This is a genomic window from Streptococcus sp. HMSC064D12 (assembly GCF_001837205.1).
GTDB lineage: Bacteria > Bacillota > Bacilli > Lactobacillales > Streptococcaceae > Streptococcus > Streptococcus salivarius_D.
The window spans coordinates 1-57,671 of the sequence record NZ_KV831732.1; the positions used below are offsets into that span (position 1 = coordinate 1).

Consider the following 57,671-nt stretch of genomic DNA (forward strand, 5'->3'; position numbering starts at 1 on the left):
GCGAAAGTTGGCTGTGGTTGCGCTTCTTGGGCACTCGCGAAAGTCGGTTGTGGTTGCGCTGGCGCTGGCGCTTCTTGTGTTGGAGCAGTTTCTACTGCTGGTGCGTCATCTTGGAATTCACCAGCTGCAAGTGCTGCTGCAATTTCTTCTTCAGTCGCTGAACGACCATTGATGGCTTCAAAAAAATCTAACCAATCTGCTTTAGTCATAACAATCTCCTTAAAAATACATAGAATGACTTCATTTTATCACAAATAAAGCCATTAATAAATGTCATTTTTATTAGAAAAAGGTTCGGAGCAAGCTGTCCAAACCTTTATATCTTCTTATCTGTTTCTTTGTAGAGATTTTTGAATCTGACGATCCAGCTCTCGTTTAATGTGTGGTTCTGGTGCAAATCGCTCTTCCCAGTCACTTGGTTTAAGAATTTTGTGGGTCACGGGATCAAAGTGAGCCTTGCCATCGGGGAAAATTTTCCCCATATTAGCCTCATGAACCGTATCAAAGAAAGGTTTAGGATCCACCCCCATAAGAACAAATGAACCATAGGTCAAGTAAAGCAAGTCAGTCAAAGCATCCACCTGACCAACCATCGTTGACTCTGAGTGCTCTTTAGAACTAACTTTGAGGGCCGCCTTATCAAGAGCAGCATGCAAATCCAGAACAGCCTGACCAAAGACACGCTTGTCCCCACCTGATGAAGCATAAAGAAATTCGACGATTTCTTCCAACTTGAAGTCCGCACGGTGACTAGCTTCCTCAATACCGTAAACACGAGGCATGTCGTTAGTTGAGCCATCCATCAAATGGTGGAAATCCTTAACCTTGTTGAAGTTGTCATCATCACTGGTAAATGAATTTTCTGTCTCAAAATGAATCAAACCGTAGTGTGACAAGGCTTTGGCAATCCCATTCTGGTTATTAGTATCAGTGACATGGGTAGCCTGGTCTTTCAGTTCGTCTTCACCATTACCCATGGCAACACCAATGCCGACACCAGACAGCATTTCTAGGTCATTTTCCGAATCTCCGAAGGCCATAACCTCACTGAGTTCGAAACCAAAAACCTCACCTAGATGAGCGATACCTTTCAACTTAGATTGGTCCGCTGAAATAATATCGGCTGAATAAGGGCTTGAACGGGTAATCTTCACATGAGGAAACTTTTCTTCAATATCTTCTGTTTCCCCCACCGTCGCTACCATAACCACCTGATAAATAGGCTCACGCATGATAGTCTTAAGAGTCTCAATACTTTGTGGCTTGAAACGACGAATCAAAGACTTGAAACTACGTTCCACCAGCTTAGCCCAGGACTTAGGGACAATACGGCTGACGATTTGTCCAAACTTACTCGTTCCCATACTAATAATATTGGAACCAACAAGACCTGTGCTAGTCCCTAGAGAAATCTCTCTACGGTGCTTGGTGGCATAGCGAATCAAGTTGTAGACTGTTGATTTAGGGAGCTGATTTTGATACAGGACCTTGTCATGAGTCAAAATATATTGACCATTATAAGTGACTGCAAAATCCAGACCCAGATTGTCCATGAAAGGCTGAACAAATCCTGGACCACGACCTGTTGCCAAACCAACCAAGATACCATCTTCCTTCATTTGACTGATAGCTTTTTGGGTTGAACTTGACACACGTTTTCGGTCATTTAGAAAAGTCCCATCAATATCAAAAAAGACTGCTTTAATGGCCACAGAACTCCCCTCCTTCTAACATATTATGCTAAAATAAATTATAACATATAATATAATGGTGAGTAATATAAATGAAAAAAAAATCCTAGTCCTTCACACTGGAGGAACAATTTCCATGTCAGCAGATAATGATGGCAAGGTCAGTCAAAACGATGATAATCCCATGAACCATGTGGGACTTGATTTAGACAATTTAGAACTAACCGTTCTCGATTTTCTTAATATCCCTAGCCCACATATCACACCCTACCACATGCTGGATATTTACAAAAAAATCAAGGAAACAGCTGGGCAATATGATGGGGTGGTCATCACTCATGGGACAGATACTCTGGAAGAGACAGCCTACTTCCTAGACACCATGGCCGTTCCTGAAATTCCAATCGTTTTAACTGGTGCCATGCGTTCGTCGAACGAACTAGGTAGCGACGGAGTCTATAACTATCTCTCAGCTCTACGCGTTGCTAGCGACGACAAGGCCGCTGACAAAGGAATCCTGGTCGTGATGAATGATGAAATCCATGCAGCCAAGTATGTGACTAAGACCCATACCACAAACGTGGCAACCTTCCACACACCAACTCATGGTCCACTAGGAATCATCATGAAGCATGACATCCTCTGGTTCAAAACTGCTGAGCCTCGGGTTCGCTTTGATTTGGAACAAATCACAGGAACAGTCCCAATCATCAAGGCCTATGCTGGGATGGGTATCGGAGATGGAATCATCAGTCTCCTAGACCCTGAAAAGATTGACGGCGTGGTTATCGAGGCCCTAGGTGCTGGAAACCTCCCACCACTAGCTGCAAGAGAAATTACGTCACTTATGGACAAGGGAGTTCCCGTTGTACTCGTTTCCCGTTGCTTTAACGGTATCGCCGAACCAGTCTATGCCTACGAAGGAGGTGGCGTTAAACTCCAAGAAGCAGGCGTTATGTTTGTCAAAGAACTCAATGCACCAAAAGCCCGCCTCAAACTCCTCATCGCACTTAGTGCAGGACTTGAAGGCCAAGAATTGAAAGACTATATCGAGGGGTAAGACATGAAACTTAGCATTGAAGCAACCGATAAATTGGAAAACAAAGATTTCCACTATGAGCTGACAGTCTCAAAAACACATATCGCCATGGTCTGTGGCACCGTGCTAGCCAGTCTAGCCCTGGTCGCATGGCTAAAGAAAAAATAAAAAAAGCTTGAAGCATCGTCACGAGAAAGGTGACTGAACTGCTTCAGGCTTTTAGTTTTCTTCGTCTGGTCTATATTCAAGAATATCTCCTGGTTGACAATTCAACTCCTTACAAATAGCGTCCAGTGTTGTAAAACGGATTGCCTTGGCCTTGCCTGTCTTAAGAACCGAGAGATTGGCTGGGGTAATACCAATCCGTTCTGCAAGCTCACCCGAGCGCATCTTCTTCTTGGCAAGTTCAACGTCCAAATTGACAATAATCATAAGCCCCTCCTAAATCGTGTACTCATTTTCCTCAGCAATGGCATTAGCCTTGGTCAAAATCATAGCAACAGCATAGAGGACAAAACTAACTAGCAAATAACTGATGTTAAAGAAACTATAACTATGGCTGCCTGTTCCAAATGTAAAGATACCATTATTGATAAAAGCCCCAAGAACTAGCAAATGCGCTGACCAACGAACCAACTTAGCATTTTTAGCAATGAAAATATCAGAACGATAAAGATTAATCAAAAAGGCACGTAGACACAACAAGAATCCTATGTTGACTACCATACGAAGGAAATCAATGGTTGCTGTAAAAATCGTCAAACTAGAGCCGTTGCTTTTTACAGTAACTCCTGAGCCGAGAAGCATACGCAAACCTTGTTGTAAGAGTCCTTCATGACCGCTCAAGATAAAGGCATCATTAAGAATGGTAATAACAAGACTTAAAAAGCCCGCAAAAAGGAGGACATTAACGAACAGGAGAACACTACGCAGACGTTTTTGTTCTTGTGTCTCCTGACGATTTTTAGCACTTTTGGCAGATCTCCAACCATAATAACTAGAGCCAGCCAAGGCTAGGATGATTAAAAAATAAAATAAGATAGTTGTCATGTGTTACCTCGATTGTAAATTCATTTGATTTCTTTGAGCATAGACTAGAAAAAGCCAAGGTGCCTCTAGGAGGCCTTGACCTCATTCTAAATCATTAGCTAACTATTAACAGTATCAATTATATCGAATATCAATATAAAATACTAGTTTATAGATAAGATTTTATTACTTTTCAACTAAGATACATTCAATTATTTGACAGCTGTTTGTCCCTTACGAAGACGGATAGCATCACAAGCTAGAGAGACCAAGAAGAGCCAAACTGATGTGCTGAAGTCCATTACTAGGTGATTTGTCGTTCCCAACTGCAAGAAGATATTCAAGGCTGATGGCACAAAGGTTAGAAGGGCAGCCTTTTTCAAGAAAAGAGAGAAATCTTCTGTCCAAAGTGCCTTCCAAGTAAAGTCTTTAAGCTCTTTACGAAGGAGCCAAATCAAGGCAAGATAGAAGGCAAATTGCAGCTCTGCGACCAGCCAGTAACCCCAACCAGAAAGGTATTGAACCTCTGCACCTGGGAAAAGATTGGCCACATTCACAAAAGGAAGAATAAGTAAAGCAAGCATTGCAAGACCGTAGATTGCCATAAGAAGAGTAAGAAGAACGTTGATGATTGGTTTAAGTGTTTTCATGATAAGTTTTTCCTTTGTTAAATAGTTTTAGTATATAATTTCTCTTTTTCGCGAATAAGATTATCTTTATCGAAAAGTTATTATCGTTTTTCGATAATTATATATTACACCCTTTATTTCTCCTTGTCAACACATTTTTATCGTTTTTCGATATTTTTTATCTAAAAATCAAAAAAATAAAAACCAGTCAAGAAAATCTCAACTGGTTAGCTTACTTATTTTAATCGCCTAGACTGGTCATGCTTCCGTCTAGACTTTTTATAATTTTAAGAAGAGGGATTCTACGTTATGAAAAAAAGGAAAAAGGGATTTTGGAAAATGAGGGATGAAAGTTGTAGAATATGGGTAAATTTAGCCTCTTCCTAGCATCAATACTAGTTTTGATAAACCTTAAAGTCTTGAGGATCCTTTTGGAAATTTGGGTTGTAGGTTACTTTAATTTTTACAGTCATTGTTATTTCCTCCTTTTTAGGAATGGTTTGGCCTAGCCAAAACGTTTTATTATCAAAACCTATCTCGTTTTGATGGTTTTATTATAGGTTGCCTAACTTAAAGAAAGCTTGTAATAAGCTTGAAGGAAACTTAAAACTATCAGTGAGTTTACTGAGAGTTTTTCTGTCTAAAGCATGGATAAAATAATTCCCAAGACCAGAGCGACCCAAACGGCATAGCGAATTGTCGCATGATAGCGGTAACTTTCAATAACCTTGGGTAGCTTTGTAAAGAGATAGGCAATGTAGGCAACTATGGAAAGAAAATACCCTTTAAAATTCCAGGCCGAGCCTAAGATACTAAAATCTTCGAAAAGTGGCACAAGCATCAGTACAGCTGTAAGCATGCACCAGACTGGTAAAAGCGTTCTTTCCTTTTGATGCTGTATATGGATAATCAGTTGAGCTATAAGACCCGCGACGTACATAATCAGTAATACCGAACAAGCTAGAGAGATAAGAAGTGAATAAAGATATAGGGTATGAAAGTCTGTCTTTCCTTCTATCAGCTTTGTCAATTCGGTAATAAACCAAATCAAGATGAAGGCGAAAAAATAAAATATAAGACCTAACATCATAAGAAAAATCGAATTTTTAACCGTTTCTTTTTCATGGTTTTCCTCCTTAATCAAACTCGCCTTGGCTTCTCAAATGAGCTCCTAGCACCTGCCAATCAGGATTCTCACGCCAGTTAGGGTCAGATACAATTTGGCTAGCCACCCGTCTGGCTTCCTCTAAGATATTGTAGTCTTCCACAATATCAGCCACTTGAAATTCAGGAATTCCTGACTGACGTGTTCCAAAGATTTCTCCTGAACCACGCATTTTAAGGTCCTCTTCGGCTAGAACAAAACCATCTGTAGTCTCACACATGGCCTGCATGCGTTTTTTCCCGGTATCATTCTTAGGATTAGCCACCAAAACACAGTAGGACTGCTTATCGCCACGACCTACACGCCCTCGAAGCTGGTGAAGCTGGCTAAGTCCAAAACGATCCGCATCCATAATGACCATAACTGTAGCATTTGGCACGTTAACACCTACTTCGATAACTGTGGTTGATACTAAAATCTGAGATTTTCTGTCCTTGAAATCTTGCATAATTTGGTCTTTTTCATCATTTTTCATACGACCGTGCATCAGAGCTACTGTAGCTGAATCCCCAAAGAACTCTGTGAGTTCCTGATGAAGAGCCACCGCATTTTTCAAATCAAGAGCCTCAGACTCTTCAATCAGAGGAGAAATAAAATAGACCTGAGCATCTTTTTCCAACTCACCCTTAATCCAAGTCAGTACGGTATCTAACTGCTCATGTTTGACCCAACGGGTAATAATGGGCTTACGCCCAGCCGGCATCTGGTCAATGATAGATACATCCATCTCCCCAAAGGCAGTGATTGCCAAGGTCCTAGGAATAGGTGTTGCCGTCATCATGAGGACATCAGGATTGTCACCCTTCTCACGGAAAATACGACGTTGATTAACTCCAAATCGGTGCTGTTCATCAGTAATGACTAGCCCAAGACTATGATAAGTCACTGCATCTTGAATCAACGAGTGGGTTCCCACAATCATCTGAGCCTCCCCAGACTCGATTTTGGAAAGGGCTACTTTCTTATCCGCGGCCTTCATTCCAGAAGTTAGGAGCACTACCTCTAACTCAGGAAAAAGGCCCTGTAAACTCTGATAATGCTGCTCTGCTAAGATTTCCGTCGGTACCATGAGGGCAGACTGAAATCCTGCCGTATAAGCCCCATACATAGCCAAGCTAGCGATAACTGTTTTCCCTGAGCCCACATCTCCTTGCAAGAGACGGTTCATATGAGCCCCAGATTTCATATCAGCTAGGATTTCCGATAAACTACGCTGTTGGGCCTCTGTTAAGGGGAATGGTAATGCTGCAATTTTGGCTTTGATTTTGGCTTTATCGTAAGCAATTGCTAGACCATTGGTTTCGGACTTATTTTCAGCCTTCAGCACCTGTAAATTCATCTGGAAATAAAAGAGCTCCTCAAACTTGGTCCTACGTAGAGCCTGCTTATATTCAGCCAAACCTTTCGGAAAATGCAAGGCACGCACAGCCTCTTGACGTCCCATGAGACGGTACTTGTCCAGCAGCACCTGAGGGAGATTTTCCTCCAACAAATTAAGGGCCCCACTATCAAAAGCTGCCTTTATGGCCTTTATCAGTTGGGCCTGACTAACACCCTGGGCCACATGGTAGACTGGTTGCATATCGTCCTCAACTTGAGCCAGAACTTTCATACCAGTCACAGCAGACTTCTTCTGGTCCCATTTGCCAAAAATAGCCACTTCTGCCCCCATCTCAATCTTGTCCACAAGATAAGGCTGGTTGAAGAAACTAATGGCAATCACAGCCTCTCCTTGCTTGATTTTAAAACTCAGACGATTCCGTTTAAAGCCATAATACTGCACATTGGCAGGCGTCACCACTGTTCCCGTAATAACAGCCTTTTCGCCATCCATCAGTTCAAAGATAGACTTACTCTTAAAATCCTCATATCGGAAAGGAAAATAAAGCAAGAGGTCCCCAACCGTGTGTAAATCTAATTTGATAAATTTTTCAGCGGACTTAGGCCCAAAGCCTTTCAAATCCGCAATTGGTGAATCTAGTTGAATCATATCCTCTATCATTTCTATCGTGTTCTTCTTCCCGTGAAAAAGGAAGCCTTATCAGCTATTATAACACATGAAAATGGTCTTCACTAAAACCAAAAAATCCAGCATCAAACTGGATTTCTCTTTTTATTGATATTAATCATAGCTACGAGGTACACGGTCACTAAGTAAACAAAGAACTTCATAGTTGATAGTACCACGTTTTTCAGCCACCTCTGTCGCAGTAATACTTGCTCCCCCATTTTCACCCATAAGAGTGACAGGAGTTCCTAGGGGATAAACCTTAGGAAGACGAACGGTAATCTGGTCCATAGACACACGCCCAACAATAGGACAAAGCTGTCCATCCACAATAACGTGGAAACCTTGTAAATCCCTGGTCCAACCATCCGCATAGCCAATCGGAATGGTTCCAATAACCTCATCAGCTGTCGTCGTATAGGTTGCACCATAACCCACATCTTGACCTGCTGGCAGGACCTTAACATGAACAAGTGCAGTCTCCAAACTTAAAGCAGGACGAATCCTATATGGAAGGTCTAAAGCACTGCCACTAGGATTGAGACCATAGATGACGACACCCAGACGCACCGCATTAAAGACTGTTTCTGCATGCCAGATGCTTGTCGCAGAGTTGCTAGCGTGTACCAAGCGAGGACGGTCCACCAAGTTATTAACCAAATCCGTGAAGAAGGCCAATTGACGCTTGAATTTACTATCATCTGCCTCATCAGCCGTTGCAAAATGAGTAAAAATACCTTCGACATCCGCACCAAGTGATTTCAGACCAGCAATCAAGTTATCTGCGTCCTCTAGGCTACGCACCCCAATACGGCCCATACCTGAATCAACCTTAATATGACAGGTTAAACCAGTCAAATCAAGCCCTTGATTCTTAGTCATTTCCAACCACTCAAGGGAAGCTATCGTCAGCGTGATGTTTTCTTGAATAGCCAAAGGAACCTCGTCTGGCAAGACTACTCCTAAAATAAGTATCGGTTGTTCCAAGCCAGCTTGACGAAGTTCAAGCGCCTCGTCTAGGTTGGAAACACAAAAACCATCCACCTGCTTAGATACATGCTTGGCCACTTCGACAGTGCCATGACCATAAGCATTGGCCTTAACAACTGCAAAAGTCTTTACCTGTTTAGGGATGTGACTAACCACTTGTTCAATATTTTCTGAAATTGCTGATAGATCAACCTTTGCCAAGGTTGGTCGATGTAAACTTGAAATCATAAGCTATCCTCTTCCAACATCTATCTCTTAGTTTTTTTCTAAAATGACACTTGCCTGAACAAAATCACCGCTATGGGAAATCGAGATAAAAACCTTGCCTTCAAAAGGTGATTGGGTCACCACTGGAGCTCCCTTGTCATTGGTCAATATTTCAATATCCTTAAAGCCGACTGCTCCAATACCAGTACCCCAAGCCTTTGAAAATGCTTCCTTACCGGCCCAGCGCCCTGCTAAATAGGACATCTGACGATTACCAGAAAGGGATTCAAAACGCTCCCACTCTTTTGGTGTCAATACCTTTTTTGCAAAGCGTGGATTGCGGTCATAAGCCTTTTTTACAGCTGAAATTTCCTGCAAGTCTATACCATGTCCAAAAATCATAATTATAACGAAAGTCGATTGTGGATTTCACGAATAAGGCTATCTGTCTTATCCCAACCAAGACATGGATCTGTAATTGATTTACCATAAACTTCAGGTGTGTCTTGACGACCATCCTCAAGGTAAGACTCAATCATAAAGCCACGCACGGTATCCGCGATACGTTCATCCCACTCACGGTTAAGAAGGACTTCACGCACAATACGAACTTGTTCCATGAAGTTTTTACCTGAGTTATCATGGTTTGTATCAACAAGAATAAATGGGTTTTCCAAATTAAATGCACTATACTTGTCCAAAGCCTTAACCAAGTCTTCGTAATGGTAGTTGACAATGTTCTGTCCATTTTCATTGTTGGCACCACGCAAGATAGCGTGAGCGAGTGGGTTACCATCTGTTTTAACTTCAGCGCCATTGTAAAGGAAATGCTGTTGGTTCTGCGCAGCATAGATACCATTAAACATGACATTCAAATTTCCTGACGTTGGGTTCTTCAAACCAATTGGCACATCAATACCTGAAGCTACAAAGCGGTGCTCTTGGTCCTCAACCGAACGTGCTCCAACAGCGTGGTAGCTAAGCAGGTCATCAAAGAAGGAAAGATTTGACGGATAAAGCATCTCATCAGCGATTGGAAGGCCTGTTTCAGTAATAATACGTGACTGAAGATGGCGAACCGCCTTAACTCCAGCAAGAAGGTCTACATCACCCTCTGCGTCTGGTTGGTGGATAAGCCCCTTATAACCATCTCCATTAGTACGTGGTTTGGCTGTATAAACACGCATAACAATAAAGATTTTATCTTTCACTTCTTCCTGAAGTTTGGCCAAACGGTGAGCATAATCAAGGACCGCTTCTTCATTGTCGGATGAACATGGACCAATAACCAAGAGAAGACGTTTGTCCTCACCCTTGATGATTTTTGCCAAAGCCTCATCATTAGCTTGTTTAGTTACTAAAGCGTCTCCCGTAAGAGCGTGTAATTTCCTTACTTCCGCTACATCAATCAGCGGACTATTTTGATGAATTCCCATTTATTTCCCTCTCTTTGTGAAAAGAGAGCGAACCGCTTGGTCATCCAAACGGTTCACTCCCCATATATGGTTTCTGTTACCTTATTATTTTGACAAAGTATCGTGGATTTCACGAATCAATTCTTCTGTCTTATCCCAACCAAGACATGGGTCAGTGATTGATTTACCATAGACATCTGGTGCATCTTGACGACCATCTTCAAGGTAAGATTCAATCATGAAACCACGTGCAACTTTGTTGATTTTTTCATTCCAGTCACGGTTAATCAAGGTTTGGCGAACGATACGGATTTGTTCCAAGTAACGTTTACCTGAGTTATCATGGTTTGTATCAATAACGATGAATGGATTCTCAAGGCCCATTTGTTCATAGTGTTCAATTGTTTCAAGCACATCATCATAGTAGAAGTTAGGTACGTTTTTACCATATTCATTCGTTGAACCACGAAGAATAACGTGTGCCAATGGGTTCCCTGGAGTTTCAACTTCTTCACCGTTAAAGAGGAAGTTTTGTTTGTTTTGTGCGGCGTAGATACCGTTAAACATCACGTTAAGGTTCCCTGATGTTGGATTCTTCATACCAGTTGGAACATCAATACCTGACGCAACAAAACGGTGTTGTTGGTCTTCTACAGAACGTGCACCAACGGCAATGTATGACACAAGGTCATCTACCAAAGGAAGATTTTCTGGGTAAAGCATTTCGTCAGCAGTTGTGATACCAGTTTCAGTGATAACACGGTAGTGAAGGTTACGCACAGCCTTGATACCGTTAATTAGGTTTGGTTTCCCTTCAGCATCAGGTTGGTGTACAAGTCCTTTATAGCCATCACCATTTGTACGAGGTTTAGCTGTATAGACACGCATAACCATAAAGACTTTATCTTTAACTTCTTCTTGAAGTTTAGCCAAACGGTGAGCATAATCAAGAACAGCTTCTTCATTATCAGATGAACATGGACCAATAACCAAAAGCGTACGGTCATCTTCACCCTTGATGATTGCTTCAAGCTCTTTATCACGAGCTTGTTTCTTGGCAAGGGCTTCACCTGTTAATGTAGTTGATTCTTTAACTGCATCAAAATCAATTTTTTCACTTACTGCTTTAAAAACCATAATAATTACCTATTTTTTTCCTAAAATTGTTTACGACCGTGACAATTTTTAAATTTCTTACCAGAGCCACATGGACAGAAGTCATTACGACCAACCTTACTAAAGTCAATTTCTTGACCATTAGCATCTGCTTGGTGGGCCTGGATATTGCCTGTTGCTGTTGTCGAAACACGTTCATTCACATTTTCACGAGATTGCTCATGAATTTGTGCTTTCATCATTGTACGTGTCACATCATATTCAATTGCCCCAATCATATCTTGGAACATCTTGAACCCTTCAGATTGATACTCAACGATTGGGTTGTTTTGTGCATAACCACGCAAACCAACGGCATTACGTAATTGATCTAGAGCATCGATGTGGTCCGTCCACTTGTTATCAACAACCATCAAAATCAAGACTTTTTGGAATTCACGGATAGCTTCCTCTGAACGCAATTTCTTGATTTGACGAGCATAAACATCATCTGCTAACTCATTCAAGTAAACTTTAATAGCGTCATAATTAACACTACGTTTCGTTACCTCTCCCACTTCTTGTAAATCTTCAAGTGAGATGGCATTCTCAGGAACCAAGGCCTGACGAGCAAAGTTCAAGATACCTTTAAGAGCTTCCTCTTGATCATTGCGGCTGTGACCATCTACCGTACGGTTAATCGTACGCTTAATCATAGCCTTAATCTCAGGTTCAAGGTCACGTTCTGCTGTGATAACATCATAACGCTCAGCATAGATGATTTCACGTTGTTCACGCATAACGTCATCGTACTGAAGGACTTGTTTACGAGTATCGTAGTTATTTCCTTCGACACGTTTTTGAGCCGCTTCCACTTGGCGTGTCAACATACGTGATTTGATAACGATATCTTCATCATCAGCATTCAAACGTTCCAAGACTTGTTTGATACGATCAGAACCGAAACGACGCATCAATTCGTCTTCAAGTGAAAGGTAGAATTGAGATTCCCCTGGGTCCCCTTGACGTCCCGCACGACCACGCAACTGGTTATCGATACGACGGCTTTCGTGACGCTCTGTACCAATGACACAGAGTCCACCAAGGTCAAGAACACCTTCACCAAGTTTGATGTCGGTACCACGACCGGCCATGTTGGTCGCAATCGTAACGGCACCACGTTGACCCGCATTCATGATAATATGCGCTTCTTTTTCGTGGTTCTTGGCATTAAGCACTTCATGAGGAATACCTGCTTCAACCAACATCTTAGAAATCAAGTCAGATGTTTCAACGGCAACCGTACCAACAAGGACTGGCTGTCCCTTTTCATAACGACGTTTAACATCTTGTACCACTGCGCGGAATTTAGCATCCAAGGTAGGGTAAAGAAGGTCATCGTGGTCAATACGTTGAATTGGACGGTTAGTTGGAATCGGAATAATTCGCATGTTGTAAATTTCACGGAATTCATCTTCCTCAGTTTTACCAGTACCAGTCATCCCTGACAATTTCTTGTACATACGGAACATATTTTGGTAAGTGATTGAGGCAGATGTCTTCGTTTCTTCTTGAACTGGCACACCTTCTTTTGCCTCAATGGCTTGGTGGAGCCCATCTGAGAAACGACGTCCTTCCATGGTACGACCTGTAAATTGGTCAACGATAAGAATTTCTTGCTCAGGACTGACCACATAGTCAATATCATGCAACATGATGTAGTTGGCACGAAGGGCGTTGTCAATATAGTGAGTCAAGGCAACATTATCAATATCGTACAAGTTGTCCAAGTTAAAGAATTCTTCAGCCTTGTCAATACCTGAGTCATTCAAACCAATCGTTTTTGTTGGAATATCAATGGCATAATCATCCTCTGTCAAGGTCTTAACAAAGGCATCCGCACGGTGATATAACTGATTAGTTTCTGAACTTACAGGACCTGATACAATCAATGGTGTACGAGCTTCGTCGATAAGAACTGAGTCAACCTCATCGACCAAGGCATAGTTCAATGGACGTTGTACCATGTTTTCCTTACGAACAACCATGTTATCACGAAGATAGTCGAAACCTACCTCTGAGTTGGTTGAGTAAGTGATGTCACAGTTATAAGCTTCACGTTTTTCAGCTGGTGATTTGGCTGAAAGGTTAATCCCTACTGACAAACCAAGCCAACTATAAAGCTCACCCATTTCAGTCGCATCACGCTCTGAGAGGTATTCGTTAACGGTGATAACGTGCACACCTTCACCTGAAATAGCATTTAGGTAAACAGGCATTGTCGCAGTCAGGGTTTTCCCTTCCCCTGTACGCATCTCTGGTACATCACCATGGTGAAGAACAATACCACCCATGATTTGCACACGATATGGGAAAAGTCCAAGGACACGTTTTGCCCCTTCACGAACAACTGCAAATGCCTCTGGCAAGAGTTGGTCTAGGCTTTCTCCGTTTTGATATCGTTTTTTAAATTCTTCTGTTTTTGCCTGAAGTTCTTCATCTGAAAGAGCTGCCATTGCATCAGCATAGCTCTCGACTTTCTTGGCAGTTTTTTCTAGTTTCTTAATTTCGCCTTTATCATTTTCAATGATTTTGCGTAATATATTTGCCATCTTTTTTCCTTTCGACAGTCTTTATCTCCATATTTTACCACAAAAGCCACCTTTAAACAAGAAATCACTCAAGGATTGACAAAGAAAAAAGCCCTAGTTTAAGGGCTTTCACAATGGATTCGCAAATAAACTAAAACTTTTTTATTAGATTCACTGAAAATATTGACAATAATACTTTAAACCTACTTCTCAGAGTTTTCTTGGCTCTCTAGAATATCCTCAAAATCATGCAAAAGATTTTCAAAAGCCTGCTCAAAGAAAGCATGGTCGGTGCTACTATAAGCCTTCATTATCATAGGACTAGCTTCAAAATCAACGTAGAATTGATAGTCCAAGACACCATTTTTCCAGTAAAATTTGATGCTAGGGGAAGCTGTTTTTTCACCACACATACCAGGAATTGCCCGTTGTAAGCCATAAATGTGGTCGCCATAGTCTTTCAGACGATAATAAGCCCCCTCAAAATAATAGGATTTGCCGATTTCAATACGCTCAAATAGTGCCGCTAAAACTTTTTCATTACTCATACTTAAGCCTCGTTAGGGTGACTGACAATCATCTCCAATTGTCCATCAATTTCCCAATCTGTCACATCATTTGGAAGAATAAAGTGATCGCCTTTTTTTAGACAATAAATGCGTGAATCGATAGTCATGGTCCCATTGCCAGAAAGTACTGAACAAAGCAAATAGGGAGCTGATTGCTTGAAGTCAACCAAGCCACTGAGTTTCCATTTATACACAGTGAAAAAGGAGTTTGATGTCAAACAAGTCGACTCTAATTGCAAGGTCTTAACAGTTGCTGGGACGCTATTTTCTGGGGCCCCTAGATTCAAGACATCAAGAGACTGTTGAATATGAAGTTCACGTTTATTGCCCTGATCATCCCTACGATCAAAATCATATACACGATAAGTGGTATCGCTAGATTGTTGAGTCTCTAAGATAAGGATACCTGGACCAATAGCATGCATGGTGCCACTTGGTACAAAGAAAAAGTCACCTTTCTTAACAGGAGTTTTCGACAAAAGTCCATCCCAATCACCTGCTTCAATCAAGGATGCCAGCTCTTCCTTTGTCTTAGCCTTGTGACCATAAATAATTTCTGCACCCTCTTCAGCATCAATAATATACCAACATTCTGTCTTTCCTAGCTCACCTTCGTGCTCTAGCCCATAGGCATCATCAGGGTGTACCTGCACTGAGAGCCAGTCATTAGCATCCAAAATCTTGGTCAACAAAGGAAAAACACTAGTCTTGGGGTTCCCAAAAAGTTCTGGATTATCCTTGTAAAGCTCTGCCAGGTGGAAACCAGCATATTTTCCATTTTTGACATAGGATACACCATTAGGATGGGCAGAAATTGCCCAGTATTCACCAGTATGTTCACTGGGAATATCGTAACCAAACTCTGTCTTGAGGCGATTACCTCCCCAGATTTTCTCATGCATTGGTGAATCTAAAAATAAAGGTTCCATTACTTCCTCCTGTATAGAGCAAAACGCCTTAAGATTATCTCTTAAAGCGATTTTACATATTTTGTTTATTTGTTTGCATGCTTGTCGGCTACGTCCTTAGCAAGTGCGAAGTTACCAAGTGTTGCAGAACCATTACCTGAAACAGCAGGTGTCACAATATACTCATTTACATCTGGCACCGGAAGGTAACCATTCAAAAGAACTGTGAATTTTTCACGAACACGACGAAGCATGTGTTCTTGCCCCATAACACCACCGCCAAAGACGATAACTTCAGGACGGTAAAGTACTGTTGCTTGGACAGCCGCTTGAGCAATGTAGTAAGCTTGAACATCCCAAACTTCAGAATGCTGATCAATCAATTCACCACGAATACCTGTACGAGCTTCGAGCGATGGTCCAGCAGCCAAACCTTCCAAACATCCACGGTGGAATGGACAAGTACCGTTAAATTCATTGGAAACATCATTTGGGTGAAGCGGTACATATACGTGACCAGCTTCAGTATGACCCATACCACCAATGAATTCACCATTTTGAATAGCTCCAGCTCCGATACCTGTTCCGATAGTGTAGTAAACAAGGCTCTTAACACCTTTACGAACAAGTGTCTCACCATAAGCAGATGAGTTAACATCAGTCGTAAAGTAGAAAGGAACATTAAACTCTTTAGCAATCAAACCAAGAAGGTCAACATTTGACCAATGTGGTTTTGGTGTTGAAGTCACAAAACCATATGTTTCAGAGTTTGGATCAACATCAATTGGACCAAATGAACCAATAGCAATTCCAGCTAATTGGTCTTCATAACGTTTGAAAAATTCGATCGTACGATCAATTGTTTCATAAGGTGTAGTTGTTGGGAATTGAGTTTTTTCAACGACTTGGAATTTCTCATCACCGACAGCACAAACAAATTTTGTACCACCAGCTTCCAAGCTTCCGTATAGTTTAGCCATAGGTAAAGCTATCTCCTTTTATGATCAATAATAACTATTTATAATATTATAAAGAAAAGCTAGGCAAAAGACAATCTAAATGAGACCTTGTTTGAGGAGGTACAGACTACTCTGCTTCATACTTTTCTTTATGAGCCATTTAACTAAAAAAGCCGAATTGGCTTCGACTTTTCTAGCTTATTATTTAACTGCGATGAAGTCTGCACCTTCAGCAACTGAACCAGTCGCTACTGATGAAACATCTTCGAAGTCTGCAGTGTTTGTAACGATAACCATAGTTGTATCGTCAAGACCTGCTTCAGTGATTACTGAGCTATCGAAGGTAGCCAAGACATCACCTTTTTTAATACGTTGATTTGCTTGAACTTTAGCATCAAATCCTTTACCGTCAAGTGAGACAGTGTCGATACCGATGTGGATAAGCACTTCAGCACCTTTATCAGATTTAAGACCGTAAGCGTGACCTGTTGGGAAGGCGATTTGCACTTCACCATCAAATGGTGCGACTACTTGGTTACCTGAAGGTTTTATAGCGGCACCTTTACCCATAGCTCCTGATGAGAAGACTGGGTCATTAACATTTTCCAAAGCTACAACTTCACCTTTAAGTGGTGCAGCGATTGTTTCAGCTTGCAATGCAACTGGAGCTGAACCTGCTGAAGCGATATCTTCAGCTACAACTTCTTCAAGAGCTTCAACTTCTTCCTCTTTGTAACCGAAGATCCAAGTTAGAGCAAAACCAAGAGCAAGTGTTACAAGTACCATAATCACATACTTAAGTACTTGACCGTTAAGGTATAGAAGAGTACCAGGAACGATTGTTACACCAAATCCTGTACCAGCAAGGTTAAGGATTGATGCCAACCAACCACCGGCAGCACCAGCGATAAGACCCATGATAAATGGCTTACCGAAACGAAGGTTAACCCCAAAGATAGCTGGTTCAGTGATACCAAGTACCGCTGAAAGAGTTGCAGGGAAAGCAAGTGCTTTCAATTTAGCATCTTTAGTTTTAACACCCACTGCAAGTGTCGCACCAGCTTGGGCAGTCATAGCAGCTGTGATGATAGCGTTAAGTGGATCTTTACCAGTATTAGCAATGAGGTTAGCTTCAAGCAAGTTAAAGACGTGGTGAACCCCTGTAACGACGATAACTTGGTGAACTCCACCAAGAACAAGACCAGCAAGACCAAATGGCAAGTTAAGAATCCATTCTGTAGCAGCAAGAACATAGCTTTCAACAGTATGGAAGACAGGACCAATGATAAAGAGGGCCAAAGCTGACATTACTGCAAAGACGATAAGTGGACGTAAGAGAAGGTCAAGAACATCTGGAACCCATTTACGAACCCATTGCTCGAACTTAGCACCAAGCAAACCTACGAAGAAGGCTGGAAGCACTGAGTTTTGGTAACCTACTACTGGAATAAAATCAAAGAAGTAGATTGGTTTAGCAGCACCTGATGCAACATCCCAAGCGTTAGGAAGGGCGTTGTTAACCATCATCAAACCAAGAACCAAACCAAGAAGTGGTGAACCACCAAATACGTTAAAGGCTGACCAACAAATCAAGGCTGGGAAGAAGGCGAAGGCTGTATCTGTCAATACAACTGTGTAAGTGTAGAAATCTGTAGCAGCAAAAGCTTTAGATGTTGTACCGAACAAACCAAGAACTGTATCGTTATTGATTGCTCCACGGATACCCATGAAAAGACCAGTCGCTACGATAGCTGGAAGCAATGGAACGAATACGTCACCGAATGAACGGATGGCACGTTGGAACCAGTTCCCTTGTTTAGCAGCTTCTGCTTTTTGCTCGTCTTTAGATGCTGTTGGAAGACCTTGAGCAACGACTTCGTCGTAAATCTTGTTAACAGTACCTGTACCAAAAATGATTTGGTATTGACCTGAGTTAAAGAAAGCACCTTGAACTTTTTCAATGTTCTCAGCCTTTTCTTTATTGATTTTGTTTTCATCTTTAACCATCACACGTAGACGAGTCGCACAGTGAGCAACACTGTTGACGTTTTCACGTCCACCGAGGGCATCGATGACTTCTTTTGCAATTTGTTTGTTATCCATTTGCAAAAATCTCCTTAATAAAATTTGGTATGAAAGCGTTTAGCTTTTCTTTACGATAACTATTTTAGCATCTTTCTATCATATGTCAACCGTTTAGCATAATTTTTTATTTTTTTATGATAAATCGTTGATTTTTCTAGGTAAAACGTTTACTATATTACTAACAAATAGATTAGGAGATTACTAAATATGAATCTACCAACAGAAGTTCGTTACCGTCCATACGCGGATTGGACAAACGAAGAAAAAACAAAGATTAGAGAAAATGTCGCTAAATCACCTTGGCGTGCAAGTTACCATATCGAACCAGAAACAGGGCTTCTTAATGATCCAAACGGTTTTTCTTACTTTAATGGTAAGTTCCAACTTTTCTACCAAAGTTGGCCATTTGGAGCTGCTCATGGTTTGAAACAATGGGTGCATACTGAAACTGAAGATTTGGTTCACTTTACAGAAACTGGTGTCAAACTCTTGCCAGACCATGAAAATGATAGCCACGGTGCCTACTCAGGTTCTGCTTATCAAATCGGTGATAAACTCTTTATCTTCTATACTGGGAACGTTCGTGATGAAAACTGGATTCGTGACCCACGTCAAATCGGCGCTTGGATGGATAAGGACGGCAAAATCGAAAAATTCGACAAGGTTCTTATCAAACAACCTGCTGACGCTACTGGGCACTTCCGTGACCCTCAAATCTTCGATTACAAGGGACAATTCTACGCTATCGTAGGTGCTCAAAACCACGATAAACAAGGTTATATCAAACTTTACAAGGCAGTAGACAATGATGTCGAAAACTGGGTTGAGGTTGGTAATCTTGACTTTGGTGGCACTGGGTCAGAGTACATGATTGAGTGTCCTAACCTTGTCTTTGTAGATGGCAAACCTGTTCTTCTTTATAGCCCACAAGGTCTCGATAAAGCTGAACTTGACTACGGTAACATCTACCCTAACACTTATAAGATTTTCCAAGATTTCGACACAGAAAAACCTGCCCTCGTTGATGGCACACCAATTATCAACTTGGACTACGGATTTGAAGCATATGCAACTCAAGGCTTTAATACTCCAGATGGTCGTGCCCTTATTGTCAGCTGGATCGGTCTTCCAGATGTGGACTATCCAACTGACAAATACGACTACCAAGGGGCTATGAGCTTGGTTAAAGAATTGTCTATTAAAGATGGCAAACTCTACCAATATCCAGTCGAAGCCATTACAAGCTTACGTGCTAGCCAAGAAGATTTCTCTGAAAAAACGGCAACAACTAACACTTACGAGCTTGAACTTAACTTTGAAGCTAACACTCAAACAGAACTTGTCCTCTTCGCAGACCAAGAAGGGAATGGCTTGTCACTTACAGTTGATACTGAAAACGGAAAAGTTATCCTTGACCGTTCTAAAGCTGGTGAACAATATGCTACTGACTTTGGAACAAGTCGTGAATGTACACTTGATGCCGGTCAAGCTGCAACAGCAAACATCTTTGTAGATAACTCAATCGTTGAAATTTACTTCAACAAAGGTGAGAAAGTCTTCACTAGTCGTGTTTTCCCAAGTGCAGAACAAACTGGTATCAAAGTAACATCAGGAAACGTTTCTGGGCACTACTTCGACTTGAAATACTAAGGTGATTTATGGTCGCAAAGCTTACTGACGTTGCCGAACTGGCTGGTGTGAGCCCAACCACAGTTTCTCGCGTCATAAACAAAAAGGGCTACCTCTCACAGAAGACCATTGACAAAGTTCACGCTGCTATGCAAGAACTCAACTATAAACCAAATAATTTAGCTCGAGGTCTTCAAGGAAAGTCGGCCAAACTCGTTGGCTTGATTTTCCCAAATATTTCCAATATATTTTATGCCGAACTTATTGAACGTCTTGAGGATGAACTCTTTAAGCAAGGCTATAAAACCATTATTTGTAATAGTGAGCATGATCCTAACAAGGAGAGAGACTATTTGGAGATGCTTGCCGCCAACCAATGTGACGGCATCATCTCGTCTAGTCACAATCTTGGTATTGAGGATTATGAGAAGGTTGAAGCTCCCATCGTTGCCTTCGACCGTAATCTCGCTCCAAAGATTCCCATTGTTTCGTCTGACAACTTTGAAGGTGGCAAGTTAGCCGCAAGAGCTATGGTCAAGGCTGGCTGTCAACGCATTGTCATGATTACAGGCTATGATAATTCGGATTCTCCAACAGGACTTCGTCAACTAGGTTTTAATTATGAATTGGACAAGAAAGGTATTATTTGTCCTGTTCCAAACGATTTGTCTCTCATGCGACGTGAATTAGAAATCAAATCTATCATTTCTCGTGAAAAACCAGACGGTATTTTTGTCTCAGACGATCTCACAGCTATCCTAATTATGAAAGTGGCTAAACAAATGGATATTTCCATTCCTGATGACCTTAAAATCATCGGTTATGACGGAACTGCCTTTATCCGTCACTTCTACCCAGAGCTGGCAACCATCCAACAGCCTTTGGATGAAATTGCTAAGCTTTGTGTCGAAATTCTTCTCAAGAAAATTAAAGGCAAAACAGTTAATCGTGATTACGTGCTTCCAGTAAGTTTGATTGCCGGTGGTAGTATATAAATAAAAGTCGCAAGAAATCTCCACTTGCGACTTTTTTTCTTGTTAAATTAGTAGAAAAAAGAAGTTGAAACAGTGTTCAACTTCTTTTGCTTATGCTTCATCTGTCACGAACTGACTAAGTACACCGTTAATGAACTTAGCAGATGTTTCATCAGAATATTTTTTAGCGATTTCAATGATTTCGTTGATAGCCACACGTCCTGGTGTTTCTTCAAATGACGTGATTTCATAAAGTCCTAAACGAAGGAGGGTACGATCTGTCACAATCAAACGTGAGAGACTCCAACCCTCTTTCAATTTTTCTTCAATTTGACTATCAAGTTGAGCCAACTCTTCACGGACGCCTGTTACTAGGCTAAGGAGAAAGGCTGGTACATCAACTTCAGTTTCTTCGTCAATTGGCTTGTCATATGTGTAAGCGAAATGTGCTTGTTCCAGAGCTTCGCCACCAAATTCAAGGGCAAAAAGCGTTTGAAAAGCACGCTCACGAAGGTCACGACGTGAATCTTTAAAGATATTAGTCATTCAAAAAATCCTCGTTAAACAATTCAGCCAAGTCTGGTTTTTGTGACTTTTCAGTAACAATAGATTCAACGTGAACGTTGACTTCTGAAATTGCCACTTCTGCCATATCATAGACAGCTGCTTTAACAGCCTTTTGAATTTCAATTGAAACCGCTGGTACGTTAACCCCATACTGAAGTGAAACGTAGATATCAGCATTTACAGTACCATCTTCTTCTGTTCGGAGGTAAACACCACGTCCCAAGCTTGTTTTGCTGAGACTATCCGTAACATTTTTATTTTGAAGGGCGTAAACACCTTCCACTTTAGTTGCAGCGATACCTGTAATCACTTCGAGCACGCGAGGGGCAATTACAATTTCACCGATATTTTCTGTAGTCATCGCATGTTTCCTTTCCGTTAGTTTGGAAAATAAAGCCTTCAAACCAGTGGTTTGAAAGACTTAGTTGGGCTTAGGCACGTGATACGTAAGTACCTTCAGCTGTGTTGATAACCAATTTTTGACCAGCTTCGATAAAGTCTGGAACGTTAACCACAAGACCAGTTTCAAGTGTTGCAGGTTTACCTGAACCTGTAACTGTTGCACCCTTGATTGATGGTTGTGTTTCAGTAACAGTCAATTCAACAGTTGTTGGTACTTGCACACCGATAACTTCTGTTCCGTAGAATTGGATTTTTACTTCCGAGTTTTCAAGGATAAATTTCAATTCTTCTTGAACGTTGGCTACTGGGATTTCATATTGGTCATATGTTTCAGTGTTCATGAAGTATGCAGTATCATCCATTTGGTACAAGTATTGTGCTGGTACTGTTTCGATGATTGCTTGTTCAAATTTTTCTTCTGGACGGTAGCTAGTATCAAAAGTTGAACCTGAGCGAACATCACGCAATTTCATACGCATGATTGTGTTACCTTTACCAGGTTTGTGGTGGCTAGCTTCAAGAACTTTGATCAATTTGCCATCGTTAGTTACGAAAGTCATACCCGCACGGAGTTTACTTGCTTCAATCATTATTAAATACCTCTTTGTAAAAAATTATTATCAGTTTATTCTACCATAAATGACAGCATGGCTCAAATGTTTTATAGATTCAAGCCCAATCCTCAGGCTTTTTTCAAAGAACAAACTAGTCATCCATTCCTAAGTGAACCTCTGGAACATCATGTTGCAAATAAGAAACACCCTTTTGTTCCATCAACTCAATCGCAAATGGGTGCGGTCTATAATTGGCCTTGTAAGTAATCTTTACGATACCAGCTTGCAAGAGGGCTTTGGTACAGTTGATACAAGGAAAATGAGTCACATAAATCTCTGTATTTTTGGTAGAAATCCCCTCTTTGGCACATTGGATAAGGGCATTCATCTCTGCGTGTACCGTACGAATACAATGACCATCTTCCATGTAGTGACCTACTTCGTTACAGTTATCAGTCTCAGAAACTCCGCCGTTATAACCTGTAGCGATAATACGCTTGTCCTTGACTAAAACAGCCCCAACAAAGGCACGGTCACAAGTAGAACGCTTAGAAATCAGCTCTGCATTAGCCATAAAATAATCTTGCCAAGATAAACGGTTTGGCATAAAGTATTCCTCCAAATCTTAGAGAACAATCAACTCCTTAGGCGCAAGGGTAATCAATTCACAACCATTCTCTGTGATAATGATGTCATCTTCGATACGAACACCATATTTATCAGCCAAATAAACACCTGGCTCGTCCGTCAAGACCATACCAGCTTCGATAGTTTCATCAGAATTACCAAAGTAAGGAATCTCGTGAATGTCAAGACCAATACCGTGTCCGATACCATGTGTAAAGTAGTCACCGTACCCCGCTTCGACAATAACATCACGCGCAACCTTATCATAGTCACGACGTGTCATGCCAGCCTTAGCCGCATCAATCAAAGCCTGATTAGAACGTAGAACGATATCATAAATTTCACGCTCCTCATCAGTAGTGTCACCAATATGGATAGTACGAGTCATATCGCTAACGTAATGGTTGTAGTAGCATCCAAAGTCCATAGTCAAGGTCTCACCAGATTGGATAACCTTTTCTGAAGCAACCCCGTGAGGCATAGCTGAACGGTAACCTGAAGCAATGATAGACTCAAAGGAAATCCCTGAAGCTCCGTACTCACGCATACGGAAATCTAGGAAGTTTGCTACTTGTAGCTCTGTTGTTTGACCTGGTTTAATGAAATCAAGCACATCTGTAAAGGCACGGTCTGAGATAGAACAAGCCTTACGGATAGTTGCCAATTCTTTTTCGTCCTTGATCATACGCAACTCTTCCATGAAGTTGCTTTGTGGTGACAAAGTGTAGCCTTCAAAAATCGCTTGAAGACCTTGGTAGTAAGCAAATGACACCTGATTATCAAAACCGATTGTTTCAAGGTTATCAGCCTCGATAATTTTAACAATATCCTTAAGTGGATCCTTACTTTCGATAATATCAAAGCCATGCACAGATTGTTTGGCAATGAGGGTATAACGTGAATCCGTTAAGAAGAGGCGACGATTCTTAGTAATGAAGACAGTCGCATTTGTCCCCCAGAAATCTGTTAAATAATAGATATTTTTTTGTCCTGTCACCAACAAGGCATCAAGGCCTGATTGGGAAAGTTTGGCATCAAATCGTTCAAGTCTACGTTGCATTATGAATTACTCCTTTGGTATTTTAGGTTAATTATACCAAATTTTCAGACTTTAAAGGATTAAATTGACATTTTAGATTGTTTTTTTGATGTCATAAAGAAAAAGCCAGATGAAACTCTGACTTTATTAGCATTATACAAAGGCTCGCTTTTCGTAGATAGTTGGCGCAAAGAGGAGCAAAACCAAAGTCCAAGCAAACAAAACAAGGGCTTCGCGAAGACTGAAGAACTGTTGACCGCTAGTAAAGACTGCTCGCATAAAACTAAATGGCACATAAGTCATCAGCTTAGTCATGGTATCCCCTAAACTAGCCAAATAGAGCGTGAAGAAAGTCATTCCTGTCACACCAAAATAGGCCGTTACAAAGGCTGTCAAGGTATTTTTTACAAACAAGACAAGCAAAGAGGAAACCATATAAATAAAGGCTCCATAGACTAGGAAATCAATATAGATGTGTCTAATATAATCCCACAAAGGAAAATCTACATGTTGCACAGAATACTTGTAGAAGGCCAACTCCAAAACCAAAATAGTAGCAGCGACTATAGACAACACAAGGAAACTTAAGAGTTTTCGAAGAATAACCTCGCGTCCAGATAAGGAGGACACCCGAATCATATTAATTGTTCGATTCTGAAATTCTCGTCCAAGACTAGATACTGCTAGATAAGCAAAAACGATATCCACGATAAAGGAATAACTGGCAATAATCGCTGATGGCCCAAGGTAATCTCCCTTATAGCCATCACATAAGATTACAATTGCACCAATTAAGGCTACCAATCCAAGACAAATAAAGACACTCCTTGTCACACATTCCTGCTTTAAAAATACCGTTCTCAATTTACTTTTCATTGAATAGCACCTCACTTAATCCTTCTTTTTCATAAGTAAAAGGAATTCTCTCCCGATCCATAACCTGCTTAACAGCTACCAATCCTTTGACTAAGATGTCATGCTTTTGTCGTTCAAAAGGTATACCATTTAATTTGAACAGAGATATTAATGACTTCAAACTTAAATCCTCAGTATAAATCTTGTATTTGACATTATCACTGTCATCTAAGTAAATCAGCTTATGATTCTTCAACAAATAGTTTTTCGTACAAACCTGCTCAAGATTAGACAGAATATGACTTGAGATAATAAAGGTTAGGCCATGATTTTTAGCTAATTTTTTTATTAATGTGAGGAGACTGTTGATTCCATTAGGATCCAGACCATTTGTAGGCTCATCAAGAAGGATGAGTTCATCTGAAGCAATTAAGGCGATAAACAAACCCACACGTTGCTTCATTCCCAAAGACAATTTGGAAGCCTTGCGTTTAAGATAGGCCGCTACCTCCAACTCGTCCTTATAACGGTCAATCAACGCGTAATCCTTACCATACAATTTACAATAGAATTTAAGGTTAGCTTCAACAGTCATGTTAGGATATAGGGCTGGAGCTTCAATCAAGGCTCCTACACTTTTTGTTTTTAAGTCAATAATATCCTTGGAACCTGTCAAAATACCTGATACTAGTTTCATCAGGGTCGTCTTCCCTGCACCATTATTACCAATCAAACCAGCAATATCCCCCTTCTCTAACGTGAACGAGATATTATCCAAAACGGTTTGCTTTCCAAAACTATAGGTTAAGCCTTTCACCGCTAACACTGTCATGTATTTACCTTTCTTTGTTTAAATAACTAGTCCAATCGCTTATGATACTCGAAGAAATGACCTTAGATTAAGTCCGATGAAATCATATTTGATAAATTCTTTTATTTCTCGACTTAGAAAGTAGTCTGTTAGATAAATTTCCCTAAAAGACTTATAAGCAGGTCTGTTAGATTCCTAAAAACTTGCTTAATTTGAGACATTAGGCTATTAACAGACTGGTCTGTATGATTAACTGTATTCTCGCCACCATCCTTGATAGTATCCTCAGAGGGTGATTCCGGTAAGGTTTTTTCCGCCTTCTCTACTACCTCTGTTCCCTCTGGTGTCTCCGTTTTCTCAGTTTCTTCCTTGAAAACAGCCTGATAAATAGCTTGGGCATCCGGGGCACTGCCAAGATAGCCTGAAACCAATTGACCATTTTTGAGACGAATTACACTTGGAGTACCTGGAATACCTAGCTTATCAAATAGTATTTTACGAGACTCACGGTCCAACTGATCCGAATCTGTATTGTAATAAAGAAGCTGACCATCAATCAGCGTATTGAAATCCTTCAAAACTGGAGAATTTTGACGACAATAGTAGCAAGTTGGCCGGCCAACATAAAGAATATGGTCCCCACCATCTTCAGTCAACATATTTGTGACATCACTGTAAGAGACTTGCTTCAGGTTTTCAAGATTCTTTTCATAAGTTTCAACCGAAACCTCTTCGGACCTCACTTCTGTCTCAGCCACTCCTGTCTGTGATGACGGAAGAAGATAATTTTCCTTTGCCTCACTATTAGATTCAGCCTTCTCAACCACTTGTTCGGAGGCTGTTTCGGAAGAATTCTGTACATTATCTACCTGACTATTCTCAACAAAATTATTGGATAATTCGATTGTAGATTCCTTAACATCTAACTCGTCCGCTGCTCCACTAAGCACTGCTAACTGGCAAGTACCTAAAACAAAACTCGCCATCAAAATAAATTGTATTTTCTTCATGTGTTCTCCTTATTTGTTTACTGTGTGACATCTTACTTTTTACCCATTAACAATAGCAAGGGTACCATAACACTAATTACCATGTTTCTCTCCTTTTTCTATTTAATTAGCACTTTAGCTACTAAGTCCAAGCTATGACTTCATTATAAGAGCTTAACAAGATAAAAAATAGTGACATAAATGTCACTATTCCATAGAATTAAAGACAAAAAGAAAAGGCTAAGTATATAAACTCAACCTGAGACTATAGCAATCAACAGAGAAAATCATTTCTCCTTGTCCCTACCCGCTACCATAAGCGCAAACAAAGAAAAAGCTAGCGAAAGTGTTGACCAGACGAGACAATGGTCAATAAAGGCATCGCCTTCGGTGAAACTTAGCGTAGCATTTATCATCACAATAAATAGCCAGACGATCACGATAACAATGCTTAAACTTCTAATAAGATTATTCTTCTGTTTATCCATATTTCTCTTTCCCATACTTGGTGCTCATGGTAACTTTTAATCACCATAAGGGTATTTTCTTTTCAACCACCATTTGTTCCAACCCAATCGTTCAGGTAAGGTTTGAGGTCTAGATACAAAATCACCCCCTGTGACATTTTCTAACGTTTCAGCAGTGAGCTCTTCGCCATATACCTTAGTTCGCATTCTTATTTCTCCTTTCTTTTCAAAAATAAATACAGCAATAACCACTTGGACTATTCAAAAAACTAGTCGTCTTGGTAACCTAGTGGGTTTGGGTATAAGGCCATTATAAGTTCTCTCTTTTCAAAAAAATAGTGACATAAATGTCACTATCACTGAATACAAAAATCCAGGCCTTTATAAGACCTGTTCCAAAACTTGTTTATTTCTACGGTGTTTCAGAATAAGAGAAAAAATCACTTCAAAAAGGAGAAAACTAAAATAAAGTCCTAAAACATAAAGCAAAGTTTCCCATTTATCTGTTGCTGATTGAAATTGGCCGTGATGATCCACTGTACGGATGCTAATCAAAAGACAAACATCTAGAAATAGGGCTAGAAGAATACCATTAAAGCCTATAAAAAAACGCTTTTTAACCATAGTCTGACTCCTGTATGTTTTTTTCTTAACAAGAGAATACCAAACTCAACTTAAACCAGCCTAAAGCAAAAAAGACTCAAAGAGCCTTTTTCCTTTATATCAATTTTTCTTTCAGATATTGTCCTGTGTAGCTTTCTGGAATAGTGGCTACTTCCTCTGGAGTCCCTGTAGCTACGATGGTACCTCCACCGACACCGCCTTCAGGACCCAAATCAATGATATGGTCTGCGGTCTTGATAACATCCAGATTGTGCTCAATCACGAGAACAGTGTTGCCATCGTCCGCAAAACGCTGAAGCACCTTCAAAAGACGTGCAATGTCATCTGTATGAAGACCCGTCGTCGGTTCATCCAGAATGTAGAAGGACTTCCCAGTAGAGCGTTTGTGCAACTCACTAGCCAGTTTCATACGTTGAGCTTCACCACCTGAGAGGGTTGTTGCTGGTTGTCCCAAGGTCACATACCCAAGCCCCACATCCTTGATCGTCTGCACCTTACGAGCAATCTTAGGAATAGCCGCAAAGAAGTCAACCGCGTCATCAACTGTCATATCCAGAATCTCCGCGATATTTTTCCCTTTATAACGAACCTCTAGGGTCTCAGAATTATAGCGTGTGCCATGACAAACCTCACAAGGAACATAAACATCCGGCAAGAAATGCATCTCAATCTTGATAATACCATCACCAGAGCAGGCTTCACAACGGCCACCCTTAACATTGAAAGAGAAACGCCCCTTCTTGTAACCTCGAATCTTGGCCTCATTGGTTTGGGCAAAAAGATCACGAATATCATCAAAGACGCCTGTATAAGTCGCTGGATTAGAACGAGGTGTACGCCCAATTGGACTTTGGTCAATATCAATCAAACGCTCGATATGCTCGATTCCTGTCACTGATTTGTGTTTACCTGGCTTCTCACTATTGCGATTGAGCTCTTGGGCAATTTTTTTCTTGAGAATCCCGTTAACCAAAGTCGATTTTCCTGAACCAGAAACACCTGTGACTGCAATCAACTTTCCAAGCGGAAACTTAACAGATACATTCTTAAGGTTATTTTCGCTAGCTCCTGTAACCTCAATAAAACGACCATTACCTACACGACGTTCCGTCGGTACAGGAATTGATTTAGCACCTGACAAATATTGCCCGGTGATTGATTTCTTGTTCTTAGCCACTTCCTCTGGGGTTCCAGAGGCCATGATTTGACCACCAAAGGCACCAGCACCAGGTCCCACATCGATAAGCCAATCAGCCTCACGCATGGTATCTTCATCATGCTCCACCACAATCAAGGTATTGCCCAAGTCACGCATCTTTTTAAGACTTGAAATCAAGCGATCATTGTCACGCTGATGAAGCCCAATAGAAGGCTCATCCAACACATATAGGACTCCAGAAAGGTTAGAGCCAATCTGTGTCGCCAAACGAATACGCTGACTCTCACCACCTGAAAGGGTTCCGGCCATACGAGAGAGGGTCAAATAATTAAGGCCTACATTATTTAGGAAAGTCAAACGATCCTTGATTTCCTTAACAATTGGACGAGCGATCACTCCCTCGTTTTCACCTAATTCAAGGTTATCGATTTCCTTAAGATGATCTGAAATAGACAAATCAGAGATTTGACCAATATTGAGACCATTCTCACCACCAACACGAACTGAGAGTGCTGCTTCGTTAAGACGATAGCCATGACAAGTTGGACATGACAGCTCATTCATATAACCTCGCATGACATTGCGAGTGAAATCACTATTGGTCTCGTGATAGCGACGATTGATATTAGTCACAACCCCTTCAAAAGGAATGTCAATATCACGCACCCCACCAAAATCATTAACATAATGGAAATGGAATTCACGATCCCCAGATCCGTAGAGAATCAAATCTTGTTCTTCTTTTTTAAGATCTTCAAATGGCGTATCCATATCCACACCGAACTGCTCCATGGCCTGCTCAAGCATAGCTGGATAGTAGTTGGACGAAATAGGATTCCAGGGCGCCAGAGCACCTTCACGCAAGGTCTTACTAGCATCAGGGATAACCAAATCCATATCAACTTCTAGTTTATTACCCAAACCATCACAGGTCGGACAAGAGCCAAATGGGGCATTGAATGAAAAGAGACGAGGCTCCAACTCTGGCACTGTGAAGCCACAAACTGGACAAGAATAATGTTCTGAGTAAAGCAACTCATTATCATCCATAGTATCCACAATCAAGTAACCATCTGCTAAACGTAGGGCCGCCTCCACCGAATCAAAGAGACGACTACGGATACCATCCTTATTCACCAAGCGGTCCACAACCACTTCGATATTATGCATCTTAGACTTAGACAACTCTGGCACTTCTGTGACATCGTAAATCTCACCATCTACACGAACACGAACATAACCGTCCTTCTGCACACGATCAAAAACGGCCTTGTGTTGCCCTTTTCTACGACGAACAATTGGCGCTAAAATCTGCATACGCGTACGCTCAGGAAGAGCTAGAACCTCGTCCACAATCTGTTCTACAGAGGATGACTGAATAGCGCCATGACCATTAGGACAATAGGGAACACCCACACGCGCATAAAGGAGACGAAGATAGTCATTAATCTCTGTTGCCGTTCCGACCGTCGAACGAGGGTTTTTGCTTGTTGTTTTCTGGTCAATGGAGATGGCAGGACTCAAACCATCAATCGAGTCCACATCAGGTTTCTCCATATTTCCCAAAAACTGGCGAGCATAGGCTGAGAGACTTTCCACATAGCGACGTTGCCCCTCAGCATAGATGGTATCAAAGGCCAAAGAAGACTTACCAGAACCTGACAAGCCCGTCACCACCACCAGTTTATCACGTGGAATCTCCACATCGATATTTTTTAAATTGTGAGCTCTTGCTCCATGAATCACTAACTTATCTTGCATATTTTTAAGAGGCCCTAGCGCAAAAGCTACTGCCGCTCCTTTCTACAGACGGATGGAAAATCCATCCCGACTTTCTCTCATAATTATAACAAAATTTCAATTTATCCAGCCCAAAAATGTTTCAAATGTAGTATAATGGTGGAGTGTCTAAAAAAGGCAAGGAACATCATCCCAAGCCTCTTTTGACAACACTAAAAAAGCTAAGAGCAGTGTTAATTAGACTTAAAAGCGATTGTAAAAATCCTTTTATAATCAAGATGCCAGCGCTTACTTAATGACGAAGGAGGGGTTCCCATTGAAACAAATGTTCTTATCCACCGGAAAAGAATTCAAAGAAATTGAAACATTCGAGCCTGGTGCTTGGATTCATTTGGTGAACCCTTCCCAAGAAGAAGCCATGAAGGTCGCAGAACGGTTTAACATTGATATTCAAGACCTCCGCGCCCCTCTGGACGTGGAAGAAACTTCACGTATCGATGTCGAAGATGACTACACCCTAATTCTGGTCGACGTCCCAACCCATGAAGAGCGTAATAACAAAAGCTACTACGTCACTATTCCATTGGGTATCATCGTTACCGATGAGGTGGTTGTTACTACTTGTCTTGAGGACATTAGTCTCATGGATAACTTCCTCAACCACCGTGTACGTAACTTCTACACCTTCATGAAGACCCGTTTTGTCTTTCAGATTCTCTATCGCAATGCTCAACTTTACCTAACTGCCCTACGCTCCATCGACCGTCAGAGTGATAAATTGGAAGCTCAGTTGGAAAATGCGACTAAAAACGAGCACTTGATTGACATGATGGAATTGGAAAAATCCATTGTCTATCTAAAAGCCTCACTTAAGATGAATGAGCGAATTGTCAAAAAGCTAACAGGTAACGCCTCTAGCTTGAAGAAATATATCGAGGACGAGGATCTCTTGGAAGATACGCTGGTCGAAACCCAACAGGCCATTGAGATGGCAGGCATCTATGAAAATGTCTTGAATGCCATGGCTGAAACCTCTGCCTCTATCATTGGCAATAACCAGAACACTATCATGAAAACACTCGCTCTCATGACTATGGCTCTGGACATCCCAACCGTTATCTTCTCCGCCTACGGTATGAACTTTAAAAACAATTCTATGCCACTAAACGATTTAGATAACGCCTTTTGGGTCATCTTCTTCATGGCAGCCTTCGGGTCATCCTGCGTTGTTATCTACTTTATCAGGAAAAAATGGTTCTAACATAGAGCCTCTTCTTTTCCCTAAACTACAAAACTAAAAAAATAATACTATTTATCGAAAGGTCATCTCATGGACATCCAAAAACTCACCAAGAAAAACCAAGAATTTATCCACATCGCAACTAACCAACTCATCAAAGATGGTAAATCAGACCAAGAAATCAAAGACATTCTTGGCAATGTCATTCCTGAACTTATCGAAAATCAGAAAAAAGGAATTACAGGACGTGGACTCCTTGGTGCTCCAACTGTTTGGGCAGCTAGTTTCTCTCCTGAAAAACACCAAAAACCTGAAACTGGTAAGCCTAACAAAGAAGTGCCAGAAACAGATAAAACTCCTTGGAAGATGTGGCTTGATACCTCACTCTTCCTTCTAGCCATCGTTGCTATCATGAACGCTATCTTTGGTTTCTCAGGTACACAAACTAGCTACGGCCTCACAACCCTTCTTTCAGTGTCATTCATTGGAGGCCTTGCTATGTATACCCCTTATCACTACATCTACCGTCACAATAACAAACCAAAAGAAGAACGTCCAAAATGGTGGTTCAGCATGACCGTCATCACACTCTCTTTTATTGCATGGTTTGCTCTCTTTAGTCTTACAGCCCTTCTTCCAAGCTACCTCAACCCTGGTCTTTCACCAATTGTAATCCTTATCATTGGTGTCATCGCTGGTGTTGCCAAATACTTCTTCAAACGTCATTACAACGTCCAAAGTACTTACGCACCTGCATCTTAATCAACCTCAAGCACCCATAAGGGTGCTTTTTTACGTCAGAAATCTTGACACAGTTGGCTATTCTATACTAAAATGTTAAAGTTAATAGACAAAAGAAAGAATTCCAATAGATGCGTATCAAATTCCCTCTACTAATCATTGCTTGCTGCCTACTACTTATGGCTTGTGGCCACAAGAATACTCAGAAAAACTATCAAGCTTACTATAGTTTTAACAATGTGACGACTTCCACTCAGGAAAAACAGCTAGCAAAAGCCTTAAAAAGCAAGGGTATTCCGACAAAAGACTGGGACAATCTAGCCCCTTATATTAGTCGTTACAATCAGGAAAATACAAATCTCCAACCTGTTGTCAAAAAATGGACCCAAAGTAAAATCGGCAAGGATCAAAATCAATTCGTCACCTTCCTTAATGAAAAAACTTTCGAAGATAACAAATCACATTTTACTGATGACTTAAACTGCCGACGAACATCGTTCCTCCTTCTTCATGACCTTATTACAAGCTCAGAGGACCTCACCAAATTGGACCTCCCCTCTCAAAACGAATTTATAGATCTTAAGTCACGCCACAAAGAGCTAACTTCCAAGGATCAAGCTCTCTATAGTCTCCTCTTTGGAGATAATATCAGCTACCAGTCTACGGATGACCTCCTTAAAGCTTGGAAAAAAGCTGGACTCAAGTTTCCAGAAAAGGTTAAACTCCTCTCAGTCTTTCAAAATAGCCCTGGTGATGTCAGCAATTTCCACACGGCTATAACTTACGAAAAAGATGGCAGTATCTATGTCTTTGAAAAACAGGACCCAACACTTCCTTATAGGTGGAGCCGCTTCAATAATTGGGCAGATATCAAAACACATTGGTTATCAAACCGCTTCAAGGTCTTCAAAGATAATGTCGATATCCTCGTTAACGACCAAAAATTTGATGATTTCTTAGAAAACACACTCTATATACCACAAAACAACCAACTAGCTCCTCAAGATAAATGAGAAGACCAGTTGGTTTTTCTTTTTCCCTAAAGTATAAAATAACACTCAACACACAAGCCTAAAAAGAAAAAAGCCCATAAAATCAAGCCAGAAAAAAACACCCTCAGTCGAGGGCATTATTTTTAGTCTTCGTTTACGTAAGGCATAAGTGCCATAACGCGAGCGCGTTTAATCGCTGTTGTTACTTTACGTTGGTTTTTAGCTGAAGTTCCTGTTACACGACGTGGAAGAATTTTACCACGTTCTGAAACGAAACGGCTAAGAAGCTCAGTATCTTTGTAATCAACATATTCGATTTTGTTAGCTGCGATGTAATCAACTTTTTTACGGCGTTTGAATCCGCCACGACGTTGTTGAGCCATGTTTATTTCTCCTTTATATATTTAATTCGTTTTGTCCATTCTTAGAATGGGAGATCGTCATCTGAAATATCCATTGGATTTGAATTACCAAATGGACTCTCGTCACGACCGAAGTTTGGTGTAGATTGTGCAGGTTGTGATCCACCAAATGAACCACCAGTTGAAGCTCCTCCACCGAATGAATTTGAATTATCAAATCCTCCAGCGTTGTAAGAACCACCACTGTGACCTTCACGTGCCGCACGGCTTTCCAACATTTGGAAATTATCAGCGACAACTTCAGTTACGTAAACACGTTGACCTTGTTGATTTTCATAGTTACGAGTCTGAATACGACCTGTAATTCCAATCAATGCGCCTTTCTTAGCCCAGTTAGCCAAATTTTCAGCTTGCTGGCGCCAGATAACACAGTTAATAAAGTCAGTTTCACGTTCACCATTAGCACCCTTGAAGTTACGGTTAACCGCAAGGCTGAATGTTGCAACAGCAACGTTACTTGGTGTATAACGAAGTTCCGCATCACGGGTCATGCGACCAACGAGTACGACATTATTAATCATAATTTACCTTCTTACGCGTCAAGTTTAACGATCATGTGACGAAGAATGTCACCGTTGATTTTTGAAAGACGGTCAAACTCGTTAAGAGCAAAATCGTTATCAGATTCAACGTTAACAACGTGGTAAAGTCCTTCACGGAAATCTTGGATTTCGTATGCAAGACGACGTTTTTCCCAATCTTTTGATTCAACAACAGTTGCACCGTTGTCAGTCAAGATAGAATCGAAACGTGCTACCAAAGCGTTTTTAGCTTCTTCTTCAATGTTTGGACGAATGATATAAAGAATTTCGTATTTAGCCATTGATATTTTCCTCCTCTTTTGGTCTAATGACTCATGGTCTTTCGCCACGAGTAAGTGAGGTGCACTCACAAGATATAATTCTACCAAAGTTTGAGGGATAATGCAAGGAAAAAGTAAAGAGTGTATGTGTCTTGTTTTGGGAGAAATTAAAATCACCAAGAGAACATAAAAGAAAGACCGAAAAAGTGTAGCGTTTTCACTCATTTCAGTCTTGACTTTACTGTTATCTTGATGATACAATAATTCTAAACTGATTAAGCAAAGGTGCGCTTTGTTTAATCGGTAAGGCGGCAGGTGCGCGAACACCTTCCGTCTTTTTCTCGTGTTTTATCTATAAGATTATTATACCACAATTAGAGCATATTGCAAGTGTTTTTGCTAAATAAAGTTTCTTAAAAGCCTATAATATCAAGGGTTCTTTTAATTTTCTATTATCATAATTTCCTAATCATAGGAGTCAAACCATCACGTGCAACTCTTGCTCCAGGGATCAAATGCTCACTTTTATTTTCTCCCCTAACTAGATCAAAATGATCTAGTTTTTTTATTTTTTTGTATTCTTTTCTCCAACTACCAAAAAATATATCCCGTAAATCTCCTGAATAATACAACAAAATTATTTGAGCCATAGCAACAGCACCTTCTTCTGACCAATACATACCACGTTTTTTCATTCGATATGTCATTTTTCTGTGTTGTGACTCCATCACACCAATGGTTAAATCCCCTAGACCTCTATCCTTTGGTGATGCCGTATAGCTAAAGTCATTGATGATACGTTTCTTGAAGGCCTGAAATGACTCTATCTTAGCATCTGTCTCTAATAGCGACTCTGCTGTATCTAAGATTACCTTTAGGCCTGTCCTGTCTCTTTTCTTAATTTTCTTGACTGCAGCATCAGCTAAATCGCAAGAAATAGGAGTAAGATTTTTCTTGATACACTCACTAACATGGTAGGGGTCCCAAAAGTGAATATGCTCACCCTTGGAACAAAATTTAACAAATTCACGGAATGATGACGGGGTGTAGCCTTTTCCCCCATCTGAGTTTGTGATGATAGTTGTTCCTGGTGCTAGCTCAAAATTAGTTGTTATATAATCAAGCAGTGTATCTTTAGCTTTTTTCACTTTTGAGTTAATAACTTCAAATTTATTTTGCAGTTTCTTTCTACAACTACTATCAGAACCCGTGTGTACGACAAAATGGCTTAATTCTACGGAGGACCGTTCCGACTTTCTCACCCAAAAACCATCACCTTCAATATAAATTATGTCGGTCTTGATTTTTTCCTTTCGTTCGATACTTTCTGATAAAGCCCAAGAATCGTACTCTTCTTTTTGCTTGATGAGATTACCTGCTTCAGACACGGCCCTATGAACGACATTCTTTGAAATACCAATATCTTGTAATAAATCAAATACCTCAACGACTTTACGGTAAGGCATAAAAGAGGCCAAAACAGTCACCAAGTATAGAAACTCTTGCGAAAAGCGCTGCCGTGGAATAAGTCCTAACTGTTCGTCTAAAGGAACCCTAATGACATTTCCCTTCTTCCAACGACTTCTTGAAAAGGTCATAGTTCCAAATGAAAAGGTTACTGTTCGTTCTTTTTCGTTAACTCTTTTGAAGCCTTGAGCCCTCATGCTAGTTGCTATTGTCTTCTCATAAGAAGCTACCATCTTAAGGAATAATTGCTGATTATTTTCCCTCAATTTTTGATGAAACTCTAATTCACTAAATGATGCTGTCATTCTTCCTCCAATATATTAAAAAAGACCTACTTATAATAGGTCATTATGTTTATATTTATAATTATATTTGTATTTATGTTTATAAGTTTTTGAAATAGTCATTTAGAAATGATGAAGCAGAGCGATAACCGTTCTCTTTTGCTAAACGATTTATCTTCTCACGTACAGAGGGCTGTAACGTGAATTGGAACTGCTTTGTTCTTTCAAAATCTTCTACTTCCTTCACTACTTCTTGTTTTGTTTCTTTTTCTTCAGTAGCCTTCAACATTTCACTAATATTTTTATTGTTTTTATCAAATGCCATTAGATATCCCTTTCTTAGATATAATTATAATTATAATTATATCTATGTTTATATTTATAGTTTAGCAGCAATTTCTTCAAAAGTCACGTCAAGATCATCAAAGAATTTTTTATTATGTTGATAAATCACCTTATCTTCTTTCATCTCAGGAAGGGAAATCTTATCCATCGTTGAACGGTTAAAAAGTTCTTTTTGTGGAATAAATCCAATAACATCATCTTCTTCAGCAAGTGCTTCTATCAACTCTTTAGAAGATTTTGTGTTATGTTTAATCATGTTGCCGACAAAGAATAGTTTGGCTGTCACAAAACTTTCTCTTGTTTTATAATCAAAAGTCTCAGCTTTCAACTCTTCCAGACGCTCCTTGAGATTAAACTTAGCATGATAACCGTGTTCAGAAGGAATAACAGGACTTATAACCGCATGACTAACAATTACCGCATTTCTAGTTGCTGTCGAAAAGTCAGGATGACAATCAATTATAATATAATCGTATTGTCCTAAATTCTTACTTTCATAGTTATCCTCTAACCACATGTAAAGTAGCATATCTTTATAAGACTTTGTTTCAAGGTCTTTTTCAATATTGTCTAGGCGGATATAACCAGGGATAAGGTCAATATTATCTTTAACATGATGGATAGTTACCTCACCTTTTTGTCTGAAGATATTTGCTATCGTTCCTTCAGCTTCAAAAATATTGTAGGTTTGTGTTAGGTTGCATTGATGATCAATGTCTAAAAAAAGAACAGACTTCCCCTTTTTAGCTAGGTCTTCCCCCAGGTTATATGCTAGAGTGGTTTTTCCCACCCCTCCTTTAATAGCAGCAAAAGTAACGATTTTCATTTTGATGCTTCCTTTCCTTGTTTAACTATATTACTATTATATCATTATAATTATATTTGTCAATATAAACATCAATATAATTATAACGATATTTATATTGATGTTGATTTTTGACAATAAAAAACAGTGTAGTCGCTACACTGTTCTCAAATCAATATTGCTATCTACCTTACAGGATAATTAATACCATCTTCAGGATCTTTGTACAACCTCATATATACTGGTTTTCCACTCAAATCAACTTCTCTTTCAGCAGCAGCAAAAAATTCTGGATCCCAATTCATAGGGCTATACCCTGAAACTAATGTCAAAAGATAAGCGCTTTTCCCATGAATTGTTTTTGTCTCAACCGTAAAAAGACTAAAACTTTGTTTAGTCGAAACAAAGACGGGTTTAGGGTTAGTTTTCTTTAATTTGTCTCCCTCAACATACTCTTCCAGGAATTCATCTAATTCCTTAAGTTCCCAATCATGTGATTGGGCAACAATTTGATTTATCCTTGCTATATCAGAAGTGAGGACAAGCAAACTATCAACTCGTTGTGTATTTCTCATATTAACTTCCTCCTAATCAAGTTATAATGACATTATAACACAATTTCAACATCAATATAATTATAAATATATTGATTGTCAGTTGTTCTAATAAATTCTTACGCTTTCCGTATCTTTGTATTGTTTATGTTCCAAGCTCCCCCTCCTTCGTTTTCAGCTTACCACGCAAGCGTGGTTATTGCTGACGAAAGGAGGTGATAGCATGGAACAAGTAATTCTGATACTTGTCCTCATGTACTTACTGAAGCATGAAGATAGTAAATAACGGAAAGCATAACCCCCAAGCTTGTGAGCTTGGGGGTTCCTAAAGGGACAGCAAGACGATTAAGTTTTCCCTGCTGTTAATAGAAAAATGACGTAATCTAATTCATCATAAAAAAAACGCAGGAGTTATCCTGCGTTCTACTACGTTACGTTAAAATTTCATAACGCTTCCATGAACCTATAAGGTGACATGGAACAAGTAATTCTGATACTGTTATTATACTAAAACCTCACTAAGTTGTCAATAATTTATAATTATAATTATAAATATATTTATGTTTGTAATTATTGTTTTGATAAACTCTTACGCTTTCCGTATCTTTGTACTGTTTATGTTCCAAGCTCCCCCTCTTTCGTTTTCAGCTTACCACGCAAGCGTGGTTATTACTGACGAAAGGAGGTGATAGCATGGAACAAGTAATTCTGATACTTGTCCTCATGTACTTACTGAAGCATGAAGATAGTAAATAACGGAAAGCATAACCCCCAAGCTTGTGAGCTTGGGGGTTCCTAAAGGGATAGCAAGACGATTATATCTCTTCTACTGTTGAAAAATAGAAACGCAGCTCTTAGAAAAATTATCTTACTATATTGTACTTCTCTCTATACCTTCTGAAGGTTCTTTCATTGATCCCTGTCATAGAGGCAACATCTTTGTCTGAATAACCCGATAAATATAGATCAAATGCGTGCTTAAGTCGTTCATCATCTTCTGTAAATAATGCTTTTCTACCTGTGTACTTTCCTTGAGCTTTTGCTAGAGCAATTCCCTGGGCTTGACGTTCCTTAATACGTTCTCTTTCTGCCTGTGCCTGGTATTTGTATATTTCCAAGATCAGGTTGTTAAGCAGCCTTCTTAAATTGTCATCCTCAATCCCTCTAAGAGTTGGAAGGTTTAAAACTTCCAGAGTTGCCCCCTTCTCTTGAATATAGTTCATTATAAACGTTAGATCCTTGTTATTACGGCCTAGTCTTTCCAACTCAGTCACAACAACAATATCACCTTCACGAATAAAATCTAGTAAGGCTTTAAGCTGCGGACGTTCTTTATTCGCTCCACTTGCAGCCTCTTTAAATATCTTTTCTGTATCTTTCAGTTGTTCAAGCTGTCGGTCTAAATTCTGATCGATTGTACTTACTCTAGCGTAACCAATTCTTGCCATTTTGTCCTCCTTGTTTTGCCTAACCCTATTGTCCGTCTATCAAAGCCTATCATAACAATAAAATAAAAAAGGGACAATAGGCTACAGCCTATTGTCCTTAATTAAGTGAGTTTTACTATCATAATTCATTTTGATAAACAATAACAAGAGAATATATACTACATCATGAATACCAAATACCCAGTTGCTTGGTAGACATGGCCAAATAGTTAATTTAATAATTACGACAAAGAATAGAAAAGGCGTAAATAAGTTCGTTAACATACACGTAACTAGCCATAGGTATTCTTTTTCTTTCCTTTTTTCATTATTGGGCGACATAAAAAATAAAAAACTAAAAGAAATTATATTTGTAACCGAAATAGTCGATAAGAAAGTGAGGTATGTTCGGAGATTACCAAAGTCAGTAAAGGCTATGATGCTAATTATTGCTACCAGACAAGAAAATTGCTTTTGTGATACCATTTTAAAATTGTTTTCCAAATATAAATCTACAGTACGGAGATAGTCAAAACTTTCTTTATTAGCTTGACTATCTAAATTAGCTCCTTGTAAATCCCAAAATAATTTTAGAGAATAGAGAACAATGAAAAAGAGTAGGGCAGAAATAATCATCTTAGGTGTTAGCTGAGGTAATATTATAAACAAGTTTTTTTTCTTTGCTTTCCCGTAAAGTTCAATGAGAAAAAGAATTACAGGCCCCCATAGTGAAAAAGCAGAAATTATTGTATTTACTATCTTTATTTTTTTAGTGAGACTTTCCATAAATACCTCTGAGATAAAAATAATTTTATTGACACTTAATTATAGCACTCTTGAAAACAATTTTGTTCAATAGTTTCGTTCTATTCCAAGGAAGCTATAGTTGTTTTTTGGTTTCTTTATCCTCTTTCTTGTATTGACGTTCTTGATCTATACTTTGATATTTAGTCAATCTAGTAACAACGTCGTCACGTTTTTCTTTAAGAGCAGCTCTTTCTAACTGTACTTCTTCCAGGACTTTCTTCATTTGATAAGGGTCTGTATTCTTATCAATATGATTTTTTTCAAGTATCTCTTCAGCAACCTCTACATTAGCCAACTGGCCTTGATAAGTTGATAAAGCTCCAATAATTTTGTTAGCTTCTGAAAGACGGTCATCTAAACGGTCCAACTCAAAGTCGGTTTCTTCTAATTGTTCCAGGAGTTTATTTTCCAGGTCTTCGTATTGTTGTGAGTTAGTGACATTGTTATCTGATAAAAAGTTCAATTCATCCACCAGGCGGTCCAACTTAGAAATGTATTTGTTTTTCTTAAGCAAGAGGTCACCACTCTTTTGTGAGAGTTGCTTCATAACAGTTCCACCTGTGATATAGCGGTTTTGACTTGAGTGGTCAGGATTGAGAAAGTAAAAGAAATCTTTTTGTTTAACGTAAGCTGTGAAAGTTCCGTCTTCGTTCTGATCTAGCATCCGTGCAGGTATTTTGATTTGACCTTTTTGGTCAATACCAAAATCAACTGTTACAAAGATACCTTGTGAGGTCACTTCATCAACTTGCCACTCTTCGATATCTAACTTATACTCAAAGTCTTCCTCTTTTTGTTCTTGCTCTTCCTGGTACATTGCAGCAACATCTTCTTTGGAATAAACAACTTCATTCTTTGCTAAAGCCTTCTTAATCTCCTCTAAAGAATATTTTCCTTTTTTGGAAAGTGTACGATCACGGGTAAACTTTTGTTGCCCCTTGTCATCTAAACGATACTTAACATACTTACCTGAGAAATCAACGGTTACATTTAGTCTCTTTGCTTTTTCCTTGAAATCTTCCAGGGAAAGAGAGTGCCTCAATAAAAAGTCAAGACGTTCTTTTATTTCAACCTTATAGACGTTTTGTCTTCTCCAGGCAGAATATTTTGTATAGCTATTATTTAGTTTTGGTTCAATAACTTTAGCACCTGCAATCTCTGCATACTTATCTGAAATTGCTGCTAAAGTTTGTTTTGTATTTTTCTTCCATTGGAATTTTTTCAGGGTAACGGTATTGGTAGTGTTTAAAATAATATGGTTGTGTAAGTGTCCTTTATCCAAGTGTGTCGCAATAACAAACTGATACTGTCCACCCGTCAATTCCATAACAGTTTTGCGACCTATCTCATGTACCTCTTCTGGGGTTAAATTATCCTCAGGTGAAAAAGATTGAATAATATGGTGTGCTAAAACTTTTTTAGGGTCATTTAGATCAGATTGATAGGCGTTCAATCCAGAACGGCCATTAAAAATATCTGCACTTTCTTTCATCAAAACAAAGTCGTCAAATATATTTTCTGCATCAGACTCATCAGTAAGATTGTGACCACTGACTAGACGTTTACACAAAGTCCCGTCAATAAGCTCCATAGGAAATGAATCTTGTTCTAAAGTGTTTGTCTCTGCTTTCAACGTCTTTGCATCTTGTGTGATATAGTTGATAGACCTCTTTAGGTTCTCAGTCTTTTTGATTTGGAGTACTTTCGTAATTGGCATTTTCTTTCAATAAATTCCCTTCTTTAAACTCAGTCATGATAACCTTGTTCATTTCTTTTATCTCTTGACGTAACATCTCAAATGCTTCGGGTTCAACTGTTCCTGTTTCATGAATGTATCTAACAATTTGGTTGACGTTACGCCCAATAGCATTAACTTCTTGACGTAGTTGCATAAGTTCGGAATAGTCATAGTTATTAACTTCCCCATTAAGTGCTAACTCTAATAGAAATTGTTGGCGACTTTTTCCTGATTGATCTACACGTTTTTTTAATTCTTTAACCTCTTTAGGGTTTAGTCGTAGTTTGCATTCTATGTATCTTTCACGCTTTACCATTTGTTACATCCTTTCATGTTTGCCTATTTTTTTAGCTATTATTATGTGACTTAAACCTAAATAAAAACATTCTTCATTATTTGCTTATTGTAAAAAAATCTAGTTTTTTCTACCTTGGTTATGCCAAATCTATGGATATAGAGTGATGGACAAACCCCATGATATCGGGGTATACTTTCTATCTGGCAAGCATAGTATGTGGGGCCCCACATACTGAAATAAAAAAGAAATCGCTCAAACCAGGACCCCATTTTAGGCCCTGTTTTTGCGATACTTTTTTAATCTTGGGGAAGACCCCAAACCCCTGATTTTGTCGCTTACGCTCTCTTTAATGAGTGACACTTTTCCAAACTGTACACTCTTTTTAAGTGTGCAGTTTTACAGCTTGCACACTTTGACAATCTGGACATCTTTTTAAGATGACCATTTAAAATATATTTCCCATTTAAGCACCAGGTTCAAAATCAAGAATATTCTGCTTGATTTTGGTATATTCAGCATCAGTCATATTTTCAAGAGCTGTTATAGTTTGTGTAAGATTTTCAGCGAAATCTTCACCTCCATCTTCAAAGCCATTTTGTTTAAAATCGTCTAGGTCAGCTTGTAAGATTTTAACAAGTGCTGCTTTAGGTCTACGAACATTCATAACATTAAGTGTCTTTTTACCTTGGATAAAATCTTCCATATCAAGAAGATAATCCATGAGTGTCATTTCAACAGTTGTTCCTTGTTCTTTAGTAATCGTCATCTTTCTCTTCCTCTCTTCTTTCAATTTGTGTCAGTGTTTTTGTTCTGTCCCTTCTTGTTAAGGAATTCTTGCGGGACATTACATTTGAATTCCTTGTGATTTTTTTGGGGCTTCATCTTCTTCAGTAGTTTTTCCGCTAGTGCGCTTTTTTGCTTGTGCTAGGCTATCATAAAAGGTATTTTCTTTCATTGATACCTTATCACGGCTAACAACCTTATCTTCTGATAATTTTTGATATTTAGTCATAGCGTGGTCAATACGCTCAATCAAACTAGCACTTTCTTTTTGAACAATCTCAAGTTGAGCAGTCAAACTTTCCAAACCACCTTCGGCAACAGCCCATGAAGCTAGATAGCCAAAACTTCGCTCTATACCCATATCAATACCTAGGTGTCTTGAAACGACATAGGCGACAGACTCCGCTTGTAATTCACCAGTCGAATATTTAAGGTCAGGATAATTTTCAGCAATCGTTTTGTCATTGTGTAATTCTGAGTGAGCCATTTCATGAATGAGTGTTCCTATAACTTGTGCAGGTTGTCGTTTTGCCTGGTTAGAAATAACAATCTCATTTCTTTTTGTATCGTAAAAGCCACCTACACCTGGTTCTGTTTGGTCAAAACGAATTGGAACACCATTGCTTTGTGAGATTTCTTTCAGACTACGATACATATTGTTATAGTCTTCTTTGCTGAGTGGTGTTGTAGCATCCCCACTCATACTTGGAATATCTAATGTTTTTCCTTCTTGCGGTGTTACTTGAGACACATCAAATACAGGGACGCTTCTGAAGATTATTCGCTTAAGTTCTTCACCTGTCTTAGGATCTATTTTAGGGTTCCCGTATATATCCTTGATTGTAACTTTAACAGGGGCCTGAATATAAATAGCCTTTTGTCCTTTAACAGAACCACCACGCTTTTTCCATTGATTGAAAGAGGCAACCAATGTTGCTTGAGGAAGTTGTGCTTTTATTAGTTGGATATTTCTAGGAGAATAATTGTTAAAGTCGGCCATACCGTTGAGGAATTCTTTGTAATTGTCCGAATTAAAATAGGACTTAATTCCTTCTTTCAAATGCTCGTTAAGAGCCTTGATATCATTATTCTTAATCATGTTGGTTACAGTCATATCACGTTGCTGCTTAGTGTAGCTATTATCAGAAGCGTTAAGTGGGTCAGTGCCTTCTGCGACCTCTTGACCGTCAGGCACTCCATCACCATCTGAGTCAGGAGAATAAGGGTTAGTACCTCTTGCAATTTCTACTTCATCACTTAAACCGTCACCATCTGAGTCGAGTGTGGCTAATGATTGTTTTCGCTTGATCCCTTGTGACTCAGACTGTACTAGACTAAAATCATTGTTTTTCATAATTTCTAACATTTCTTTACCACCATCTGAAATATAACGCTCGTTAACAGAAAGGGTATCAATTTTTCCACCCTTCTTGCGATAGATACCTAAAATAGCTCTTTCTTCAGCAGTTTCGTCCATTAGTATATTTAACGTTTTACCAGGCTTCATCAAAGAAGCAGGAAACGTTTTGCCGTCATCTGTCCTTAAAGCAAGTACCAGCTCATTCCCTTTTGTACGAATAGCCTTCGATGCATCCAGTCTTTGGAACTTCTTAATGTCACTTACATCATTGAAATAGAATGAACTTGAGTCAGCTATAGCTTTAAGCTCTGGCATAATTTGAAGTTTTGAGAACGCAGCATTTCTATTAGCAAGATAGATATTATCATAGTGACCTTGCCCCTGAATGATATTATCTAGGGCTATGCTCGAAGTAATGCCTTGCTTAACAAGATAAATACCTGTTAAGTGCATGAATTGTTTTTTCTCAAAAGTAATTTCAATAGAATTGATTTCATCTTCATCTTTGACAAAATAGGTTACCTTACTATCCGCAAGTGTTTCATCATACCACTTGGCTGCTTCCTGAAGATGCTGTACATAGTTATTTAACCTATTTAATTCACTAGCAGTAATAGGGTGATAACCCACCTTATAAATTGACTTTGGCGCTTCAGATATGGTAAAATGAAGTAAAGGTTGAGACTGAGTTTGAGTCGGTGACGACTCATTCAAAGGTTGCGGTTCATCCGCTTCAGGTAGAGGTGCTGCCTCCTGGTTTCCAGGTAAATCCCCGAATTCGTTCTCAGCCTTTTTTGTATGCTCCTGGGCCTTCTCAGGAGCTTTTTTATCTAGTTTGATAAGTCCTTTTTCAGCTTTTAGATAGTCGTTCCAGTCGTTTTTCTTTTGGCCGTCTGCAAGTGGGGGAATATCGACTTTAACAGGAATATTCATATCTTGAAATTTTTCTTTTATAAATTTTCGGCCTGCTTCGTCATTATCTACGGCTAGAGTGATTAAACCATCTTCCAAGCGTTGAGAAACGTTATCAAGCATATGCAGACGATCAATAAGCTGTCCTAGCTCCCTTCTATTGTCCTTTAGGACTTGTGACGGGCGATTGGGACCAATTGGGTCAGAAGAGGCCATATCAGCCACATAACGGCTCACAGTGGCCTTTTTAAGCCCATCCATAGCAACAAGTCTGACATCTTTCAGACTTTCCTTGTGGACCTCGTAATAGCTCATAAGGTCAATAGGAGCTTCTGCAAACACCAAGCGTTTAGGTTGGCCAATATCAAGTGTTAACCCCATCATTCCGTCAGAGTGAGTCATGATTTTTTTCAAGCGCCCTCGTTCGTGAATATCGGGATGATTTTCAATTCCCTGAAGTGTTGCTCCTTTAAGCGAACCATCTACATCAAGAGACTTAAAGACTATTACAGGCTCAATCAAATCTCCTGTCTTATGATTAGCTTGGGCCAAGACTCCCGCTTTTAAAAAGAGGTCTATCGTTTCATCTGATAGCCCTCTTTCATTTTTTAGATAATCACGTCCCAGGTCAAAGTTTTTTGACTCAAAACGCTTAAGATAATAGTTAAATGGTTCTCTTTCTGGTAGGGGCTCGACTTCAATGGTTTCAAACTCTCCTGTAATTAGGTAGTTGACAGCTTCTTTGAAATTTGGACGTTTTCCAGTGTTTAATTCTTGAATAACTTGTACCAGGTGAATAGTGTCACCACCAGTTTCTTGAGACCACCATCTAAATGTATTTCGGTCTGGGTAGAGTTTCAAAGAGTCGTGTTCCTCCCAATGATAGACGTTTCCACGTTCTGGGATAAGTTTCATTCCAAGACCTTCAGCAACAGCCAGAATATCTTTAGCCTTTGCTGAGTGGAGTTGTTTGTTTGATAGTAGGTTTGATAGTGCTTGTCCTCGTTCTGCTGCATTTGACATAGGTTAATTTCCTTTCTATCCGATTTCTTTCCCTCGTTCAATTTGTTTTGTTATGGCCAGTCTCACTTTGGCCACAAAGTCCTCTTTTTTCATCTTCCCTTCACCTATCTTGGCAAGTGCTGTTTCCCATTTACCAGTTGTTTCAGGATTGGTATAAGCTATATTGAGCTTATCCAAATAATGAATTAGCAATATTCCTCGTTCAGTTGGGAATAGTTGGCCACTCTTTTTGTCCTTTGTGATATACCCTTTATCCTGGACAGACTTAATCATGGCATCCCGTGTGGCAGGTGTTCCCAAGCTGTACTTAGGTAGCCATTTTTTCAAAAGGCTGTTTTCAGTGATACGTTGAGGAGGTTTTGTTGCATCTTCCTTCAACTGACGTTCTACGGCAATTTCTTGTCCCTCCTGGTATGGAGGTAAAACCTGTTCCTTACTTTGACTAGGAAGATAGACCTGCCAACCTTTAGATAAAGTCACAGATCCAGTTGTTTTAAACTCCTGTCCGTTATTATCCAGGGTAATACTTGTTGACGTGTACTCATAATCTGGTGCAAACATCAATAATGTTCTGAAGGTCACCATCTGATAAATCAGACGTTCTTCTTTTTCTAGTTCTTCCATATCTGGGATAATCTCAGTAGGAATAATAGCATAGTGTTCCACCACTTTTTTATCATTGACAAAAGACTTTCTAGGGCTTCTGTTTGGCGTTTCTATGGTTTTACCAATAGCTGCTTGATAGTCGTCAATATGTTCTATTAGGTAATCAAATTCATTAGTCGTGATAAGATTTGAGTTTGTCCGTGGATAGGACATATAACCTTTTTGATAGAGACTTTGGATGATACTTTTTGTTCTATCAGCATCAAATTTATAGAGTTTAGACATTTCAGCTTGAATATCTGTAAGGTTGTAGAGTTTAGGAGCTGTCTTTGATTTTTTCTCAGAAGATACCTGGGTAATCATTGCCCTATCTGACAATAATTCTAGGGCTTCTACAGCTTCTGCTTCAGTTTCAAACTTGGCTTCATGAGAGAAAGCGACCTGGTTTGTCTGGTCAAATAATCGCAGCTGCCAAAATGGTTTTGAAACAAAATTCTCTATTTCCTCGTTATTTTTAACAATTAGTGAAACAATAGGGGTCTGTACTCGTCCGACCGTCATTCCTTTGGACTTTTCAGGAATAAGTTCATGATCTCGCATCATAAGAGTTGTAAATGGACTCAAATTAAAACCTACTAGCCAGTCGGCTTCCCCTCGTGCTTCTGCTTCATGGTAATAGTTGACCGTTTCTTCAGGTCTTCTTAAGTTTCTAAATGCCATATCTAGCCCTTTTTGAGTTAGTGAGTTGGCCCATAAACGATAACAAACCTTTTTCAAACTACCTGGTATCTTGTTAAGAATATAATAGGCAATTGCTTCTCCTTCACGGTCTGGGTCTGTTCCAATCATAATACTGTCAACGTTCTTAATAGCATTCTTGATAGCGTTGAAATTCTTCTTGGTATTTTTTTTGATTTCAAATTCAAAATGATCGGGGAACATTGGAAGACGGTCTACGCTTTCCCAATTTTCAAAATTAGTCCAGGGGTTAGACCGTTCAACCAAGTGTCCAACCGCAGGACGGACAAGAACCTGGGCAGATAGTTGATCGGAATAAACATCCCAACCAGTATCAGCTTTCTTTGGAGTTCCCAAAGCATTAGCATATTTTTTTGCCTGATCGGGCTTTTCTGCTAAGAGTAGTATTGTTTTCATTTCACTCCTCCCTTAGATGCTCCGCCCTTGTTTCTTTTTAGGGTTATCTTGTAGTTTAGCGCTTTGTTTCTCAAGAGTATCTGCAAGTTTTAACAAATACTTGTCTACCTCCCTTTCTTTAGCCATTGCAAGAAAGCTCGCTCCAGGGGTACGTTCTTGAGCTAATGACGTAACCCCTCTGCTTGATGCAATATAGTGATCGTATAGGCGCTTTTCAAATAATTCGCCAAGACGTCCTAGAGCTCTTGTAGTCTCTATGTCAGCTTTAGAAGCCCTTAATCCGCCAGAAGGATGATTATGACTAACAATAAAGCCCTTATTTTGGTCTTTATTGACTTGATCCATGACAAAAGCAAGGTCAACGACAGTATTACTATAGGCACCCATAAACATATCCTTAACACCGTTAATGTTCAATTGGTCATCATAAGTGATAACTGTGAAAACCTCCTGTCTGTTCATAGTAGCTTTCATACATAATAACGACTCAATTTTTTGTTCATCATAATAAACATTTAAGCCTTCAAGTTCTTTTGCTACATAGTAGCCAACAAAATCACTTAGTTCGGATGCTGCTGTTAGCTCCTCAGGCAAGTCATAAATGCTATCATTTCCAATACTAAATTCTTTATAATCGGCAGTATTTTCATAGCCTTTAAAATCAACAGGTTCATATTTCTCGGCTTCATGCGAATACATTCTTAGCGGAAGTATGCCTTCTTCTCCATAAATTGATACTCTATCAAGACAGTCCCTAGCGGTATTTCCATAAACCCCTCTAATCAACCCAATATTACAATCAATATCTCTAATTACATCATCTTGATCTTGAGAAAAGATATTTGGGTGATCTACAATAGCGTAAGACTTAATATCTGCCTTAAATGCAATATTAAGAACCTCTTTCTCAGACATATCCCCAGAAATTTTTGCATAATATGTAGGGTTCCGTTGAGTCGAAAAACCAATGATATATGCTTCATTCTCCCTTGGAATCAATTGCTCACTATTCACAAGTTTAAATAGAGCCTCATAATTAAAAACTTTTGGTGACTCATAGCTAATTTCTTGTTTCGCATAAGTCAGGAAATTCTGAAGGTCATCAACTCGTGGATCATCGTTCGTTATCAGGTCATAAAGCTCTTGGGTGTTTGCAACGCCAAAGTAATCATATAAGCTCATTTGTTATTCCTTCCATTTTTATGTAATAGAAAAAGCCAAGTCTTAATTGACCTGGCTTTTATCTTTAGTTAGACTAATAAAATTTATTTAAAAGTTCTTCCAACTCCTGGACAAGTGGTTCAGTTGGATTGTTTTGCATATACTCAATAAGTTCATCAAAGGTACTTACCCCTAAATCTTCCATCAGGCCCTTAAAACCTCGTGGTTTTTGTTTGATATCTTCAGTCATATAATCACCTCCGTTTCTTGTATTATATCACTATCAATCTTCATCCCATGCAAAAGGCAGAACATCTTCAGTTTCTTCTAGGTCGTCTTCTACGACTTTTTCATGATGAATTGGTAAGACGGTTTCTTGAAATGCACTCTCAGAGGCAATCTCAGCATTATCTTCAGGGATCATTGCAGCTTGGTTAGCCTCTACTTCTTCGTTGCTTGCTTGAGCTTCATTTTTAGCAATTTCAGCTTCAAGTTCAGCAGTCAAATCAACGACTGTTTCATATTCGATATTGGCCAAAAATTCTTCAATATCAGACCCATAGCGGACATAATCATACCAGTTTTTATCAGAAGGGCTATCCGCAAGCCAGTCTTTCATTGGGTGTAGATTTACACTTGTCTTTTTATCTCGACAAACATTCTGCTTGGCAATAAAGACTAAGGCTTCATCAATACCGATACGTGCAATCTCGTCAGGTGTCATCAAATCACGGCCTTGGCGCTGGTGAGACGTGCTACTTGAGCCACCACGTCCACGGCTTTCAGAATAGTTCTGAATATCAATTGTTTGTTTCCCTGCACGCATTGAGAAATACTTCATGGTGTCTTCATCATTGGTACCTAGATAAAGCAGAGTCGCACAGTTATTTAAGATTGTTTTCCAGTCATCCTTATACAGGGCTTTTAATTGGTTAATCGCTTGTAAGATAATCTTAATGGACATTTCACGGCTTCGCACAGAGGCCAAGACTTCATTGAAATTAGGAATACGGCCAATGTTAGCAAATTCGTCAATAATAAATTGAACATGAAGAAGGTCCTCATAGCTGTAACCTTCACGTCTTCCCTGGATAATTGCATCAGCACCGTGGGTTAATTCCTCAAACATGATTGCAAAGAATGTTGAGGCTAAGAAGTTGAAAGCCTTGTTTGTTTCTGGAATTGCAATGAAGACAGCCGTCTTTTGAGTATTCCATGTATCAATATCCATTGAGTCTGTCTTAATCATATCAGTCACAGCTTGGTGATCAAAGACAGAATATTGTGCAGACATCACAGCAAGCACTGAGTTTCTTGTTTCTGCTTGAAAGTTTGCATTAAAAAGCTCCCATTGACGACAAGCATAGTTGCCAGGGAGTGCTTCTTCCAGCTCTTCAAACATTAGTTCTACAGGGGCAGGAACATCCTCCTCTTTACGTTGCAAGTTACGCAAGAGATCCCCAATCATAGATAAGTTAGGTTCATATCCTCGAACCTGACTATCAAAATAGAGATAACCAATTAAGGCCCTGGTTAAAAGCAAGTTGGCTTGTACCCAGAAATTTTCACCTTGGGAGTCTGATTTTTTAGTTCCTTCAATGATGGCTTCAGTTACTCGGTCTATATCTAGTTCCGAGTGCATATACTTGAAGGGGTTAAACGTATTTGAATTTGATAAAGTTACCAGGTCAAACACTTTAACCTGATAACCATGTTCTTCCAACATTGTACCCACTTCATGCACAAGTAACCCTTTAGGGTCAGTAACGACATAAGAACCGTTCATCTGCATCAGGTTAGGTTTAACATAAGTAAAGGTTTTACCATCACCAGGAAGACCACAGGCAAGAACATTCTTGTTTAGTTGCCACTCAAAGGGGAGACGCTTGTTGTAAAGCCCCATCTTCACATTCTGAGTGAAAAGCATGTTATTTTCAGGCTCTTTGTCCTGAAACCCCTGGAGTTCTCTTGGAGTCGCAAAGCGGGCCGACCCTGCTTCTTCTCCTAACCTTAGATTTTTTGTGGTACTCATTTTACTATAAATAGCAAGAGCAATAAAGAAACCTATAGCCATTGCAGCAAACCCTAAAGGCTTGGAACTAAAGAGAAAATAAGGAGGGTTGAAATAGTTTGTTACTGTATACTCATAAGGCATGAATAAGTGTTCTGCCGTTACAGGTGGGGACATAGAAAAAAGTGTGTAGCCACGGTTTAAAGCTAGAGCAAAGACAAGCCCTAACACTGCAAATGGCCAGAATTTAGGTTTTTTATTTTGCATAAGCCCCTCCTAAACTGACTTCGTAGGCTTCTTAATTTTAGTTCCTACTGATTGTTTTGGCGCTGCTGCCTTATGTTTAGCAATTTGTTCTTGAGGTTTTAAGTCTTTAGGAGTCTTCTGAAGAGATTTAATTTGTTTTTTGTCGTTAATAATATCTTCTTTTACTCTTTCAAGAGCTGCTTGAAATTGTTTTTGATCTTTCGATTTAAACCAGTAGTTATAATTGCCATTTGCTAACTCTTCTGCATGAAATTGAATGCCATATTCCTTCAAATAGGCTTTTAACTTGTCTAGGTTCATTTCATTATTTGAGAATTGCTTATAATCTAATGTATCGCCTCTTTTCTTTAGGGCATCTATAGATTTTTTCTCGCCAGGACGTGCCTCAATTTTAGCAGAAACCTTCTTACTTATATCAACAGCTCCATCTGCTAATGATTTTGCTAGAACGGAACTGATATTGAATAGGAGTCTGGCAGTCATCACCCCTTGATTTTTAAATTCTCTAATGGCACCTTCTTGATCTACAACCATTTTTCTTCTCCTTTATCCTGGATAATCTGACTCTTTCGGCAACTTAGTTACCTCATAGCCATACATAGCCTTTTTGGCTTTTTTTACAGTAAATTTGAAACGTGATGATTTAGTCTTATCATCTTTGTTGTAACTAACAACGTAAGTCATTTCATAAGTCTGCTTATCTTTGGTTTGTGCCTTTTCAAGCAGGACCGCTGTTGTAGTCACCTTGTCAAAAGGTTTGTTAGAAACCTTTGAGCTAATGAAATTATCAAGGTCACTATTTGTAAGATATGCTCCAATAAAGTAGCGACTAAAAACATCTACTTCATGTTCATCTGACATATCACTAACAGTTGAAGTTTGTTTTGGTGTAGACTGTGTTGTTTTAATTGCTCCCGTTTTAAGACCTACTGCAATAGTGTGTGAAACACCTGCTCCATAGAGTGCTAAGAAGAGAACCACCAACCAAGCCACAATTTTACCAAAACTTACAATGTTAAGTTTGCTTCCTGTATAAGATGATGAAGGAACAACATTATTGCTAGTAGGAAAATTTGTTTTTGTGTCTGAAATAGGTGACACTTGTTCCTCTTCATCAATATTCACTGGGTTACTCTCTTCTGGTTCTGATACTGATTGAGGAGGAACCTTTAGGGCTTGTTTAGGTTTCCGACGACTAAACAAGCCTCCTCCTTCAGTGGCTAAACCAAAGTCTTTCAGAGATTGTTCAAGATCGCCTTCCGTTGGGGGAATTTCTACAGTCTTCTCTTCTAGTACTTCATTTGTTTTAGCGTTTAAATGAGTTAATTTATAGCGCCCCATAGTGTTTGTGGCCAGGTGTCTTGTTTCAATCTGCTCCATTTCATAGAGAAATTGAGCACGATTTGCAAATTCGCTAATTTTGTTTGTATTTAGGTTTGTAACTTGAAATGTCATTATCAATCACCCTCCTTGTAATTCTTAAGAGCAGCATCTAATTCTTCAGGACTCATATCATAACGCTTGATTACTTCAAGACGTGCTTCAACTTGGAGCTCTTCAACTTGCTTATTATAACCATCCAGGCGCTTCTGAATGGCAGCAAGTTGTTTCTCCGTCTTTGCTTTCAATTCTAAAGCCCTATCTAAGCGTTCTTGAATTGTTTTCTTTTTGCGTTTAGGTTTTTGTTCAGTTTGTTCTTCTTGTAGTTTTTCTTGATAGTCGTTCATTGTTTATATTTCCTTTCATTGTTTACGTTCAAGCATGATATTGCAGTTAGCAAAAACAGGATCATCAGCTAGTCCTTCTGGGTGAACATACTTATTATTAAATAAAAACTCATCGGCATCATAGTTTAATAAAACTGCACCGCCTTCATCTACATCTACTAGCAAACATTCAAGTTGATCGCAAGCCTGTTTTAGCCTGTTAGCTGTTCGTGGTTTTAACAAGCCACTGTTAGAAATGAGTACGCTCATCCTAATCACTGTGTTGTTTTCACTAAATTCCAAGTTTGGTTCATTGTAGTCCAGATTATCGTCCTCCCACGCCTCTATAATGTAATCATAAAGACGTTCTAGCACTTTCTGCCCCTTAACAACCATATAAAGATTTGGACACTCACCTAGATACATCTCAAATTGGATATAACCAGTACCATAAGGAATTAAAGCCTGTACTCCTTCCCTGTTCTCATCCCTATACTGTTTCGGTAACGTTCTGGATAATTCATCAAGCCTTTGTTTAAAATCTTTAAATTCCATCTAATTATTCCTCGCTGTTTAAAGAGTCTGTAGAAGTTGGTGAAGTAGCATTTCCGCTTCCGCTAGTACCAGTAGAAGCAGAGGCATTACTTCCAGAGCTTGAAGCACTCTCTAGTGTGCCATAGCTATTAGTAGTGTCTGTAACATTTGCTGAGTCTGTGACAATAAGGTAGCTCATGTTATTGACCTTAAACTTTTTACCATCTTTAGTAAATGTTAGGCGCAATGTATTTTTACTAGCAACATTTTTCTGAGCATCTTTATAGTCACCCTTATTTTTTAGGAGTGTATTTGTGTAGTTGATTGTGGCAATGGCCGTATTGTTCTTTTCATCAATAAAGATATCGGCTGATTTGAAAGCTTGGTCAACTACATAACCTTTATAAGTTTGATTAACGGGTTCGTTTTCCATATTGACAACAGACGTATATAGACCATCAGTCATAAAAGGTTTATAACGAGAACGGTTCTCCTCCAGGTCCTTCTTCGTATAATAAGCAATCAAGAATTTCCTGATATAGTCCTGGGTCAATTCAGTTCCTTCAGCAACTTTTTTTGTTTTAGGGGCTGACACTTTCTGTGTTGACTTACCAATATGTCCAACACCGAACCCAATAACAAAGATCAGAATTACTATAATAGCAACTCCTACTCCTTTTAAAATTTTAACTTTAAATGTATCAATCATAATAAACCTTTCTTTAGTTGTATTTTACTGTCCAGGAGGCATAGCAAAACTATAGTAGCTTGCATTATTGACAACCCTCCAATGGACTTTATCTTGGACAAAAGTATAATTAAGCTCAGAAATCAAGAATGACCCATCATCATTAACGTGCTCAACAAACATTACATGACCATAGATACCTAAAGTACCGTCAAAGCCACCAGCAGTTGAACATACGGCCCCAACTTGAGGGGTTGAGGTTGTATGCCAACCGTTTTGAGCAACAAGGTTAGCAACCCAATCTTGACCGTTCCCAAGTTGTGGAGCTACATCAAGCCCCCAAGTTTCGTGTACTCGGTTCCAAACATAGAAAGTACACTGTCCTGCAGGATAATTGTTTCCTGGGTAACCTGTGACAGTGTTGCTAGACGGTTGACCCCATTTTAGTTTTCCTTCGTATTCACTAGGGAAGTCCCAAGAAGAGGCCTTAGTGCCTCCTGGCCCTGAACCTGTTCCTGAACTCTTAGGTGTTTGATGGAACCAGGTCAAAGCCTGTTTCGCAATCTTTTGACGTTCGCTGATTTTATCACCTGGAACACCTTCCCATTGAGAAAGAAAACGACTCGTCAGAGTATCTACATCATCATTACTTGTCAATACGCTTTTCAAAATATTGATATAGTAGGGGTTATCCCCTTCAAGCATGAAACGGATTTGAGCGTCAAGTGTATACCATTTTTTATCAATCTTCTTGGCATATTCAAGTAAAAGTGTGTGGCGTGTTGCGCCATCTGCTGTGTCTGTCCACTGACCTAGACCAAGTCCACGGTGAAGAATGTTTGGGAAACCTCCACCATAAATAGCAGGGCCTCCCATATTCAACCATTCCTCATTTTCCCATGAGTCGGCAGAAGCTCCGACGGGAGGGGAGAGATAATCTCCTTCAGCACGTTTAGGCTCAATTTGAGACTCTACACCAAAACACCCTGCCATTGCAGCAATTCCGTTGTCGGTTGCTTCAGGAAGGGACTTCTTGACTAAATCATAAAGTTGTTTTGCTCGTCCACTCATTTCACCTGCTGTCTCTGTCGTTGTCACTTGGGTATGTTGGCTGTAAGCAACAAAGGGAAAGTAAAAACCAGGATTGACGATTTGCCATTTATCAATCTTCTTCCCTTTTTTATCTACGTTACGGGTGAAGGTTCTGGCATCCTCATTATCTTCATCACGTTTCTCAAGATATTTGGCTTCATCATAATATCGTTTGTCGTCTTTATCGTCTTTGTCCAAAGTCTCTTTGCGTTTAGCATAGGCAATTTCTTGTCCGTTACCTTGAACAGACCCTAATTCAGTCCCCTCTTCAATCTTGTCTCCAGACTTAACACGAGCTCCTGAAACGTTATAGAAAATAAACTCCGCATCATCTGTATAGATAATGATATTAGTCTTCTGTTTCTTTTCTTCGCTTTCCTTTTTATCCTTTGGAAGGTTCGTTTTGAAGGTCTTTAGTGTAGATTTTCCAACCTCAACTTTTCCGTCCATAGGCGCATAAAGTTTTTGACCTGAAGAGGCCTTAATAGTTGTGTTATAGCTAAACTTATCTTTTGCTGTATAACCATAACGTTTTTCTATCATGACTCCTTCAGACTGACTTTTATCATCAGCAGCATTATACAGAGGGTTTTGAAGCTCTTGCATTCCAGGATATTTCCCTGACTCCTTTGCATTTTCAAGAATTTCTTCATATTCTTCACGATCAGACTTACTGAGTTTGGTCCACTCTTTCCCGTTTGTATAGACATCTTTCATTGTCTTCAGGTTATTTGGGTCTTCGTTTTCCTGTTTCCAAATATCATCAAGAGCATCTGAAAAATGGTTTAGACCAAATTTTCCTGCCCATTTGCCACCATTACCATCTTCCCACTTGGCAGATGGTTCCCATTCTCCTCCGTAACGGTAATTCATGTATAGTAGAATTTCATCAATATCTGTGTAGTATTCAACCTTATCATTCGATTTTTTACGGTCTGTCTTAGATAATTGGACCCAAGAGTCATTTAAACTGAAATCTGTTTGTTGAACAATATTTGACGAGAATACACCAGTGACCATGACCACAAGTAACATTAAAGCTAGAATTACAGCAACCACCCAACCAACTGGTGTCGCAAAGAAAGCAATCGCTCCGTTGACAGCAGCAGCAGCAGCCTTAATAGCTAGATGAGCCACTTGCAAGGCTCTTCTGGCTCCTTTGACACTTGCCTGAGCAGCACGCCTAGCATTCTTAGCAGTCCTTTTTGCGACTCTTCCCGCTGATTTCGTTGAACGTTTGGCAAAACGAGAGCCCTTAACAACACCTCTACCTGTTGCTTTAGATACTCTTCCGATACCTCTAGCACCTTTTTTGGCACTGCGAAGGGCATTTTTTGACGTTCTCGTATGCTTTACAATTTCTTCTAAATCTTCGTCTTGACTTAGACCTGATGAAATATAAGAAGTGACAGCACTTGTACCTGTGTGAGCAACAGCTCTTGTAATCTTCTGGGTCTTTGTCGGGTTTGTCTTTTTAACTATCTTCTTTGTTTTACGAGCAATCCTTAAGTTTTCTTTACTCTTCTTCTTGAGTTTGAGAGCTTCAGCTCCTCCTCCTTCACGATAGTTCTTAGCAGCTTCCCGATAAGCGGCCTTAGCTTTTTTATACTCTTTATTCGCACCTCGCTGTGCAA

57 protein-coding genes and 1 pseudogene (1 of these 58 running past the window's edge) are annotated in these 57,671 nt (G+C 39.5%); 7 read left to right on the top strand and 51 right to left on the bottom strand.

Annotation, left to right across the window (positions count from 1 at the left end):
• Both HMPREF2697_RS03315 and HMPREF2697_RS03320 read right to left on the bottom strand, forming a co-directional pair.
• A pseudogene (locus tag HMPREF2697_RS03315) lies at window positions 1–209 on the bottom strand (hypothetical protein); the annotation flags it as partial.
• 117 nt (window positions 210–326) lie between these two features.
• Window positions 327–1,712, bottom strand: a complete 1,386-nt coding sequence (locus HMPREF2697_RS03320; protein WP_004183434.1) for a Cof-type HAD-IIB family hydrolase — start codon at window positions 1,710–1,712, stop codon at window positions 327–329.
• A gap of 55 nt (window positions 1,713–1,767) precedes the next feature.
• Between HMPREF2697_RS03320 and HMPREF2697_RS03325 the strand changes: the two genes are divergently transcribed.
• Both HMPREF2697_RS03325 and HMPREF2697_RS10475 read left to right on the top strand, forming a co-directional pair.
• Window positions 1,768–2,751, top strand: a complete 984-nt coding sequence (locus HMPREF2697_RS03325) for an asparaginase (protein ID WP_070849632.1) — start codon at window positions 1,768–1,770, stop codon at window positions 2,749–2,751.
• Window positions 2,752–2,754: 3 nt separating this feature from the next.
• Complete coding sequence (locus HMPREF2697_RS10475) at window positions 2,755–2,898, top strand: hypothetical protein (protein WP_013991161.1); 144 nt, start codon at window positions 2,755–2,757, stop codon at window positions 2,896–2,898.
• A 51-nt stretch (window positions 2,899–2,949) separates the two neighbouring features.
• Here HMPREF2697_RS10475 and HMPREF2697_RS03330 read toward each other — a convergent pair whose 3' ends face one another.
• The 14 genes from HMPREF2697_RS03330 to HMPREF2697_RS03395 all read right to left on the bottom strand — a co-directional run bounded on the left by HMPREF2697_RS03330 (window position 2,950) and on the right by HMPREF2697_RS03395 (window position 18,398).
• Window positions 2,950–3,162 (bottom strand): helix-turn-helix domain-containing protein, encoded by a 213-nt coding sequence (locus HMPREF2697_RS03330; protein ID WP_002889236.1) that lies wholly within the window; start codon window positions 3,160–3,162, stop codon window positions 2,950–2,952.
• A gap of 9 nt (window positions 3,163–3,171) precedes the next feature.
• Window positions 3,172–3,780: a DUF2975 domain-containing protein gene (locus tag HMPREF2697_RS03335; protein WP_070849634.1), complete on the bottom strand. Its 609-nt coding sequence runs from the start codon at window positions 3,778–3,780 to the stop codon at window positions 3,172–3,174.
• 191 nt (window positions 3,781–3,971) lie between these two features.
• Entirely contained in the window at window positions 3,972–4,409 is a 438-nt protein-coding gene (locus HMPREF2697_RS03340; RefSeq protein WP_064523061.1) for a hypothetical protein, read from the bottom strand.
• A 619-nt stretch (window positions 4,410–5,028) separates the two neighbouring features.
• Window positions 5,029–5,532: a hypothetical protein gene (locus HMPREF2697_RS03345; RefSeq protein WP_225791422.1), complete on the bottom strand. Its 504-nt coding sequence runs from the start codon at window positions 5,530–5,532 to the stop codon at window positions 5,029–5,031.
• On the bottom strand, window positions 5,525–7,543 hold the full coding sequence (recG, locus tag HMPREF2697_RS03350) for an ATP-dependent DNA helicase RecG (protein ID WP_064523151.1): 2,019 nt from the start codon (window positions 7,541–7,543) through the stop codon (window positions 5,525–5,527). Before recG ends, HMPREF2697_RS03345 begins: the two co-directional genes overlap by 8 nt.
• Before the next feature lie 132 nt (window positions 7,544–7,675).
• Complete coding sequence (alr, locus tag HMPREF2697_RS03355) at window positions 7,676–8,779, bottom strand: alanine racemase (protein WP_064523063.1); 1,104 nt, start codon at window positions 8,777–8,779, stop codon at window positions 7,676–7,678.
• A 27-nt stretch (window positions 8,780–8,806) separates the two neighbouring features.
• A complete protein-coding gene (acpS, locus tag HMPREF2697_RS03360) occupies window positions 8,807–9,160 on the bottom strand; it encodes a holo-ACP synthase (protein ID WP_002891813.1) in 354 nt (117 codons plus the stop codon).
• 2 nt (window positions 9,161–9,162) lie between these two features.
• Entirely contained in the window at window positions 9,163–10,194 is a 1,032-nt protein-coding gene (locus tag HMPREF2697_RS03365) for a 3-deoxy-7-phosphoheptulonate synthase (protein WP_064523065.1), read from the bottom strand.
• An 84-nt stretch (window positions 10,195–10,278) separates the two neighbouring features.
• On the bottom strand, window positions 10,279–11,310 hold the full coding sequence (locus tag HMPREF2697_RS03370) for a 3-deoxy-7-phosphoheptulonate synthase (protein ID WP_002891816.1): 1,032 nt from the start codon (window positions 11,308–11,310) through the stop codon (window positions 10,279–10,281).
• A 20-nt stretch (window positions 11,311–11,330) separates the two neighbouring features.
• Window positions 11,331–13,880, bottom strand: coding sequence for a preprotein translocase subunit SecA (gene secA / locus HMPREF2697_RS03375; protein ID WP_070575338.1), 2,550 nt, complete (start codon window positions 13,878–13,880; stop codon window positions 11,331–11,333).
• Window positions 13,881–14,062: 182 nt separating this feature from the next.
• Complete coding sequence (locus HMPREF2697_RS03380) at window positions 14,063–14,407, bottom strand: hypothetical protein (protein ID WP_225901289.1); 345 nt, start codon at window positions 14,405–14,407, stop codon at window positions 14,063–14,065.
• Window positions 14,408–14,409: 2 nt separating this feature from the next.
• Window positions 14,410–15,357 (bottom strand): mannose-6-phosphate isomerase, class I, encoded by a 948-nt coding sequence (gene manA, locus HMPREF2697_RS03385; protein WP_049527458.1) that lies wholly within the window; start codon window positions 15,355–15,357, stop codon window positions 14,410–14,412.
• A gap of 65 nt (window positions 15,358–15,422) precedes the next feature.
• Entirely contained in the window at window positions 15,423–16,316 is an 894-nt protein-coding gene (gene scrK, locus HMPREF2697_RS03390) for a fructokinase ScrK (protein WP_049527455.1), read from the bottom strand.
• Window positions 16,317–16,496: 180 nt separating this feature from the next.
• Window positions 16,497–18,398, bottom strand: coding sequence for a sucrose-specific PTS transporter subunit IIBC (locus HMPREF2697_RS03395; RefSeq protein ID WP_070849636.1), 1,902 nt, complete (start codon window positions 18,396–18,398; stop codon window positions 16,497–16,499).
• 189 nt (window positions 18,399–18,587) lie between these two features.
• Here HMPREF2697_RS03395 and HMPREF2697_RS03400 point away from each other — a divergent pair, with 189 nt between their 5' ends.
• A complete protein-coding gene (locus tag HMPREF2697_RS03400) occupies window positions 18,588–20,030 on the top strand; it encodes a sucrose-6-phosphate hydrolase (RefSeq protein WP_070849637.1) in 1,443 nt (480 codons plus the stop codon).
• Between the two features lie 8 nt (window positions 20,031–20,038).
• The gene (locus HMPREF2697_RS03405; RefSeq protein WP_070849638.1) at window positions 20,039–21,004 is read left to right on the top strand and encodes a LacI family DNA-binding transcriptional regulator; all 966 of its coding nucleotides are present in this window, start codon (window positions 20,039–20,041) and stop codon (window positions 21,002–21,004) included.
• A gap of 90 nt (window positions 21,005–21,094) precedes the next feature.
• Here HMPREF2697_RS03405 and nusB read toward each other — a convergent pair whose 3' ends face one another.
• From nusB to uvrA, 12 genes are all read right to left on the bottom strand, one after another.
• Window positions 21,095–21,529, bottom strand: coding sequence for a transcription antitermination factor NusB (nusB, locus tag HMPREF2697_RS03410; RefSeq protein ID WP_002884506.1), 435 nt, complete (start codon window positions 21,527–21,529; stop codon window positions 21,095–21,097).
• On the bottom strand, window positions 21,522–21,911 hold the full coding sequence (locus HMPREF2697_RS03415; protein WP_002884704.1) for an Asp23/Gls24 family envelope stress response protein: 390 nt from the start codon (window positions 21,909–21,911) through the stop codon (window positions 21,522–21,524). Before HMPREF2697_RS03415 ends, nusB begins: the two co-directional genes overlap by 8 nt.
• 70 nt (window positions 21,912–21,981) lie before the next feature.
• Window positions 21,982–22,542 carry an elongation factor P gene (gene efp / locus HMPREF2697_RS03420; protein WP_002884532.1) on the bottom strand — a complete coding sequence of 187 codons (561 nt, stop codon included), beginning with the start codon at window positions 22,540–22,542 and terminating at the stop codon, window positions 21,982–21,984.
• Window positions 22,543–22,657: 115 nt separating this feature from the next.
• Window positions 22,658–23,113: a deoxycytidylate deaminase gene (locus tag HMPREF2697_RS03425; RefSeq protein WP_002884736.1), complete on the bottom strand. Its 456-nt coding sequence runs from the start codon at window positions 23,111–23,113 to the stop codon at window positions 22,658–22,660.
• 18 nt (window positions 23,114–23,131) lie between these two features.
• Window positions 23,132–24,193: a M24 family metallopeptidase gene (locus tag HMPREF2697_RS03430; protein ID WP_014635041.1), complete on the bottom strand. Its 1,062-nt coding sequence runs from the start codon at window positions 24,191–24,193 to the stop codon at window positions 23,132–23,134.
• Window positions 24,194–24,325: 132 nt separating this feature from the next.
• Window positions 24,326–25,048 carry a hypothetical protein gene (locus HMPREF2697_RS03435; protein WP_257375237.1) on the bottom strand — a complete coding sequence of 241 codons (723 nt, stop codon included), beginning with the start codon at window positions 25,046–25,048 and terminating at the stop codon, window positions 24,326–24,328.
• Window positions 25,038–25,859, bottom strand: a complete 822-nt coding sequence (locus tag HMPREF2697_RS10480; RefSeq protein ID WP_070849639.1) for an ABC transporter ATP-binding protein — start codon at window positions 25,857–25,859, stop codon at window positions 25,038–25,040. Before HMPREF2697_RS10480 ends, HMPREF2697_RS03435 begins: the two co-directional genes overlap by 11 nt.
• A 128-nt stretch (window positions 25,860–25,987) precedes the next feature.
• Window positions 25,988–26,848 carry a thioredoxin family protein gene (locus HMPREF2697_RS03445; RefSeq protein ID WP_045771663.1) on the bottom strand — a complete coding sequence of 287 codons (861 nt, stop codon included), beginning with the start codon at window positions 26,846–26,848 and terminating at the stop codon, window positions 25,988–25,990.
• A 266-nt stretch (window positions 26,849–27,114) separates the two neighbouring features.
• Window positions 27,115–27,315 (bottom strand): hypothetical protein, encoded by a 201-nt coding sequence (locus HMPREF2697_RS03450; protein ID WP_013991177.1) that lies wholly within the window; start codon window positions 27,313–27,315, stop codon window positions 27,115–27,117.
• A 36-nt stretch (window positions 27,316–27,351) separates the two neighbouring features.
• Window positions 27,352–27,501, bottom strand: a complete 150-nt coding sequence (locus HMPREF2697_RS10485; protein ID WP_013991178.1) for a hypothetical protein — start codon at window positions 27,499–27,501, stop codon at window positions 27,352–27,354.
• A gap of 174 nt (window positions 27,502–27,675) precedes the next feature.
• Window positions 27,676–27,918 (bottom strand): DUF3923 family protein, encoded by a 243-nt coding sequence (locus HMPREF2697_RS03455; RefSeq protein ID WP_070849640.1) that lies wholly within the window; start codon window positions 27,916–27,918, stop codon window positions 27,676–27,678.
• Between the two features lie 94 nt (window positions 27,919–28,012).
• The gene (gene uvrA, locus HMPREF2697_RS03460) at window positions 28,013–30,838 is read right to left on the bottom strand and encodes an excinuclease ABC subunit UvrA (protein ID WP_070849642.1); all 2,826 of its coding nucleotides are present in this window, start codon (window positions 30,836–30,838) and stop codon (window positions 28,013–28,015) included.
• Between the two features lie 295 nt (window positions 30,839–31,133).
• On the opposite strand from uvrA, the gene HMPREF2697_RS03465 reads away from it, so the two are divergent.
• The 3 genes from HMPREF2697_RS03465 (at window position 31,134) to HMPREF2697_RS03475 (ending at window position 33,811) form a co-directional block, all read left to right on the top strand.
• The gene (locus HMPREF2697_RS03465) at window positions 31,134–32,078 is read left to right on the top strand and encodes a magnesium transporter CorA family protein (protein ID WP_013991181.1); all 945 of its coding nucleotides are present in this window, start codon (window positions 31,134–31,136) and stop codon (window positions 32,076–32,078) included.
• Between the two features lie 69 nt (window positions 32,079–32,147).
• Window positions 32,148–32,819 (top strand): DUF1129 domain-containing protein, encoded by a 672-nt coding sequence (locus HMPREF2697_RS03470; protein WP_013991182.1) that lies wholly within the window; start codon window positions 32,148–32,150, stop codon window positions 32,817–32,819.
• Window positions 32,820–32,929: 110 nt separating this feature from the next.
• Window positions 32,930–33,811: a DUF4300 family protein gene (locus HMPREF2697_RS03475; RefSeq protein WP_004183473.1), complete on the top strand. Its 882-nt coding sequence runs from the start codon at window positions 32,930–32,932 to the stop codon at window positions 33,809–33,811.
• A gap of 122 nt (window positions 33,812–33,933) precedes the next feature.
• On the opposite strand, the gene rpsR is transcribed toward HMPREF2697_RS03475, so the two are convergent.
• From rpsR to HMPREF2697_RS03585, 23 genes are all read right to left on the bottom strand, one after another.
• On the bottom strand, window positions 33,934–34,173 hold the full coding sequence (rpsR, locus tag HMPREF2697_RS03480) for a 30S ribosomal protein S18 (protein ID WP_000068665.1): 240 nt from the start codon (window positions 34,171–34,173) through the stop codon (window positions 33,934–33,936).
• 41 nt (window positions 34,174–34,214) lie between these two features.
• Window positions 34,215–34,733, bottom strand: coding sequence for a single-stranded DNA-binding protein (locus HMPREF2697_RS03485; RefSeq protein WP_002891844.1), 519 nt, complete (start codon window positions 34,731–34,733; stop codon window positions 34,215–34,217).
• An 11-nt stretch (window positions 34,734–34,744) separates the two neighbouring features.
• On the bottom strand, window positions 34,745–35,035 hold the full coding sequence (gene rpsF / locus HMPREF2697_RS03490) for a 30S ribosomal protein S6 (protein ID WP_002884188.1): 291 nt from the start codon (window positions 35,033–35,035) through the stop codon (window positions 34,745–34,747).
• Window positions 35,036–35,469: 434 nt separating this feature from the next.
• Window positions 35,470–36,786 (bottom strand): ISLre2 family transposase, encoded by a 1,317-nt coding sequence (locus tag HMPREF2697_RS03495; RefSeq protein WP_070849644.1) that lies wholly within the window; start codon window positions 36,784–36,786, stop codon window positions 35,470–35,472.
• 79 nt (window positions 36,787–36,865) lie between these two features.
• Window positions 36,866–37,090, bottom strand: coding sequence for a hypothetical protein (locus HMPREF2697_RS03500; protein WP_070849646.1), 225 nt, complete (start codon window positions 37,088–37,090; stop codon window positions 36,866–36,868).
• Between the two features lie 54 nt (window positions 37,091–37,144).
• On the bottom strand, window positions 37,145–37,936 hold the full coding sequence (locus tag HMPREF2697_RS03505; RefSeq protein WP_037600145.1) for a ParA family protein: 792 nt from the start codon (window positions 37,934–37,936) through the stop codon (window positions 37,145–37,147).
• A gap of 164 nt (window positions 37,937–38,100) precedes the next feature.
• Entirely contained in the window at window positions 38,101–38,490 is a 390-nt protein-coding gene (locus HMPREF2697_RS03510; protein ID WP_037600146.1) for a hypothetical protein, read from the bottom strand.
• 842 nt (window positions 38,491–39,332) lie between these two features.
• Window positions 39,333–39,917 carry a recombinase family protein gene (locus tag HMPREF2697_RS03515; protein WP_037599279.1) on the bottom strand — a complete coding sequence of 195 codons (585 nt, stop codon included), beginning with the start codon at window positions 39,915–39,917 and terminating at the stop codon, window positions 39,333–39,335.
• A gap of 81 nt (window positions 39,918–39,998) precedes the next feature.
• Window positions 39,999–40,682, bottom strand: a complete 684-nt coding sequence (locus HMPREF2697_RS03520; RefSeq protein ID WP_070849648.1) for a hypothetical protein — start codon at window positions 40,680–40,682, stop codon at window positions 39,999–40,001.
• 94 nt (window positions 40,683–40,776) lie between these two features.
• Entirely contained in the window at window positions 40,777–42,420 is a 1,644-nt protein-coding gene (locus HMPREF2697_RS03525) for a helical hairpin domain-containing protein (RefSeq protein WP_070849650.1), read from the bottom strand.
• The gene (gene mobC / locus HMPREF2697_RS03530; protein WP_070849653.1) at window positions 42,383–42,757 is read right to left on the bottom strand and encodes a plasmid mobilization protein; all 375 of its coding nucleotides are present in this window, start codon (window positions 42,755–42,757) and stop codon (window positions 42,383–42,385) included. The genes HMPREF2697_RS03525 and mobC overlap by 38 nt, the downstream gene beginning before the upstream one ends.
• A 445-nt stretch (window positions 42,758–43,202) precedes the next feature.
• Window positions 43,203–43,505 (bottom strand): hypothetical protein, encoded by a 303-nt coding sequence (locus HMPREF2697_RS03535; protein WP_070849655.1) that lies wholly within the window; start codon window positions 43,503–43,505, stop codon window positions 43,203–43,205.
• A gap of 78 nt (window positions 43,506–43,583) precedes the next feature.
• Window positions 43,584–46,817 (bottom strand): PBECR4 domain-containing protein, encoded by a 3,234-nt coding sequence (locus tag HMPREF2697_RS03540; RefSeq protein WP_070849658.1) that lies wholly within the window; start codon window positions 46,815–46,817, stop codon window positions 43,584–43,586.
• Window positions 46,818–46,832: 15 nt separating this feature from the next.
• Window positions 46,833–48,578, bottom strand: coding sequence for a DNA topoisomerase (locus tag HMPREF2697_RS03545; RefSeq protein ID WP_070849660.1), 1,746 nt, complete (start codon window positions 48,576–48,578; stop codon window positions 46,833–46,835).
• A gap of 12 nt (window positions 48,579–48,590) precedes the next feature.
• The gene (locus tag HMPREF2697_RS03550; protein WP_070849662.1) at window positions 48,591–49,760 is read right to left on the bottom strand and encodes a JAB domain-containing protein; all 1,170 of its coding nucleotides are present in this window, start codon (window positions 49,758–49,760) and stop codon (window positions 48,591–48,593) included.
• A 73-nt stretch (window positions 49,761–49,833) separates the two neighbouring features.
• The gene (locus tag HMPREF2697_RS10490) at window positions 49,834–49,989 is read right to left on the bottom strand and encodes a hypothetical protein (RefSeq protein ID WP_180364356.1); all 156 of its coding nucleotides are present in this window, start codon (window positions 49,987–49,989) and stop codon (window positions 49,834–49,836) included.
• Between the two features lie 33 nt (window positions 49,990–50,022).
• Entirely contained in the window at window positions 50,023–52,017 is a 1,995-nt protein-coding gene (locus HMPREF2697_RS03555) for a VirD4-like conjugal transfer protein, CD1115 family (RefSeq protein ID WP_070849665.1), read from the bottom strand.
• Window positions 52,018–52,026: 9 nt separating this feature from the next.
• Window positions 52,027–52,551: a DUF3801 domain-containing protein gene (locus tag HMPREF2697_RS03560; RefSeq protein WP_051411993.1), complete on the bottom strand. Its 525-nt coding sequence runs from the start codon at window positions 52,549–52,551 to the stop codon at window positions 52,027–52,029.
• Window positions 52,552–52,563: 12 nt separating this feature from the next.
• A complete protein-coding gene (locus HMPREF2697_RS03565; protein WP_051411994.1) occupies window positions 52,564–53,472 on the bottom strand; it encodes a hypothetical protein in 909 nt (302 codons plus the stop codon).
• A gap of 2 nt (window positions 53,473–53,474) precedes the next feature.
• On the bottom strand, window positions 53,475–53,744 hold the full coding sequence (locus HMPREF2697_RS03570) for a hypothetical protein (protein WP_037599289.1): 270 nt from the start codon (window positions 53,742–53,744) through the stop codon (window positions 53,475–53,477).
• 15 nt (window positions 53,745–53,759) lie between these two features.
• The gene (locus tag HMPREF2697_RS03575; protein WP_037599291.1) at window positions 53,760–54,278 is read right to left on the bottom strand and encodes a hypothetical protein; all 519 of its coding nucleotides are present in this window, start codon (window positions 54,276–54,278) and stop codon (window positions 53,760–53,762) included.
• 4 nt (window positions 54,279–54,282) lie between these two features.
• Window positions 54,283–54,966, bottom strand: coding sequence for a hypothetical protein (locus tag HMPREF2697_RS03580; RefSeq protein ID WP_037599292.1), 684 nt, complete (start codon window positions 54,964–54,966; stop codon window positions 54,283–54,285).
• Window positions 54,967–54,990: 24 nt separating this feature from the next.
• Window positions 54,991–57,671, bottom strand: partial view of a phage tail tip lysozyme gene (locus HMPREF2697_RS03585; protein ID WP_070849667.1) — the 3' portion only. It continues 94 nt past the right edge of the window; 2,681 of the gene's 2,775 nt are visible here — the last part of the coding sequence; the start codon falls outside the window, past its right edge; its stop codon occupies window positions 54,991–54,993.

Bases quoted from the DNA above. Each gene is read 5' to 3' on its own strand.
- HMPREF2697_RS03325 (WP_070849632.1), top strand. From the start codon at position 1,768: ATGGTGAGTAATATAAATGAAAAAAAAATCCTAGTCCTTCACACTGGA.
- HMPREF2697_RS10475 (WP_013991161.1), top strand. From the start codon at position 2,755: ATGAAACTTAGCATTGAAGCAACCGATAAATTGGAAAACAAAGATTTC.
- HMPREF2697_RS03330 (WP_002889236.1), bottom strand. From the start codon at position 3,162: ATGATTATTGTCAATTTGGACGTTGAACTTGCCAAGAAGAAGATGCGC.
- HMPREF2697_RS03335 (WP_070849634.1), bottom strand. From the start codon at position 3,780: ATGACAACTATCTTATTTTATTTTTTAATCATCCTAGCCTTGGCTGGC.
- HMPREF2697_RS03340 (WP_064523061.1), bottom strand. From the start codon at position 4,409: ATGAAAACACTTAAACCAATCATCAACGTTCTTCTTACTCTTCTTATG.
- recG (WP_064523151.1), bottom strand. From the start codon at position 7,543: ATGATTCAACTAGATTCACCAATTGCGGATTTGAAAGGCTTTGGGCCT.
- alr (WP_064523063.1), bottom strand. From the start codon at position 8,779: ATGATTTCAAGTTTACATCGACCAACCTTGGCAAAGGTTGATCTATCA.
- acpS (WP_002891813.1), bottom strand. From the start codon at position 9,160: ATGATTTTTGGACATGGTATAGACTTGCAGGAAATTTCAGCTGTAAAA.
- HMPREF2697_RS03365 (WP_064523065.1), bottom strand. From the start codon at position 10,194: ATGGGAATTCATCAAAATAGTCCGCTGATTGATGTAGCGGAAGTAAGG.
- HMPREF2697_RS03370 (WP_002891816.1), bottom strand. From the start codon at position 11,310: ATGGTTTTTAAAGCAGTAAGTGAAAAAATTGATTTTGATGCAGTTAAA.
- secA (WP_070575338.1), bottom strand. From the start codon at position 13,880: ATGGCAAATATATTACGCAAAATCATTGAAAATGATAAAGGCGAAATT.
- HMPREF2697_RS03380 (WP_225901289.1), bottom strand. From the start codon at position 14,407: ATGAGTAATGAAAAAGTTTTAGCGGCACTATTTGAGCGTATTGAAATC.
- manA (WP_049527458.1), bottom strand. From the start codon at position 15,357: ATGGAACCTTTATTTTTAGATTCACCAATGCATGAGAAAATCTGGGGA.
- scrK (WP_049527455.1), bottom strand. From the start codon at position 16,316: ATGGCTAAACTATACGGAAGCTTGGAAGCTGGTGGTACAAAATTTGTT.
- HMPREF2697_RS03395 (WP_070849636.1), bottom strand. From the start codon at position 18,398: ATGGATAACAAACAAATTGCAAAAGAAGTCATCGATGCCCTCGGTGGA.
- HMPREF2697_RS03400 (WP_070849637.1), top strand. From the start codon at position 18,588: ATGAATCTACCAACAGAAGTTCGTTACCGTCCATACGCGGATTGGACA.
- HMPREF2697_RS03405 (WP_070849638.1), top strand. From the start codon at position 20,039: ATGGTCGCAAAGCTTACTGACGTTGCCGAACTGGCTGGTGTGAGCCCA.
- nusB (WP_002884506.1), bottom strand. From the start codon at position 21,529: ATGACTAATATCTTTAAAGATTCACGTCGTGACCTTCGTGAGCGTGCT.
- HMPREF2697_RS03415 (WP_002884704.1), bottom strand. From the start codon at position 21,911: ATGACTACAGAAAATATCGGTGAAATTGTAATTGCCCCTCGCGTGCTC.
- efp (WP_002884532.1), bottom strand. From the start codon at position 22,542: ATGATTGAAGCAAGTAAACTCCGTGCGGGTATGACTTTCGTAACTAAC.
- HMPREF2697_RS03425 (WP_002884736.1), bottom strand. From the start codon at position 23,113: ATGCCAAACCGTTTATCTTGGCAAGATTATTTTATGGCTAATGCAGAG.
- HMPREF2697_RS03430 (WP_014635041.1), bottom strand. From the start codon at position 24,193: ATGCAACGTAGACTTGAACGATTTGATGCCAAACTTTCCCAATCAGGC.
- HMPREF2697_RS03435 (WP_257375237.1), bottom strand. From the start codon at position 25,048: ATGAAAAGTAAATTGAGAACGGTATTTTTAAAGCAGGAATGTGTGACA.
- HMPREF2697_RS10480 (WP_070849639.1), bottom strand. From the start codon at position 25,859: ATGACAGTGTTAGCGGTGAAAGGCTTAACCTATAGTTTTGGAAAGCAA.
- HMPREF2697_RS03445 (WP_045771663.1), bottom strand. From the start codon at position 26,848: ATGAAGAAAATACAATTTATTTTGATGGCGAGTTTTGTTTTAGGTACT.
- HMPREF2697_RS03450 (WP_013991177.1), bottom strand. From the start codon at position 27,315: ATGGATAAACAGAAGAATAATCTTATTAGAAGTTTAAGCATTGTTATC.
- HMPREF2697_RS10485 (WP_013991178.1), bottom strand. From the start codon at position 27,501: ATGCGAACTAAGGTATATGGCGAAGAGCTCACTGCTGAAACGTTAGAA.
- HMPREF2697_RS03455 (WP_070849640.1), bottom strand. From the start codon at position 27,918: ATGGTTAAAAAGCGTTTTTTTATAGGCTTTAATGGTATTCTTCTAGCC.
- uvrA (WP_070849642.1), bottom strand. From the start codon at position 30,838: ATGCAAGATAAGTTAGTGATTCATGGAGCAAGAGCTCACAATTTAAAA.
- HMPREF2697_RS03470 (WP_013991182.1), top strand. From the start codon at position 32,148: ATGGACATCCAAAAACTCACCAAGAAAAACCAAGAATTTATCCACATC.
- HMPREF2697_RS03475 (WP_004183473.1), top strand. From the start codon at position 32,930: ATGCGTATCAAATTCCCTCTACTAATCATTGCTTGCTGCCTACTACTT.
- rpsR (WP_000068665.1), bottom strand. From the start codon at position 34,173: ATGGCTCAACAACGTCGTGGCGGATTCAAACGCCGTAAAAAAGTTGAT.
- HMPREF2697_RS03485 (WP_002891844.1), bottom strand. From the start codon at position 34,733: ATGATTAATAATGTCGTACTCGTTGGTCGCATGACCCGTGATGCGGAA.
- rpsF (WP_002884188.1), bottom strand. From the start codon at position 35,035: ATGGCTAAATACGAAATTCTTTATATCATTCGTCCAAACATTGAAGAA.
- HMPREF2697_RS03495 (WP_070849644.1), bottom strand. From the start codon at position 36,786: ATGACAGCATCATTTAGTGAATTAGAGTTTCATCAAAAATTGAGGGAA.
- HMPREF2697_RS03500 (WP_070849646.1), bottom strand. From the start codon at position 37,090: ATGGCATTTGATAAAAACAATAAAAATATTAGTGAAATGTTGAAGGCT.
- HMPREF2697_RS03505 (WP_037600145.1), bottom strand. From the start codon at position 37,936: ATGAAAATCGTTACTTTTGCTGCTATTAAAGGAGGGGTGGGAAAAACC.
- HMPREF2697_RS03510 (WP_037600146.1), bottom strand. From the start codon at position 38,490: ATGAGAAATACACAACGAGTTGATAGTTTGCTTGTCCTCACTTCTGAT.
- HMPREF2697_RS03515 (WP_037599279.1), bottom strand. From the start codon at position 39,917: ATGGCAAGAATTGGTTACGCTAGAGTAAGTACAATCGATCAGAATTTA.
- HMPREF2697_RS03520 (WP_070849648.1), bottom strand. From the start codon at position 40,682: ATGGAAAGTCTCACTAAAAAAATAAAGATAGTAAATACAATAATTTCT.
- HMPREF2697_RS03525 (WP_070849650.1), bottom strand. From the start codon at position 42,420: ATGCCAATTACGAAAGTACTCCAAATCAAAAAGACTGAGAACCTAAAG.
- mobC (WP_070849653.1), bottom strand. From the start codon at position 42,757: ATGGTAAAGCGTGAAAGATACATAGAATGCAAACTACGACTAAACCCT.
- HMPREF2697_RS03535 (WP_070849655.1), bottom strand. From the start codon at position 43,505: ATGACGATTACTAAAGAACAAGGAACAACTGTTGAAATGACACTCATG.
- HMPREF2697_RS03540 (WP_070849658.1), bottom strand. From the start codon at position 46,817: ATGTCAAATGCAGCAGAACGAGGACAAGCACTATCAAACCTACTATCA.
- HMPREF2697_RS03545 (WP_070849660.1), bottom strand. From the start codon at position 48,578: ATGAAAACAATACTACTCTTAGCAGAAAAGCCCGATCAGGCAAAAAAA.
- HMPREF2697_RS03550 (WP_070849662.1), bottom strand. From the start codon at position 49,760: ATGAGCTTATATGATTACTTTGGCGTTGCAAACACCCAAGAGCTTTAT.
- HMPREF2697_RS10490 (WP_180364356.1), bottom strand. From the start codon at position 49,989: ATGACTGAAGATATCAAACAAAAACCACGAGGTTTTAAGGGCCTGATG.
- HMPREF2697_RS03555 (WP_070849665.1), bottom strand. From the start codon at position 52,017: ATGCAAAATAAAAAACCTAAATTCTGGCCATTTGCAGTGTTAGGGCTT.
- HMPREF2697_RS03560 (WP_051411993.1), bottom strand. From the start codon at position 52,551: ATGGTTGTAGATCAAGAAGGTGCCATTAGAGAATTTAAAAATCAAGGG.
- HMPREF2697_RS03565 (WP_051411994.1), bottom strand. From the start codon at position 53,472: ATGACATTTCAAGTTACAAACCTAAATACAAACAAAATTAGCGAATTT.
- HMPREF2697_RS03570 (WP_037599289.1), bottom strand. From the start codon at position 53,744: ATGAACGACTATCAAGAAAAACTACAAGAAGAACAAACTGAACAAAAA.
- HMPREF2697_RS03575 (WP_037599291.1), bottom strand. From the start codon at position 54,278: ATGGAATTTAAAGATTTTAAACAAAGGCTTGATGAATTATCCAGAACG.
- HMPREF2697_RS03580 (WP_037599292.1), bottom strand. From the start codon at position 54,966: ATGATTGATACATTTAAAGTTAAAATTTTAAAAGGAGTAGGAGTTGCT.